The following is a 57,105-nucleotide window of genomic DNA, read 5'->3' on the forward strand; positions in this document are numbered from 1 at the left end:
GATATGGTGGGCCATACGGGCGTGCTCTCCGCCGCCGTGGAAGCCTGCACGGTGGTGGATGAATGCGTGGGCCGCATGGTGGCTGCCGTGGAGGCCCGCAAGGGCCGTATGCTGCTCATCGCCGACCACGGCAACTGCGAAGTCATGAAGGACGGAGAGGGCAAGCCCCAGACCGCCCATACCACCAATCCCGTGCCCTGCATCCTGCTGGATGCCTCCGGCAAGGAATGGCGCCTGCACGACGGCAAGCTGGCCGATGTGGCCCCGACCCTGCTGCGCATGTGGGGCATCGCCCAGCCCGAGGCCATGACCGGGACGCCGCTGGTGGAGGAAGCCCATGTCCGGTAGCCAGAAACCTTTGGAGCCTGTGGCTCCTGACGGCATGGAGCTGCTGTTCTTCTACCGCTGCCCCCACTGCCTGCGCCATATACCGCTGGTCAACCCGGTGGAGCCGCGCAATGTGCGCTGCGACGGCTGCGGCAAGCAGTTCCCCATCATCCCGGTGGACGAGCACGGCCTGCATTATGTGCGCATCATGCTGGCCAACGGCAAGGCCGCTGCCAATCCCGACTATCTGTAAGCGTCGCCATACGGCCGGAGGAAAGTCCTCCGGCCGTTTTCTCTGCCGCGATGCTTTTTTCTCCACGCTACCAAATATACCGAGCAAACGACATGAAGATCTGTCCCGTCATCTTGTGCGGGGGCGCCGGTACACGCCTGTGGCCCCTGTCCCGTCGCAAGTATCCCAAGCAATTCATGGACCTGGGCGGCCATACGCTGTTCGAGGACACGCTGCAGCGTCTTGCGGCCGTGCCCGGACTGGCCGCGCCCGTGGTCATCTGCAATGAAGAGCAGCGCTTTCTTGCCGCCGCAGCCCTGCAGCGTCAGGGACTGAACGGCCGGATCCTGCTGGAACCGGAACCGCGCAATACGGCACCGGCCATCGCCGCTGCCGCGCTGGCCGTGACGGCCGCCTGTGACGTGGAAGACGGTGATCCTGTCCTGCTGGTCCTGCCTTCGGACCATGTGCTGGAGGATCTGCCGGCTTTTGCCGCTGCCGTCACACAGGCTGCGGAGTGTGCCCGCGAAGGGGCCCTGGTCACCTTCGGGGTCACGCCGGACCGCCCCGAGACCGGTTACGGCTACATCGAAAAGGGCGATGCCCTGGCTTCCGGTTTCGCGGTCCGCCGTTTTGTGGAAAAGCCCGCGCAGGAGGCTGCCGAGGCCATGCTGGCGCAGGGCGGCTATTTCTGGAACAGCGGCATGTTCGTGTTTCGCGCCTCCCAGTATCTGGCCGAGCTGGAAGCGCAGGCTCCGGCCATCATGGCCGCGGTGCGCAAGGCCTGGGCCCTGCGCCGGGCCGATTATGACTTCATCCGCCTGCATCGGGAATCTTTTGCCCACTGCCCCTCTGATTCGGTGGACTATGCCCTGATGGAGAAAAGCGCGCATGTGGCCATGGTGCCGCTGCTGTGCCGCTGGAGCGATCTGGGATCCTGGGAAGCCATCTACGAAAACAGCACGCAGGATGCGGAAGGCAATGCCTGCGTGGGCGATGTGATGGCCCAGGACAGCCGGGGATGCTACATCCATGCCGGGAGCCGCCTGGTGACGACGCTGGGCGTGAAGGATCTTGTGGTGGTGGAGACCGGCGACGCCGTCCTAGTGGCCGACAGGGCCCGCAGCCAGGAGGTCAAGACTCTGGTGGCCCGTCTTGCCGCCCAGGACCGGCACGAACAGGAGATGCATCTGCGTGTGTACCGCCCCTGGGGCTGGTATGAGACCCTGGCCCTGGGCGAGCGCTTCCAGGTCAAGCGGATCCAGGTCAATCCCGGAGCCGCGCTTTCCCTGCAACGTCACCGGCATCGGGCCGAGCACTGGGTCGTCATCGCCGGGGAAGGTCTGGTGCGCGTGGGGGACGAAGAGATGCACCTGCATGTGGACCAGTCGGTCTACATCCCCCAGAAGACCATGCATCGGCTGAGCAACGCTTCGGCACAGCCGCTGGAGATCGTGGAAGTCCAGACCGGTGATTACCTGGGCGAAGACGATATCGAGCGTTTTGACGACCGTTACGGGCGTGAATGAGCCTGAGATGGCCTGAGGCCATCACCAGATACCAAGGCTGCAGGAGAGTTCCCGCGGCCTTTTTTATTTTTGGGGGGCAGCCTGGTGAGCGTCACGACGCAAAACGAAATGGCGGATGATTTGGGGGATGGCCCAGGGACAGGCATCAGGCAAACGTCCCCGATAACGCCTCGCAGTCCTTCGGAGCCCGTCTGGTATGCGACGCAGCCAGATGGATGAAACGGATCTTTTTTGTAAGCATCCGGACGTTTTTTCTGGTGTCACAGGGCGATCGCCGGACACAGGACAGGCCCGGAAAAAAGTTTTTTGGCGAGGAGGGGGGAGGGGGAGACGCAGCTTTTGCCCACAAAAGGGGGGCCTTTCCCTCGCCGCAGGAAAACACGGGTGCAGACGGATGCGTCGCAGTTCTCCCGCTTTTCTGCAGGCATAAAAAAAGGGGGAGCATTGCTGCTCCCCCCAAAGATGACACATGGTCGAAGATTACTCTTCGTCGCCTTCCCACTTGATGAAGCCGGGATTGACGTTGACCATGGCGTTGACGATCAGTTCCACCAGGCCGCCGTAGGCGAAGCTGTTCTTGGTGTACAGATCGCTGTGTTCCAGCATTTCGCGGATCTGGCCCTTGCAGTTGGAGCAGGGAGCGCAGATGTACTTCTTGGTTTCGGGGCCAAGGCAGTCCTTGAAGGCCTGGGCGATCTGCCACATCTTTTTACGGCCGGAGATGTTGCCGCGCCATTCGTCGATGTTCTGACGGGTCATGATGGCGAAGCCGGAACCACCGCCGCAGCAGTAGTTGTCCACGCCGTGGCAGGGCATTTCGCGGAACTGCGGGGCGATCTTGTGCAGGATGTCGCGCTGGGGCTGCACCACACCCATCAGACGGACCACGTTGCAGGGGTCGTGCAGGGTGACGGGGAAGTTGTTGCGCGAGGGGTCCAGCTTCAGACGACCGGACATGATGATGTCACGCAGGGTCACATAGCAGGATTCGCGGGGCACCTGGTATTCGTAGGGGATGACGCGGTCGGCGATAACGGTCATGGCCTTGTGGGCGTGGCCGCATTCGCCGATGACGATCTTCTTGGCACCCAGTTCCTTGGCGGCCTGCATGTGCTGCAGGGCGATACGGGCGGTCTGGGCGTCGTCGTAGAACACGCCGTAGTTCACGCCGTCATAGGCCACGGCCTTGCTGGACAGGGTCCAGGACAGGCCGGCTTCCTGGAAGATCAGGGAGAAGCTGGCGATGTTTTCGGGCCAGGCCATGACTTCGCCGGCGTTGTGGATCAGCAGGATGTCGGCGCCCTTCACGTCGAAGGGGGTGTGGATGCCCACGCCGGTGATTTCGGTGTAGTCCTCGTCGATGAACTCCACGTTTTCTTTCACCACGTCGGGGGTCATACCGGTGGAGGAGCCCACCTTCATCTGGTTGATGGTGCCCTTTTCGTGCAGTTCGCGGGGCGAGAAGCCCAGTTCCTGGCTGAACAGCTTGCGGATTTCGCGGGCGATCAGGCCGTTATCCACACCGATGGGGCAGGTCTGGGCGCAGCGACGGCAGAGGTTGCAGCGGTAGGCCAGTTCGCCCAGGCGGGCAACGGTCTTCCAGTTCAGGCCCATGTCGCCGTAACGCCATTTGGCCAGGGGCTCTTTCTTCACATACTGCTTGTAGATGCGGCGGAAGATTTCAGAGCGGTAGTTGGGGCGGTACATCTCGTTCTTGCCGGACATCTCGTACAGATGACAGGCATCGGAACAGGAGTTGCACTGGGCGCAGTAGTCCATGCTGGTTTCCAGCATGGGCAGGAAGGTCCAGTTGTTCTCCTTGCTGAACAGCTTGCGCATACCGTCCAGGAAACGGTTGACCAGCTCTTCTTCTTCCTGGGGGGTCTGGGGCTTGGGGATGTTCAGCACGCAGACTTCGTCCAGGATGCAGGCCACTTTGGCCTTCTGCTCGTCGGTAACGGGGCGCCAGGGCATCTTGACGAGGTCAAGGCCTTCCACATCGGGGATGTCCTTGAGGTCGATGCTGACCATCTGGCCTTCGGCCGTGGAAATATCAGTCAAACGCAGCGTATCTTTCATGATGTACTCCCTAGTCCTTCTTGGGGGATTCGGTAGCGATGTCGAGCCAGGTCTTGGTGCCCTGACCGTTGATGTGGTCGGCAGCCCAGCTCACCTTGAACTGCAGGGCCTGCTTCATCTTCTCGTTGTTCTTCTGGCTGAAATCGGTGGGGGTGTCGCCCCAGCGGATGTCATGGTAGGTGAAGTACTTGAAGAGCAGGTGGCCCATGTGGGTCATGGGGATCCAGATCAGCACGAAGAAGCCGAGCAGCATGTGGATCACGAAAGTGGTGCTGTTGATGTCGGCAAAGTTGAAGGTGAGCAGGTTGTAGATGAAGTCACCGGACATGCGGGCAAAGGAGGGGTTGAAGGCCCAGGCCACCAGACCCACCAGGGCGAAGACGATGAACACGCCCAGGTTGAAGAAGTGTTCGGGGGTGGAGTACTTGCGCAGGCCTTCGTCGTGCAGACGACGGCAGATCAGGCCGATGCCGCCGCCGATGATGCCGAACATGCCCAGCAGGCTGATGGCATTGATGACGTTGTGCACGAAGGTCAGGAAGCCGCCGTCGGGGTTCATGCCGAACAGGCGCAGGAAGGCGGCCACGACCAGGATGATGGTGCCGCCCATCAGCATGTACAGACCCAGGTGGAAGGGGTAGGTGCGGAACCACAGCTTGAGGTTGTGGGTGAAGGTGGCGTGCAGGAAGAGCACTTCTTCCAGCAGGGCCTTGATATCGCCCAAGTGGTCGACGTGGCGGGGCTTGGTCCACCAGTCGGTCTCTTCCATGAAGCTGCCGCCGTAGGAGCCTTTGGGGCCTTCATGCGGCACGGGGTAGAGCTCCCAGCGGACATGCAGGGGGCTGGCAGCCAGATAGCCTTTCACCTTGATGGCGGCAGTCGCCACAAAGCCGATTACTGCAAGGTAGGCCAGGATGTAGAACAGAGTTGTCATGCGTTTTCTCCCATGAGTCGAGATGCCTGCGGCATCGTGGTTTCTGCGCATGACCGAGCCAGATCCGGTCATGAGCAAGAGGTGCAGCGCACCAGGAACCAACCTCTCCAGAACAATGCGCCGGGATCCTGCGGCTCGGATCATGCCGGGGCACGACCTGTCGCCGCCTGGTCTCAGGCGCGGAACAATTCCTGCCTTCTACCGTAAAATGCAAGAAATGCAAAGATGGCACGCAGATTCCCAAAATACTCCGACCTGACTATGTTTTCTTATTTATATAATTATTTTAATGGTTTAATATGAATGAAGCCATGCTTTACGCGTATGAAAAATTTTTTGACCTCCTTTTCACACCACGTCGGCTCCGGCGGAGGGGGATGCGTCTTAGCCAGCAGGTCTTCCCGGCCATGGCCGGGAAATTTTTCTCTCTTATCAGGAATTAGTCACAAAAAGAAAGATGGGAAGGGCTTCTCTACATTTTGTTGCATTGGGGCCGACACCACCCGGTCCCAGCCGCAGGGAGGAAGGCGCCGGGACAGCGGCCGGCAAGAGAGGCAGGGCCGGCGACGGCGAGAGGGCAGGGCGTGCTCATACGATTCCCCGGCCGGTCAGCCATACATAAAAAAAGGGCGACCGCCATATGACGGTCGCCCTGATGTTCAGCGGAGGAGGGCCTACTGGCCCAGATCCACCAGCACGGGGTTCTCTTCCAGATCTTCCAGGAACTTGTCCGGACGTTCCTTCTGGTCGGGCACGGTGATGTCGCCGTGGACATACTCGCGATAGCCCGTACCGGCCGGGATGAGACGGCCCACGATGACGTTTTCCTTGAGGCCGCGCAGGTAGTCCATCTTGCCCTTGAGGGAAGCCTCGGTGAGCACCTTGGTGGTTTCCTGGAAGGAAGCCGCCGAGATGAAGGACGAGGTGGTCAGCGAAGCCTGGGTGATGCCCAGCACCAGCGGTTCGGCGGTGGCGGGCTGACGGCCTTCGGCGATGGCCTTGTGGTTCTCGGCCTTGAACTCGGCCTTGTCCACCTGTTCGCCCACCAGGAAGCTGGTGCCGCCGGAATCCAGCACGGTGACCTTCTTGAGCATCTGGCGCACGATGACTTCGATGTGCTTGTCGTCGATGCCCACGCCCTGGAAGCGGTACACTTCCTGGATCTCGTCCACGAGGTAGCGGGCCAGGTACTTTTCACCGCGGGTGCGCAGGATGTCGTGCAGTTCGGGCGAGCCTTCGGTCAGCGGATCGCCGGCTTCCACGAAGTCGCCGTCGGCCACGGTGATGTGCTTGCCCTTGGGCACCAGGTATTCCTTGGCATCACCGATCTCGGGGGTCACCACCAGCTTGCGCTTGCCCTTGGATTCGCCGGCGTAGGACACGGTACCGGAGATCTCGGAAACCACGGCCATGTCTTTGGGCTTGCGGACTTCGAAGAGTTCGGCCACGCGGGGAAGACCACCCACGATGTCCTTGGTCTTGGAAGTTTCGCGGGGCTTACGGGCGATGATGTCACCGGCCTGGATGGCCTCGCCGTCCTTGACCATGATGATGGAGCCCACGGGCAGGCTGTACACGGCGGACGCCAGGCTGTGCGGACGCTGCTTGACGTTGCCGTCCTCATCGCAGACCGAGATGGACGGACGGTAGTTGGTGGTACGGTATTCCATGATGGTCAGGGAGGCCTGACGCGTCACGTCGTCCACCTTTTCCTGCACGGTCTTGCCGTCCACGATGTCGGTGAAGCGGATGATGCCCTCTTCTTCGGACACGAAGGGTTCGTTGAAGGGGTCCCACTCGGCCAGCACGGTGCCCTTGGTCACTTCCTGACCGTCGGTCACATGCAGGCGGGCGCCGTTGGGCAGGATGTACTTTTCACGTTCGCGGCCCTGCGGATCCACGATGGTCAGCTGGCCGCTCTTGCCCAGCACCAGCTGGATGCCGTCACGGTTGGTAACGGCGCGCACGCGGTTGAGGATGACGCGACCGGTGTTCTGGGCTTCGAACTTGTTCTTTTCAATGGTGCTGGATGCGGTACCACCGATGTGGAAGGTACGCATGGTCAGCTGGGTGCCGGGTTCACCGATGGACTGGGCGGCGATGATGCCCACGGTCTCGCCGGTGTTGACCAGGTGCCCGCGGGCCAGGTCGCGGCCGTAGCACAGGGCGCAGATGCCGCGCCCGGCCTGGCAGGTGAGGGGCGAACGCACCGTGATGGAGCTCACGCCGTGTTCACGCAGCACAGCGGCCTCGGCTTCGTCGATGGGGGTGTTCTCGGGCAGCAGCACCTTTTCCGCGTCTTCGGGATCGTAGACGGGGTAGAGCAGCACACGGCCCATGGCGCGTTCCCACACCGGGGTCTTGATGTCGCCGCCTTCGCGCAGGTGGGTCAGCTCGATGCCGTCCACCGTGCCGCAGTCGTGTTCGGAGACGATCACGTCCTGCACCACGTCCACCAGACGACGGGTCAGGTAACCGGAGTTGGCCGTCTTCAGGGCGGTGTCGGCCAGACCCTTACGGGCACCGTGGGTGGAGGTGAAGTACTGCAGCACCGACAGACCTTCGCGGAAGGACGAGGTGATGGGCGTTTCGATGATTTCACCGGAAGGCTTGGCCATCAGACCGCGCATACCGGCCAGCTGACGCATCTGGTCCTGGTTGCCTCGAGCACCGGAGGTGGACATCATGAAGATGGAGTTGAAGCTCTGGTTCTTCTCTTCACGGCCGGTCTTGGGATCCTTCAGGATATCGTAAGAGATCTCCTTGATCATTTCCGTGGAGACGTCCTGGGTGGCCTTGGTCCACACATCGACGACCTTGTTGTACTTTTCGGTACGGGTGATGATACCGTCGCGGTACTGGCGTTCGATGTCGTCCACCTCGGCCTGGGAAGCGGCCAGGATGTCCTTCTTGCGGGCCGGGATGATGAGGTCCTTCACACCGATACTGACACCGGCGCGGGTAGCGAACTCATAACCCATGTTCTTCAGATTGTCGCAGAGGATGACCGTGGCCTTGATGCCGCACTGGCGGTAGCAGTTTTCCACCAGCTTGGCGATCATCTTCTTGGTCAGCACCAGGTTGACGTTCTCGAAGGACATTTCCTTGGGCAGGATGTTGCTCACCAGCACGCGGCCGGGCGTGGTGCGGTAGGTCTTGCCGTCGGGCATGCGCACGTTGATGCGGGCGTGCAGGGACACGGCATCGGCATCATAGGCGGCTTCCACTTCCCAGGGACCGCAGAAGGTCATGCCTTCGCCCTTCTCGAAGCTGCGCTCGGAGGTCATGTAGTACAGCCCCAGAACGATGTCCTGGGAAGGCACGATGACGGGACCGCCGTTGGCGGGCGAGAGGATGTTGTTGGTGCTCATCATGAGCACGCGGCATTCGATCTGCGCTTCCACGGAAAGCGGGATGTGCACGGCCATCTGGTCACCGTCGAAGTCGGCGTTGTAGGCCGAGCAGACCAGGGGATGCAGACGGATGGCCTTGCCTTCCACCAGCAGGGGCTCAAAGGCCTGGATACCCAGACGGTGCAGGGTGGGGGCACGGTTGAGCATGATGGGGTATTCGCGCACCACTTCCGAGAGGATGTCCCAGACCACCAACTCTTCACGCTCCACCATCTTCTTGGCGCTCTTGATGGTGGAGGCATAACCGCGTTTTTCCAGCTCCGAGTAGATGAAGGGCTTGAACAGCTCCAGGGCCATCTTCTTGGGCAGGCCGCACTGGTGCAGCTTGAGGTAAGGACCCACGGTAATGACGGAACGACCGGAGTAGTCCACGCGCTTGCCCAGCAGGTTCTGACGGAAGCGGCCCTGCTTGCCCTTGATCATGTCGGACAGGGACTTGAGCGGACGACCGTTGGTACCGGCGATGGCGCGACCGCGGCGGCCGTTGTCGAACAGGGCGTCCACGGCTTCCTGCAGCATGCGCTTTTCGTTGCGGATGATGATGTCGGGAGCGCCCAGTTCGATGAGGCGCTTCAGACGGTTGTTGCGGTTGATGACGCGGCGGTACAGGTCGTTGAGGTCGGAGGTGGCGAAACGGCCGCCGTCCAGGGGCACCAGGGGACGCAGCTCCGGCGGGATGACGGGAATGACTTCCATGATCATCCATTCGGGCTTGTTGTTGGACTCCAGGAAGGCCTCGACGATCTTCAGGCGCTTGGTGAGCTTCTTCTTTTTGGTCTGGCTCTTGGTGGTCTCGCTTTCTTCGCGCAGTTCGGTGCGCAGCTTTTCCAGATCCAGCTCTTCCAGAAGGGAGCGCACGGCTTCGGCGCCCATGCCCACGGTCAGGGCGTCTTCGGTGCCGTAGTGGTCCAGGATCTGCAGGTACTGGTCTTCAGAGATGACCTGGCGGCGCTGCAGATTGGTCTGGCCGGGATCGAGCACGATGTAGGAATCGAAGTACAGGACCTTTTCCAGATCGGCCATGGTCATGTCGAGCAGGGTGCCGATCTTGGAAGGCAGGGTCTTGAGGAACCAGATGTGGGCCACGGGCGCGGCCAGTTCGATGTGGCCCATGCGCTCGCGACGCACCTTGGAGGCAATGACTTCAACGCCGCACTTTTCGCAGACGATGCCGCGGTGCTTCATGCGCTTGTACTTGCCGCAGTTGCACTCGTAGTCCTTCACGGGGCCGAAGATCTTGGCGCAGAACAGGCCGTCGCGCTCCGGCTTGAAGGTACGGTAGTTGATGGTTTCCGGTTTCTTGACCTCACCGTAGGACCATTCGCGGATGGCTTCGGGCGAGGCGATGGAAATCTGGATGGCTTTCAGGTTGCGGATGTTGGTCACATTGGCCGACGTGCCGCGTGCAGTGAAGAGATCGTCCAGGCTCATATATCTACCTTGCTTGTCAAAAGCTCGTTACAGTCGTTGTGGCGTATGGTTGACGCTCCGTCCCGGGGAATGGCGCTGCCGGGCACCGCGCGGTGGCGTGATGCCCGGCGCATCCATGAATTATTCCTCGGGTTCCTGGTCGCGCATGAAGCCGATACGCTTGGGCTTTTTCTTGCCGTCTTCCTGATGCAGGGTCACGTCGAGGCCCAGGCTCATGAGTTCCTTGACCAGAACGTTGAAGGATTCGGGCAGACCGGCTTCCAGGAAGTTGTCGCCCTTGACGATCTTCTCGTACATCTTCACGCGTCCGGCCACGTCGTCGGACTTGACGGTAAGGAATTCCTGCAGGAGATAGGCGGCGCCGTAGGCTTCCAGAGCCCAGACTTCCATTTCACCCAGACGCTGGCCACCGAACTGCGCCTTACCGCCCAGCGGCTGCTGGGTGACCAGGCTGTAGGGGCCGGTGGATCGGGCGTGGATCTTTTCGTCGACCAGGTGGTGCAGCTTCAGGATGTACATGACACCGGTGGTCACGCGGTTCTTGAAGGGCACGCCGGTGCGGCCGTCGTACAGGACGGTCTTGCCGTCGCCGTCCTTGCCGGCCTTTTCCATCCAGCCCCAGATCTCTTCTTCGGTGGCGCCGTCGAAGACCGGGGTCTTGGTCACGATGCCGTTGCGCAGCTTCTTGACCGAGGCGATGAACTCTTCGTCGTCCATCTTGTCCACCAGCTCGCTGATGGCCGGGGAATCGAAGACGTCCTTGACCTCGTCACGCACCACCTGCAGGGCCGCGCCGGAATCCAGCAGTTCGGCCAGCTGGCGGCCAAGTTCCTTGGCGCCCCAGCCCAGGTGGGTTTCCATGATCTGGCCGATGTTCATTCGCGAAGGCACGCCCAGGGGGTTGAGCACGATGTCCACGGGGCGACCGTCGGCGAAGAAGGGCATGTCTTCTTCGGGCAGGATGCAGGAGACCACACCCTTGTTACCGTGACGGCCGGCCATCTTGTCGCCCACCGAGAGCTTGCGCTTGATGGCGATGTGGACCTTGACCATCTTGATGACGCCGGGAGGCAGATCGTCCCCTTCGGTGACCTTCTCGCGCTTGGAGTCATAGATGGCGTGCAGGTAATCCACCTGATGGTCGTAGTCCTTGAGCTGGTCGGCCACGATGTCGTTGACTTCCTTGCTCTCGAACAGGCCCTGCAGCTTCTTCACCGGGATGGCGTCCAGCTGCTCGCGGGTCAGGGCGACACCGGCTTCCACCAGCACTTCGCCCTTCTTGTTGCCGGGGACGCTGACGGCGGTCAGCTTGCCCAGCACATGGGGGGCCAGCACTTCGCGGGTGCGGTTGCCCAGAGCGCGCATGTGATCGGATTCCTTCTGATCCAGCACGGCGGTGTCGTGGGCCTCGATGGCCAGGGTGCGGTCGTCCTTTTCACCGGAACGACGGTTGAACACCTTGACGTCGATGACCGTACCTTCCACTCCCGGGGGCACCTTGAGGGAGGTGTTCTTCACGTCGCGGGCCTTCTCGCCGAAGATGGCGCGCAACAGCTTTTCTTCCGGGGTCAGCTGGGTCTCGCCCTTGGGGGTGATCTTGCCGACCAGGATGTCGTCAGGCTTCACGGCCGCGCCGATGCGGATGATGCCGCTGTCGTCCAGGTTGCGCAGCATGTCTTCGCTGACGTTGGGGATGTCGCGGGTGATCTCTTCGGGTCCGAGCTTGGTGTCGCGGGCCACCACTTCGAATTCTTCGATGTGGATGGAGGTGAAGATGTCCTCTTTCACGGTACGTTCGGAAATGAGGATGGAGTCTTCGTAGTTGTAACCGCACCAGGGCATGAAGGCCACCACCAGGTTCTTGCCCAGAGCCAGCTGGCCTTCGTCGATGCCGGGACCGTCAGCGAGGATCTCGCCCTTCTTGAACACCTGACCGGGGTAGCAGGTGGGCTTCTGACCAAAGCAGGAGTTCTGGTTGGACTTGTGGAACTTCAGCAGGTCATAGGCGCGCACGCCGCCCTGTTTCTTGTACAGGTCGCCTTCGTAGGAGACCACGATGCGGTCGGCGTCGGCGTATTCCACCTTGCCGTCGGCCTGGGCCACGATGCAGGCGCCGGAGTCGCGGGCCACGTCGATTTCCATGCCGGTGCCCACCAGGGGCTTTTCGCTGCGCAGCAGCGGCACGGCCTGGCGCTGCATGTTGGAACCCATGAGGGCGCGGTTGGCGTCGTCGTGTTCCAGGAAGGGGATGAGCGCGGCCGAGATGGAGACCATCTGGCTGGGCGAGATGTCCATGAGGGTCACCTCGTCGCGGGAGCGCATTTCCACTTCGCCCTTGACGCGCACGGTCACGAACTCGTCCAGGAAGTTGCCGTCGGCGTCCACGCGGGCGTTGGCCTGGGCCACCACCTGGTCGCCTTCGCGGGAAGCGTCCAGATGCACGATCTCGTCAGTCATGCGGCCATTGCGCACCACGCGGTACGGGGTCTCGATGAAACCGAAGTCGTTGACCTTGGCGAAGGTGGTCAGCGACACGATCAGACCGATGTTGGGACCTTCGGGCGTTTCGATGGGGCAGATGCGGCCATAGTGGGAGGTGTGCACGTCGCGCACTTCGAAGCCGGCACGCTCACGGGTCAGACCGCCGGGGCCCAGGGCCGACAGACGGCGCTTGTGGGTCACTTCGGACAGGGAGTTGGTCTGGTCCATGAACTGCGACAGCTGGGAAGTACCGAAGAACTCCTTGAGCACCGCGGCCACAGGCTTGGGATTGATCAGGTCGTGGGGCATGAGCGTGGAGATTTCCTGGATGCTCATGCGCTCCTTGATGGCGCGCTCCATGCGCACCAGACCGATGCGGTACTGGTTCTCCACCAGTTCGCCCACCAGGCGCACGCGGCGATTGCCCAGATGGTCGATATCGTCGGCCGGACCGTGGCTGTCCTTCAACTGCACCAGCACCTTGATGGCGGTGAGGATGTCGTTGTCGGTCAGGGTACGGGAATCTTCGGTGTCGGGCAGGCCCAGGCGCTGGTTGAGCTTGTAACGGCCCACCGGCGACAGGTCATAGTAATCCGGGCTGCGGAACAGGTTGTCGAAGAAGCTGGCGGCGATCTCGGCGGTCGGCGGGCTGGAAGGACGCAGACGACGGTAGATCTCTTCCTGAGCCTTTTCCTGATCGGGGATGCGGTCCTGCATCAGGGTGTCGCGGATGGAGGAAGAGGTGTCGGTGCCCTTGGTGTGCAGCACGGCGATACGCTCGATGCCGGCTTCGCGCATGCGCTCCAGCAGGCCGGGAGTGATCTCGTCGGCGGCTTCGGCCAGCACTTCGCCACTGCCGGGAGCGATGACGTCTTCGGCCAGGAACATGCCGTCCAGGGTGTCGGGACGCACTTCGATGGCCTTGATGCCCGCTTCACAGACCTGACGCCAGCCACGCTTGGTGATGGGCTTGCCGGCCTTGATGAGCACGGTGCCGTCCTCGGTGGCGATGTCGGAGTAGGCGTTGTCCTTGCGGTACAGGGACTTTTCCACTTCCCACATCAGGGTGTTGTGCGGCTTCAGCAGGTAGTGCTCGCGGGTGTAGAAGTACTCCAGGATGTCCATCTTGCTCATGCCCATGGCCTTGAACAGGATGGTGGCGGGCATCTTGCGGCGACGGTCGATGCGGACATACAGGATGTCCTTGTGGTCGAAGTCGAAGTCCAGCCAGGAGCCACGCATGGGGATGACTCGGCAGGAGTAGAGCACCTTGCGGCTGGTGTGGGTCTTGCCGCCGTCGTGTTCAAAGATGATGCCGGGAGAACGCTGCAGCTGGTTGACGATGACGCGCTCGGTGCCGTTGATGATGAACGTGCCCTTTTCCGTCATCAGGGGCAGGGTGCCAAAGTAGATGCCCTGTTCCTTGATGTCGCGGATAGTGCGGTTGCCCGTGGCTTCATCGGTGTCATAGACCACCAGGCGCACCTTGATGTGCACCGGGGCTTCGTAGGTCAGGCCTTTGGAGATGCACTCGGCCTGGTCGTACTTGGGCTCGCGGATTTCGTAGCTGACGAATTCCAGGCTGGCGGTCTTGTTGAAATCTTCGATGGGGAAGACGGTGTGGAACACGCCTTCCAGACCTTCCTCCTTATTTCGATCGGCTTCGGCAACGCCTTCCTGCAGGAACTTGCTGTAGGAGTCGATCTGAAGATTGAGGAGGTGCGGAATGGGGAGAGTAACGTTGATTTTGCCGAACTGTTTGGTAAGCTGGCCCATGCGATACCTCAAGGTAGGTAGCGGTTGCGCTTCGGCTGCCGGCGTTGCACCGGAACGTCCGGTCGGCATTCTGCCCGTGCAGACCGCTGTGGACAGACTGCCAAAACGCCAGTCATGCCGCGATCCGAAGCGTACAATCTATATCTCTCAGTGGGATCCGGTTTTCACAACGCGCAAAAAGGACAAACGACACTTCCCGCGTTGCCGGCAGGGGTTAGGCCGCTTGTCTTGAAAGAAAAGGCTATGCGTGTCGGGCGTTATCTACCAGAAAAACCAGATACTTCTCCCACAACAGTTTTGGAACGAAGAGACATACCGCAAAAGCATGGTTTTTGCAAGCACTTTTTCCGCAGCCCGGAAGCGCCCCGGAAGGGAGAGGGGGCGAGGGCGGGACGGCTGCCGTGAGCAGCCTGGGCAGTATCTACCATGCCTGTGCCGCCGGGGCAACGCCGAAAAAAGAAACTCCGTCTTTTTTTGTATGGAAAAAGACGGAGCGTCAATGAAAAAAAGCAGGCTGCATCAAAAAGACACAAAAGGAAACCCGCAAGATACCGGCCGACTGTGGGCAGGCAATAAAAAAGGCGGGGTTTGCACCCCGCCTTCAAAAAGATCGGAAAAACCGAACTTACTTCACTTCGACAACAGCGCCGGCTTCGGTCAGCTGCTTCTTGGCTTCTTCGGCTTCTTCCTTGCTCACGCCTTCCTTCAGGGTGGAGGGGCAGCCGTCGACCTTTTCCTTGGCTTCCTTCAGGCCCAGGCTGGTCAGAGCGCGCACGACCTTGATGACGCCGATCTTGTTGGCGCCGGCTTCCTTCAGGATAACGTCGAATTCGGTCTTTTCTTCGGCAGCGGCAGCGGCGCCACCGTCAGCGGGGGCGGCCATCACCATGGCAGCGGCGGGAGCGGCAGCGGACACGCCGAACTTTTCTTCCAGTTCCTTGATGAATTCGGACAGTTCCAGGACGGTCATGTTGGAGATGAACTCAACAACCTGTTCTTTGGTCACGGACATGGTAAACTCCTAGCTCTTTGGCTAAAATTTGGTTGATTGCTTTTCTTGCTGCGAAAGCCTTAGGCGGCTTCGCCCTTCTTTTCTTCGATGGCCTTAAGCGCATAGAGCAGGCCGCGGAGAACGTTGGCGAACAGCGAAACAAAATTGGTGGGCACGGCGTTCATGGTGCCGAGCAGCTGACCAAGGAGCTGTTCCTTGGACGGCAGCTTGGCCAGGGCTTCAACCTGTTCGGCAGACATTTCCTTGCCTTCCAGGCTGCCGCAGCGCAGCTGGAACAGCTTGCTCTGCTTAGCAAAATCACTCAACGCCTTGGCCACCGCCACGGGGTCATCGAAACCAAGGGCAATGGCGCTGTTGTCGTGGAACTTGTCCTTGACAACGTCATGCGTGCCACCGGTAAAAGCGATACGGGCCAACGTGTTCTTGACGACGTAGAATTCGCCGCCAGCCTTGCGCAGGTTCACACGGAGGTTCGTCAGCTCTTCCACCGTCATGCCCTTGAACTCGGTCAGCACCGCAAAAGAAGCACGATCGGCATTCGCTTTGATCGCTTCAATGACGGCTGCTTTTTCAGACCTGGTCACGTGATACCTCTCACGTTCGGGGTTGCCGGGTGGAATGCCGAGCCAAAGATAAGTCTGGACAGGTGGATTAAAGGCCTTGCGGCCTGCCTGCCGTCTTCGACTCGAATTCCCTTGCCTTAGCCAGTAAATTCAAATGCGGGGATTGCTATTACTGCAATCCCCGCACGATGTCAACTAAAAAATGGGCTTAGCCTTCCAGGAATTTTTTCACCTGGGACATATCGATCTTGAAGCCGGGGCCCATGGTGGTGGACACAGCCATGGAGAGCATGTAGGTGCCCTTGGCGCCGGAGGGCTTCAGACGATTCACGGTTTCCAGCAGGGCCTTGAGGTTGCCCAGGATCTTTTCGGGACCGAAGGAAACCTTGCCCAGAGGAGCGTGCAGAACACCGGCCTTGTCGACCTTGAAGTCCACGCGACCGGCCTTCAGTTCGTTGACGGCCTTGGTCACGTCGAAGGTAACGGAACCGGTCTTGGCGTTGGGCATCAGGCCGCGGGGGCCGAGCAGACGGCCGATCTGGCCCACCAGAGCCATGACGTCAGGGGTGGCGACGGCGGCGTCGAAGTCCAGCCAGCCTTCCTTGACCTTGGCCACCAGGTCTTCAGCACCCACGAAGTCGGCGCCGGCGGCGGTGGCTTCGGCCTGCTTTTCACCCTTACAGAAAACGGCCACGCGAACGGTCTTGCCCAGGCCGTGAGGCAGGGTCACAGCGCCGCGCACCATCTGGTCGGAGTACTTGGGGTCAACACCCAGGCGGATGGCCACGTCGACGGTTTCGTCGAACTTGGCGAAGGAAGCGCCCAGGGATTTGCTCACAGCGTCTTCAACGCTCAGGCGTTCCTGCAGGTTCACGCCTTCGAGAGCTTTGCGAAAATTTTTGCCATGCTTGGGCATGTCTTTATCCTTTCGTTTTATCTCCTGCCACACATGGACTGCTCCAGGTCTGGCAGTACAATTGATCAACGAGGGGCAGCCAGGCTGCCGTCATCCGGTAAACCGGTCCCTACTTGATTTCGATGCCCATGCTGCGGGCGGTGCCGGCGATGGACTTCACAGCGGACTCAAGGGTGGCGGCGTTGAGATCGGGCAGCTTCAGCTTGGCGATTTCTTCCACCTGGGCCATGGTCAGGCTGCCAACCTTGTTACGGTTGGGTTCACCGGAGCCCTTTTCGATCTTGGCGGCCTTCATGATCAGCACCGCGGCCGGGGGGGTCTTGGTGATGAAGGTGAAGGAGCGGTCAGCGTAGACCGTGATGACCACAGGGATGATCATGCCCTTCTGGTCCTGGGTGCGGGCATTGAATTCCTTGCAGAAGCCCATGATGTTCAGGCCATGCTGACCCAGGGCGGGACCCACCGGCGGGGAGGGGTTGGCGGCGCCGGCCGGAATCTGCAGTTTGATTTTGGCAACTTCTTTTTTGGCCATGATGTTCTATCCTTATGACTGGAACAGCGCCCTGCGGCGCTGCTCCGATGCTAGCCCTTGGAAACCTGCACGAAATCCAGTTCCACCGGGGTTTGTCTTCCGAAGATGGAAACGGATACGCGCAGCTTGCCCTTTTCGTAGTTGACATCGTCCACGACGCCATTGAAGCCCTCGAAGGGGCCCTCGATAACCCGAACGTCGTCGCCGCGTTCGAAGTTGAACTTGGGCCGGGGGGTCTCCTGGCGACTTTCCATCAGCGAGAGGATGCGCGCGGCGTCGCTTTCGCTCATGGGAGTGGGGCGGTTCTTACCCCCCACAAAACCGGTGACCTTGGGGATGGACTGCACCAGATGGCAGGAAAGATCCGTCATAATCATGCGGATCATCACATAGCCGGGGTAGAATTTGCGGGTACTGGTGCGAGGCTGCGAGCCGTTCTTGGAAGGTTCGATGACCTTTTCGGTAGGCACGACCACTTCCTGGATGAGGCCATTGTCCTCGCCGGAATCCATCATCGCCTTAATGGTCTTCTGCACGCGCTGCTCGAAACCGGAGTAGGTGTGCACGATGTACCAGCGAGACTTCTTCCCCAGTTCGGAGTTCTCGTCGATAACGGGAGTGTTCATATGTGCCTTCAGGAGAGGATGCTCTTGATGATGGCCGAAAGCCCCAGATCCACGAGGCCAAGCACGATCGCCATGACGGCAACAAAGCCCAGAACCGCAAACGTCGCTTTGCGCGTTTCCTTGAGCGTAGGCCACGTAACCTTACGCAGTTCGCCGCGAGAATCTTCGATATATTGCGCCAGGCGGGAGATGGGGTTGGGGGTCTGTTCGGTCTTGGAGTCGGCTTGCGCGGATTTCTTTACCATGGTGCTTCCCACAAGATAAAAAATGGCAGGGCAGGAGGGATTCGAACCCCCAACTTGCGGTTTTGGAGACCGCCGCTCTAGCCGTTAGAGCTACTGCCCTGCGTACCGTCAGGGGGGAGGGGTGCTCCCCCCTGCGGAAGTATTGTTACCTGGTTTCTCTGTGAAGCGTGTGCTTCTTGTCCCAGGGACAATATTTTTTCATTTCCAGACGCCCGGTGGTGTTCTTCTTGTTCTTCCGGGTGCTGTAGTTGCGACGCTTGCACTCAGTGCAGGCAAGGATGATATTCACTCTCATGGTACTACTCGATGATTTCGGTCACCACGCCGGAGCCCACGGTACGGCCACCTTCACGGATGGCGAAGCGCAGACCGGCTTCCATGGCGATGGGGGCGATCAGTTCCACCAGGAACTGGCTGTTATCGCCAGGCATGACCATTTCCACACCTTCGGGCAGGTTGATCACACCGGTGATGTCGGTGGTACGGAAGTAGAACTGAGGACGATAGCCGGAGAAGAACGGGGTGTGACGGCCACCTTCTTCCTTGGACAGGACGTACACTTCAGCCTTGAACTTCTTGTGGGGCGTGATGGACTTGGGAGCAGCGAGCACCTGGCCGCGTTCCACTTCGTCACGCTTGGTGCCGCGCAGCAGCACACCGATGTTGTCACCAGCTTCGCCCTGGTCCAGCAGCTTGCGGAACATTTCCACGCCGGTGCAGGTGGTCTGGGCGGTGGGCTTGATACCCACGATTTCCACCACGTCGCCGACCTTGATGATGCCGCGTTCCACACGACCGGTCACCACGGTACCGCGGCCGGAGATGGAGAACACGTCTTCGATGGGCATCAGGAAGGGCTTGTCGATGTCGCGCTCGGGATCGGGGATGAAGTCGTCGCAAGCCTGCAGCAGTTCGATGATGCACTTGGCTTCAGGAGCGTCGGGATCGTCGCATTCCAGAGCCTTCAGAGCGGAACCACGGATAACGGGCACGTCGTCGCCGGGGAAGTCGTAGGAAGACAGCAGTTCGCGCACTTCCAGTTCCACCAGTTCCAGCAGTTCTTCGTCGTCCACCAGGTCGCACTTGTTCAGGAACACGACCAGCTGGGGCACGCCGACCTGACGGGCGAGCAGGATGTGCTCACGGGTCTGAGGCATGGGACCGTCGGTGGCGGCCACCACCAGGATACCGCCGTCCATCTGGGCAGCACCGGTGATCATGTTCTTGATGTAGTCAGCGTGGCCGGGGCAGTCCACGTGAGCGTAGTGACGCTTTTCGGTTTCGTATTCCACATGGGCGGTGGCGATGGTGATACCACGTTCCTTTTCTTCGGGAGCCTTGTCGATTTCGTCGTAGGAAATGAAGCTACCGGAGCCCTTCAGACCGGCGATCTTGGTGATGGCGGCGGTCAGAGTAGTCTTACCATGGTCGATGTGGCCGATGGTACCAATGTTAACGTGGGGCTTTTTGCGTTCGTATTTTTCCTTGCCCATTGTACGTCTCCCTGAGGATAAAATTTGTTGCGGTTACTGTACTTTCAACCTTGAGCATGGTTTCGAACGCCTGCTCCCGGTTTCTTGCCACTGCCCGCATAAGTCCCTGTGTTGTTGCCCAGGGAACGTGCTTTGACAGGAAAAAGGATGACTGGAAGGGAAAAATGCAGGAATGGAGCGGGAAACGGGATTCGAACCCGCAACCCTCAGCTTGGAAGGCTGATGCTCTAGCCGTTGAGCTATTCCCGCATCCTCGATGCGCGTTGTTTTGCAGGCCAGCGAACTGACCCCCGGGTTTCGGCATGGCCCGGTACTGCACCGTAGTTCCCGACAGTCTACCTGTCTCCTACAGCCAAGGCAGTTGTTAGCATGTGCCACACTTCTTATTCAGAAGTGGTGGAGGGGGGTGGATTTGAACCACCGAAGTCTTACGACGACAGATTTACAGTCTGTTCCCTTTGGCCACTCGGGAACCCCTCCACTCTGAGTTGCAAGCGATGTTGGCTTGCAAGATTTTCAGTCTGGCGTGGGCTTGTCCGGCTTTGCTTCCGGTGCCCTGCTGCCCCGTTCGGCTTTCGCTTTCGTGAGGCATTCGTCAGCAGCAAGGATGTGTTTACGGAAAACCGGCCCCTTTGGCAAGCACTTTTTTGCATTTTTTCGATTTTTTTCGTTAAAAAATAAAAAATAAATAAAAATAATATGTTATGAATATGCCTAAAAAGCCTGTTTTCCTTGCTTCAGGGGCTTTTATGGGCTTTTTCGATCAAGCGGGCTTCAAAAAGGGCCTGAAAAAGTTGTTTCAGCTCGTGCCGGATGCGTGTTTTGGGGACGTCAGGGAAGGTCTCGGCCAGCAGGGAAAGAGCCTCGTCACGTGAAAGGGGAGCGGAAAGCAGCTGCCAGACCACGGCTCCGGTGCCATCGAGACGAAAGATGTGGTTACCGTGGCTGTCCGTGAGGAAGATGCTTTGTCCTGCCTGCCGGCAACTCAGGCCCGGGCGCTGCTGCCACAGTGTCCTGCTGTCCCCCGCGTCGCCGGCGGTCTCGGCTGCGGGAGGCCGACCGGCTGAGGGACGAGCATAGAAGACAGAAGAATCCGGCACGGGAGGAAAATCCGCGGGCAGGGGTGCAGCCGGGGGCAGCAAGGGCGCCTGCCGTGCGAGGACCCCTGCGGCTTCATCCAGGTCATCATAGCGGAGGATGCGGCAGGGCAGGGCATCCAGCAGTTGTGAGCCCAGCCTGAGGACCTCCGGTGCACCGCCATCGGGGATCAGGAAACGGGCCAGCACGTTGTCCATGCCGGTGGCGGCAGGGGCGGGCAGAAGAACGGCCCGGCTGCCGGGCGTGCGTTCCAGCAGGATCACGGCATCCGGGGCGTGGCGTTCGCCCCAGGGCGCCAGATCGTCCGGGGAGGGAGCCAGATAGCCATAATGGCGATCACATATGCCCGGGCGCTCGTTCATGAAGCGTTTCAGGGCAGGGGAAGAGGGCGGGGGCAGGCGCAGGCGGGGAGCTACGCCGAAGGAAAAGATTTTTCCCTGATGGAGGCCCAGCAGGTCGTCACCGAGCCCCCGTGCTGTACCGGCCATGAGACGGACGACCAGCGTGCTTTTCCCGGCGCGGTTGTCGCCGCAGAAGATCAGGGTGCGCCCATGCAGGCACACGGCCGCGGCATGGAGGGAGATCAGGCGGGGGCAGGCATGACAGCAGGCGGCCACCAGCTCGATGGCCAGGCTGCACAGCAGACAGGCCCGGGAGGGCTCGTAGCGGGGAGCGGGCAGCCAGGGAGAGCGCAGGCGATAGCCGCGCCCCTGTGGAGTGATGACCAGCAGGGGCGCAGTTTCGTGCAGGCCGGATGGCAGCGTCCCGGAGATGGACGGGAGCCCCGCTGGTTGCGGGGCGTGCGGCCAGAGCCGGAAAAAAGCATCCAGTGCGGGCAGCAGGCCTTGGCAGTCATGCAGTCGCACGGCTCCCGGCACACCGGCAAAAAAGACGTCCTGGTGCGCCATGCCTAGTAGCGATCCGGCCGGAAGCCCCCCAGGGCGTCATTGAACGTGTCACGCAGGCGATCCCCGGCCTCACGATGCCAGCCTTCATTATAGCGGCCGTCGTAGCGACCGTCGTAACGGTCGTCATAACGGTCACGGTAATCATAGTTGCGGGAGGGGCGGGAATGGCGACGCGAGGGACGGCTGCGGCGGCTGCGTCTGGAGTAGCGGCTGCGCCGGGAATAATGGCTGCCGTGGGAAGAACGTCTGCGCCGCCGGTGCGAGGGCCGGGAGTGGGCCTCGGCTTCATTGACGCAGAGCAGGACCGGCGTGGCATAGAGCAGACCCGTGGCGACCAGACCGGCCAGGAAGGAACGGCGCTTGTTGCGGAGGCTGTCTTCGGAAGGGGCGGACGATTCTGTCTTCATAATGCCCTCCTGCCCGGGAGCGGGTCAGGTAAAAGTATCCTGAATAGCAGACGAAAAACGGTCTGTCGGAGATTGTGCCAGCAAAGCGGGGTCTTGCCAAGGGGGCTCCGCAAGTCTGGCGGAGCCAGTCTGCTGCGTCAGGCATGAGCAAAGCGTCAGGGCGTGGCATGGCCGTACGCCCTGTGCCGGCGTTTTTTCGGCAGGGCATCGTCCGCCAAAGGATGCGGCTTTGCAGGGCATCCTTCCGGTCTGCTTCCATGTGCCGCTGCCGGCGGGTTGCCGGACATGTCGCGGTGGCCCCGCTGCGGACTGCGTCCCCGGCAGGCGCGTCACGGCACGGGGCGGCATGCCGTCAGCAGGCCTGTTGCCGGGTCCGGGCCAGAAAGGCGTCGGCCTTGTGGTATTCCGGCTCATCCAGCAGGCTGGTCACGGTAAAGACCAGCAGGGAGAGGCAGACGCCCAGGATCACCTGCAGGGCCGACTGCTGCTCCCAGAAGGCGGGCAAGGGCATCCCCAGGAAGATGGCCAGATTGTACAGGCAGTAGGCCAGGCCGCAGAGCATGGAGCACAGGGCGCCCCTGCTGGTGCCGCGCCGCCAGAAAAAGGCCAGGACAAGCGGTACGAACACGCCGGTGGTGATGATGTCCGAGGCTATCCAGGTGATCTCGAAGATGGAACGGATGCGCAGGGAGATGAGGATGCCCACGGCCACGATGACCAGCGTGGCCAGCCGGGACAGGCGCAAGCGGGTCTTTTCGTCGTAGCTGCCGGGGAGCAGGTCCATGACCAGGGTCATGGCGCCGGTGTTGATGAGGGAGTCCATGGTGGACATGATGGCCGCCGAGATGCCCACGAAGACCACCGCCGCCAGCAGGGGCGACATGGAGCTTTCCACCAGGGCGGTGACCACGCCGCCCTTGGGCAGGGTATCGAACAGGACGATGCCCGCCATGCCGGTAAGGACCACGATCAGGTACAGCGGGATGTAGACGAAGAAGCTCATGACCGTCATGCGCCGGGCGTCCCGCGTGTCGCGTGTGGCCGAGATGCGCTGCCAGACATTGGCCTGGATCATCCACGAGCAGCCGACGGTGATGACGTACATCAGGTACTTGGGGGCGCCTGCGGTCAGGCTCATGAATTCCGGCCTGCCGCTGCGGGCCGCCGCCTCCGCGATGGGGCCCAGGCCGCCGCATTCCTGCATGGCCACCACGAAGACGGCCAGGGCGGACAGGAGCAGCAGCAGGAACTGGATGATGTCCGTGAGCACCACGCCGCGAAAGCCCCCGAACATGGAATAGACCAGCACGATGAGCGTCCCGGCCAGCACGCCGCCCTCATAGCCCATGCCGAGGAAGGTCCCGAAAAAATCCCCCACGGCCACCATCTGCGAGGCAGCGGAGAACAGCATGAAAAACAGGATCATCAGCGCCAGCAGCCGCGCCACGGGGCGGGAATAGCGGGCCTCCATCATGGCCCCCTGGGTCAGATAGCCCACGCTGCGGATGGCCCGTGCCCCCAGGCCCATGAGCAGGGTGGCCACCAGCACGGGCACGCCGTAGTACCAGAAGGCCCCCATGCCGTCGGCAAAGGCCAGATCCGCCGTGGACAGGGCCGAGCCCCCGCCCCACCATGAGGCGATGAAGGTGATGGACAGGGCCCAGAACGGCAGGCTGCGCCCGGCAAAGAAATAGTCTTCCACGTCGCTGTTCTTTTTTTCTTTGAGGACGACCAGCAACAGGATGGCAAAATAGAGGACGAGCCCGATAAGGGAAGCGGTCTTGAGCATGGGGATTCCGCGAATGGCTGAAAGTGGCGGGGCGTTGGGGACAGAGGATCAGCGGGCCAGATTGCGCAGGAGGCTGTCCAGCACAGCCATGCAGGCGGCCTGATCCGCGGGCGGGACGTCCTGCCAGAGCCTGCGGTGCAGTGCCGTGGAGATGTCCGTCTGGACATGGCGCAGGGCCTCGCCCCTGTCGCTCAGGGACACGAGCTGCACCCGGGCGTCCTGCGGCGAGGGACGGCGCCGGCAGTAGCCGCGCTCCTGCAGGGTATCCACCAGGCCCGTGACCGTGTTTTTTTTGCGGCCTATGCGCCGGGCCAGCGTGCTCATGGGCTGGGGGGATTCCTCGAACAGTGCATGGAGCACGGCCCCGTGGGCGGGCAGCAGATCGGTGATGCCGCGCCGGGCAAGTTCGTCGCAGATATGCTGGTTGGCCCGTTCCCGGATACGGGAAAGCAGGTCGATGATGTCATCAGGTGAGGTGGCAGGCATGGGGCCTCCGTGCAGGAATTCGGGCGTTTTTAGTTCGTGGGCGAACTAATGTCAACGGAAGAAGGGCAGCCGTCAGAGCTGCCCGATGGAATGCATCCCTTTCTTTTCCATTTTATGGAGCGGACAAGCGTGATAACAGGCAAAAAAGGAGGTCCTCATGGATAGGAACAGGCCTGTGTTTCCCTGTCCGCATTGCGGTTCCCGCCACACGACGCTGAGCCGGGCAAGCCTGTCTTTTTTGCCGGAGTGGCTGCGCCGTCTGTTGCCCGTATCCGGGACCTGTCCTGCGCAGGGCAGGATCATCCTCGCTTGCAAGGATTGCGGGAAAAGGTTCGTCATGTATATCATGTAGGGGGAGGGCCCCTGCCATGGCGACCATGTTTCCTGCTGATGTGACGTCGTTCCTGACGACCGGCGAAGAGGCAACGTACAGTTTCCTGCAACGCACGGCCCGGCCGGACGGCAAATTCCTGTGCTGGTACGCGCCGGACATCGAAGAGCGCGAGCCGGACTTCATCCTGCTGTCGCCCGATTGCGGCCTGGTGGTGCTGGAGGTCAAGGACTGGCTCATCGACCAGCTGCTGGAAGTGGACGGCAAAAGCGTGCTCCTGTCGGTCAACGGCCGGGAGGAGCGGCGCAAGCAGCCTTTGGCCCAGGCGCGGGAATATGTGGGCAGCCTGCTCACCCTGTTGAACAAGCACGCGCCCCGCATGGCGGACGGCAAGCCTTTGCTGCCCTGTCCCGTCACCGGCGGGGCCGTGTTGCCGCATATCAGCCGTGAGGAATTCCGGGCGGCCGGTCTGGGCGAGGTCATGGAGGAGGGCCGGATCATCTTCTGGGATGAACTGCACGAGGAGTCCCCGCTGCGCCGGGATGCCTCGGGCCGCAGTTTCGCGTGCTGGCTCGCGGAGCATTTCCCGCCCCTGTTCCCCTTCCAGCTATCGGGTTCCCAGATCGACTGGCTGCGGGCCCGGATCTTCCCCGTGGTGCGGCTGGAACTGCCCGTACGCGGCGGGACGCATGCCTCGGCCCAGGACGAGACCATCCGAGCTCTGGACCGCGACCAGGAAAATCTGGCACGCGGCATGGGCGCCGGGAAACAGCTCATCATCGGGCCGTCCGGCAGCGGCAAGACGCTCATCCTGGCGCATCAGGCCTGGAACCTGCCGCGGGTGGACAAAAAGATCCGCCGTGTGCTGGTGACCTGCTTCAATCTTTCACTGGTGGGCTACATCCGCCGCTTGCTGGCCCGCAAGGGCGCCAGCCTTGGCCCGGACGGGGTGGAGGTGGTGCCGTTCTACACTATTTGTGAGCGTATCCTGGGCGAACCGCTGACCCATGCCGAGGAGAGCGAGTATTACAACATCATCGTGCAGGAGGCACAGGAGCGCCTGCAAGGGGAGCATCCGCTCAAAGGGCACTGGGATGCCATCCTGGTCGATGAGGGGCAGGATTTTTCCCCGGAGATGGCGCACGTCCTGCTGGCCCTGCTGCCGCCGCATGGGGTGCTGACCGTGGCCCAGGACGAACAGCAATGCCTGTACCAGCCGGAGGACAGCGGCTGGGAGAAAATGGGCATCGCCGGTCTGCGGCTGCGCCGTCTGCAACGCCAGTACCGCAACACACGGGCCATCGCCCGGATGGCCTTGCGTCTGCTGCCGGAAGATGAGCCCGTGCCGGAGCTGGCAGGCGCGGAAGGGGAAGCGCCCTGCTGGCTGCAAAGCGCCGATGCGCCTGCGCTGGTGCGCGATGTGGCGGATGCCGTGGCCACTCTGGTACGGGAGGGTGTGCCCATGAGCGAGATAGCGATCCTCTACGCCCATTCCCGCATGGAAGGGCTGGCGTCCAGCCTGCCGGAAAGCCTGCTGGAAGCGGTGGAGGCCCGGGGCGTCATGGCCCGCTGGGTGGCCCGGGATACGACCAGCAAGCGCTATTTCGACATCACCACGGACAGCGTCTGCATTTCCACCATCCACAGCGCCAAAGGTCTGGATTTTTCCCATGTCTTCCTGCTGGGCATGGATCGCCTCCAGCCGGAGAAGCCCCGCCAGCGGCGTCTGGCCTATGTGGGGATGACGCGCGCCCGGGAGCATCTGACGCTGGCTATTTGCGGCCGGGAAGGGCTCGTCCCCTTGCTGGCAGCGGCAGAGCGGTAGCCGCTTGAGAGCCGTCTGCTGTCCTTCATATGCTGAGGCAGGAGAGCTGGCCGGTGAAAAGCCCCCTGTGCGAAAGCCCTTGCCAAGCGGTCAGGATTCATCTAAAAGAGGAGAGATGCTGGTGTGGCTCAATCGGTAGAGCAGCTGATTTGTAATCTGCAGGTTATGGGTTCAAGTCCCTTCACCAGCTCCAGGAAAAAGCAAAAAGCCCTTACGGAAAACTCCGTGAGGGCTTTTTTGTTTTAGGCCAGCTTTCGGGTACTTTTTTGCAGGGAGCTTCAAGTCATGTATCCGCAACGGAGCGTCATGACATGCGGGCTTGCAACTGCGCTCGAGCCTCCCCATTTCAATCACGCACCTGTGAGGGGTGCGATCGGTGCATCAATAAGTTTGCGGCGCTATTGGCAGCAATTTGCGCGCGTATTGGCAGCAGAAAAGCAAAAAGCAAGGCGGGAGAAATCCCGCCTTTTTTTGTTAGTCCGGTTGTCGTTTGGGGTATGGAAGTATCGGCATACGCAGGCGCTTGATCCAGTCCGTTTTCAGGAAGCGGACATAGCGGAACTGTCGCAGCTTGTGCAGCTTTGCCCGGTCCAAATTGGCCCGCAGGTATGCTCCACGCTTGCCGCTCTTGAGGTGGGCCGTTACCAGCAATTTATGGTAGATCTCGCCGTCCAACTCGAAAAACGGGCTCTCGTGGAATCCCAGGTAGAGGAATGAACATGCCTGATAGACCACGCCCAGGCCCTGGCAGCGTTCGTCCGCATAGGACTGTACCCAGGCCACGGACGGGCAGGCGCGACGGATGTATTTCAAGCTGTAGCTGATCGCCCGGCTCTCGCTGTTGCGCGGCGCATCGTCCGACAGCCACATGCGGTTGAGCTCCATATATTGGCCCTGCACGGTGCCTTCCACAATCTTGCCAGCTCTGGCCGGATTGAGGGCATAGCCCCATTGCAGGACGCCAACGAACGCTCCCTCGCGGTAAACGCCCAGGTGCAGGTAGCTGTTGTTGACTACGCGGTGGCTGTAGTGGTGTTCGATGATGACGGCGCGGGCCGTGGCACAAGGGATCTGGGCCACATAGAAGTCGGCCGTGCCGAAGCCCTGCGGCCCTGTTGCCCCCATGATGTAGCCGGGCGGCCCGGCCAGGGGCGGCAGCCAGTCGCTCAGGACCGGCGGATGATATGGTCGTCTGCGTTTTGCGGCCACGGTGCCTCCACAGGAGAGGCTCCACGGCCTGCATGATCGGGGCGCGTGGCCCGCAGGGCGGATACTCCGCACGGGATTCCCCTTCCCGTGTGGGGCCGTGGCGGGCTTGTCAGGCCCGTCGGTGGGGGCGTTGCAGCGCCCCCGCCACTGTCAAATCTTGTCGAGTTTCAGTCCTGGCGCGGCGTTGACCGCTTTTTTCCGCAGCCTGTAGCGTGTGTGCTGATAGACACGCAGCAGCATGGTCGGGTCAGCATGGCCCATGACCTCCGCCACCGCTTTCACGTCCGCGCCATGCTCAAGGGCTTCCGTGGGCATGGCATGGCGCAGGCTATAGGGCGTTATGCGCCGCGTGATGCCCGCCGTTTTTCGGGCCTGATGCCAGGCATGGCCTATGCAGCGCACAGGGCGGCCCTGCCAGTGGATGACCCACGGGCAGCCCTGTTTCTCGTCTTCCTCTTTCCACGCCCGCAGCAGGGGCAGGATGTCGTCCCGGATGGGGACGATCCTACTGTCATCCCGCGAGCCCTTGGCAGCGTTGGGCATCCTCATATAGCCCGCCGCCAGATCCACATCCGCCCATGCAAGCCGAAAAAGCTCGCTGGGGCCGATACGCGGCCCGGCCGCCATGCCTAGGACGATCACACGCCGGATATGCGGCGCGGCTACCTTACACATGCGCGCAGCCTCGGCCCGCGTGGGCGGATCGATGCGCCGTGCCCTGGGGCGGTGCAGCCGGAAACCCGCCAGAGGCGACGCGGGCAGGCGGCCCGTCTCCACGGCCCAGGCCAGGACGGTACGCCACAGACGGACGCGGTGGTGCGCTGTGGTGGCCATGACGCCGCGCCCCCGCTGGACGGTCAAAAACTCCTGCATCTGGGCCGTGCCCACCCGGCGGGCCTGCCAGCCCCCGAACAGGGCCAGCAGCTGGTTGAGGTGATGCCGGGTACTGGTGCGGGTCACGTCCCGCGTGATCTGGTGGGCCAGATAGTCCTCTGCCAGTTGGCGGGCCGTCATGGTCGCCCGTTTGTGTTTTGTTGCCATATGACCTCCTTGTGGGAGGCCTATAGCATGTTCTCCAGTCTGGCCATGAGCGCCTGCGCCTGGCTGCGGCTCATATGCGGGCCACGGTGCCCTTCGAGCCGTATCCACCAGCGTGTGGCATGGCAGTTCTCGGCCCGGACCTGTCCGCCCGCTGTGGCCACCAGCCCCCGGCAGACACCGGGCAGCCAGTTGGCCGGACGCAACAGGCCGCGCGGGCCTTCGTCGTTCCAGCTTTGGCCGATGTGGGCCAGCCAGTCCCGCACCATGATATGCCAGCCGCGCCAGAGACAGGATTGGTCAAAGACGCAGCCCACGGCCTCGATGCTGCCGCCGTGATGCGCCCAAGCCCCGAAGGACCGCACGTCAAAGCGGTCCGGAGCGCCCCAGTTGCGGATCAGGCAGCCCCGCAGCATGACCCGCATGCCGGACTGCGCTTCCGGTCCCCGCCGCCCGAAGTCTTCGAGGATACAGTCCTCGAAAATGACGGTCTTGCCGCGTTCAACGTTCAATTTATCCGTATCCCCGGAGCCGCACAGCACCAGCTTGCCCGCGCCCCGGATGACACAGCGTCGAAAAACGGCACTGCTGCCCCATACCACGCCCACAGCCTCATCCAGCTGATCCAGCGGGCAGGCCGACAGGTCGATGAGGCAATCCTCCACCAGCCAGTCCTGCCCGTTGCTCATATCCAGGCCATGCCCGCCCGTGTCCGGAGCGGTGATGGTCTGTCCCGCCAGGCTATACGTCATAGTCCACGACCACGGCCTCCACGGCCTCTACGGTCTCGGCGGCCTCCACGGCGGCCAGCAGTTCGTCACGGCGGGCGGCATGCAGAGCCTGCACATACGCCAGCCCCTCCGCATCATCTACAGCCAACAGGGCCGCGCCGATGCTCACGTCCTGCGCCGTAGGAGAAGCGGCGGGCATGGTCAGGGAGGCCGCCAGAGCGGCGTCGTAGCCGTTCTGGATCTCGTTTTGCTTGGCGGACTTGGCATCGGGGAGCGCACGGGCGGCAGCCTCCTCGGCGGCTTTCTTCTCCAGGCGTGCTTTTTCCGCCTGCCAGAGCTTCACATACGGTACGACCTGCTCGTCATAATCTTCAGCAGTCAGCGGCTTGTTGGGGCCATCCGTCCACTCGGTATGGCCAGTGCCCCCACGCCATTGCAGGGCATGCAGATTTGTCGGGGCGTCAAACGGGAAAACGAGGGCCGCGCCATCGACGATGATTAAATGGTCAGCGGGAACTACGGTAACTTGAGGCATAGGAAAGCTCCTGGTTATGCCGCATAGCGGCGGGTTAAAAAATCTGTCCGGCACTGTCGGGGAGACCACGCTCACAAAAGAGCAGATGCCGAGCCATACGCATGGTTATCGCAAAGTTACCAGATGGAATGGCTGGAACGGCACCAATGATGGCAATGACTGCAAACCGCCGAGCGACGGACAGCCCACGGATGCCACAGGCGGTTCCCAAGCGCATACACACGCGCTCTCCGGGGAGGCCGGGAAAGCCGATACACTACCGCCGTACTACGCCCTCTCCTTTGTTATGCGGTGCGCATAATAAAGGAGAGCACATAGTACGGGGGGAGGTTGGAAGCATCGTCCAAAGTTCCCTCCAGGGTATGGCTATGGGGTTGCGATCCGCCTGTTGCATCAGTCGTTTGTTTGCCGGAGTTCGCACTGCCTTTGGCTTCCGCAATATCGCCATAAGTGCCCTTATTGAACGTATGAGTATGGCTTGGCATCTGCGCCACGCTCAAGGTCGTGGCGCCGACAGTGCCGGACAGTCTGCTGGATAATTGAAAAGTCCAACAATGGAGAATCGTTATGTGGTTTGAATTGATGCCGCACGGAATGCGGGAAATAACGGACGATGAAATTGTGGCCAAGGCAGAGCAAATCAAGGCGCATCGCGCTTTACAAGGCGGAGCCGGTCACGAGACGACGCCCCCGACACTCTACCCCTGGCAAATGCCTTCTCATTCTCACACCATAAACCGCTGTGGAGGTTGCTACCATGCCCACTGTTACTGTTGTCCCCTCCGATAGCCTGATCATCGTCGATGGCGCGGCCCTCGTTTTCCCGTTTGACGCCCCGACAAATCTGCATGCCCTGCAATGGCGTGGGGGCACTGGCCATACCGAGTGGACGGATGGCCCCAACAAGCCGCTGACTGCTGAAGATTATGACGAGCAGGTCGTACCGTATGTGAAGCTCTGGCAGGCGGAAAAAGCACGCCTGGAGAAGAAAGCCGCCGAGGAGGCCGCCGCCCGTGCGCTCCCCGATGCCAAGTCCGCCAAGCAAAACGAGATCCAGAACGGCTACGACGCCGCTCTGGCGGCCTCCCTGACCATGCCCGCCGCTTCTCCTACGGCGCAGGACGTGAGCATCGGCGCGGCCCTGTTGGCTGTAGATGATGCGGAGGGGCTGGCCTTTGTGCAGTCCAAGCACGCCGCCCGCCGTGACGAACTGCTGGCCGCCGTGGAGGCCGCCGAGACCGTAGAGGCCGTGGAGGCCGTGGTCGTGGACTATGACGTATAGCCTGGCGGGACAGACCATCACCGCTCCGGACACGGGCGGGCATGGCCTGGATATGAGCAACGGGCAGGACTGGCTGGTGGAGGATTGCCTCATTGACCTGTCCGCCTGCCCGCTGGATCAGCTGGATGAGGCTGTGGGCGTGGTATGGGGCAGCAGTGCCGTTTTTCGGCGCTGTGTCATCCGGGGCGCGGGCAAGCTGGTGCTGTGCGGCTCTGGGGATGCGGATAAATTGAACGTTGAACGCGGCAAGACCGTCATTTTCGAGGACTGTATCCTCGAAGACTTCGGGCGGCGGGGACCGGAAGCGCAGTCCGGCATGCGGGTCATGCTGCGGGGCTGCCTGATCCGCAACTGGGGCGCTCCAGACCGTTTCGACGTGCGGTCCTTCGGGGCCTGGGCGCATCACGGCGGCAGCATCGAGGCCGTGGACTGCGTCTTTGACCAGCCCCGTGCTTGGCGCGGCTGGCATATCATGGTGAGGGACTGGCTGGCCCATCTGGGGCAGGCATGGAACGACGAAGGCCTGCGCGGCCTGTTGCGTCCGGCCAACTGGCTGCCCGGTGTCTGCCGGGGGCTGGTGGCCACAGCGGGCGGACAGGTCCGGGCCGAGAACTGCCATGCCACACGCTGGTGGATACGTCTTGAAGGGCACCGTGGCCCGCATATGAGCCGCAGCCAGGCGCAGGCGCTCATGGCCAGGCTGGAGAACATGCTATAGGCCTCCCACAAGGAGGTTCTATGGCAACAAAACACAAACGGGCGACCATGACGGCCCGTCAACTGGCAGAGGACTATCTGGCCCACCAGATCACGCGGGACGTGACCCGCACCAGCACCCGGCATCACCTCAACCAGCTGCTGACCCTGTTCGGGGGCTGGCAGGCTCGCCGGGTGGGCGCGGCCCAGATGCAAGAGTTTTTGACCGTCCAGCGGGGGCGCGGCGTCATGGCCACCACAGCGCACCACCGCGTCCGCCTGTGGCGTACCGTCCTAGCCTGGGCCGTGGAGACGGGGCGCCTGCCCGCGTCGCCTCTGGCGGGTTTCCGGCTGCACCGCCCCAGGGCACGGCGCATCGATCCGCCCACGCGGGCCGAGGCTGCGCGCATGTATAAAATGGCCGCGCCGCATATCCGACGTGTGATCGTCTTGGGCATGGCCGCCGGGCCGCGCATAGGCCCCAGCGAGCTTTTTCGGCTTGCATGGGCGGATGTGGATCTGGCGGCGGGCTATATGAGGATGCCCAACGCTGCCAAGGGCGCGAAGGACGACAGCAGGATCGTCCCCATCCGGGACGACATCCTGCCCCTGTTGCGGGAGTGGAGAGAGGAAGACGAAAAGCGAGCCTGTCCGTGGGTTATTCACTGGCAGGGACGGCCGGTGCGATGCATAGGCCATGCGTGGCACCAAGCCCGCAAGGCGGCGGGCATCACGCGGCGCATAACGCCCTACAGCCTGCGCCATGCCATGCCCACGGAAGCCCTTGAGCATGGCGCGGACGTGAAAGCGGTGGCGGAGGTCATGGGCCATGCTGACCCGACCATGCTGCTGCGTGTCTATCAGCACACACGCTACAGGCTGCGGAAAAAAGCGGTCAACGCCGCGCCAGGACTGAAACTCGACAAGATTTGACAGTGGCGGGGGCGCTGCAACGCCCCCACCGACGGGCCTGACAAGCCCGCCACGGCCCCACGGATAGAAAAAACGACCCTCTATCCGCAGAGTATCCGCCTTGTCTGAAGTCTCGGCGAGAGACCTTATCAGCATAAGCGGTTATGTCATGGGGCGCAACCGAATTGCATACCATGAAACAGGAGCAACTTACCGAGATCCGCTGCCGCCATTGCGGCAAACTGCTGGCTAAGGCTTGGGCAATCGAAGTGTATCTGGAACACAAATGCTCCCGCTGCGGGGCGTATAACATTCTGCGGGCCACGCGCCCCAATTCGGAACATCCAGAGCGTCCACAGGAGCATTGTCATGCTGAAAGTGGGCAGCCTGTTCAGCGGAGCCGGTCTGTGTGACCTTGGCCTGAGCTGGGCGGGATTCAGGCATCAATGGTTTTGCGAAATCGACCCGTTCTGCCGGATGGTTCTCGCAAGGTACTGGCCGGACATTCCTCTTTATGAGGATGTGAATACTCTGAAAGGCTCTGAACTGCCGCCCGTGGACGTGCTCTGCGGCGGCTTCCCCTGTCAGGACGTATCCCAGGGAGGGAAACATGCGGGAATCAAGAAGGGCACGCGCAGCGGCCTGTGGCTCGAATACGCACGACTCATCGGAGAAATACGTCCCCGGTACGTCATCATCGAAAACGTCCGGGGCTTGCTCGCCAGGGGAATTGAGATCGTCCTGCAAGATTTGGCCGAGATCGGGTATGATGCGGAATGGGAAGTGCTTTCCGCAGCCGCCCTTGGTGCCCCTCATCGGCGCGAACGCGTGTTTGTTGTTGCCTTCCCCCACAGTAACGGCCCTGACCCAGAGCGTAGGCTTTTATCTCCGCTCCAAAGAATCGTGGGAGAAGTCGACCAACCTTTCGGCATACTTGCTTGGCTTGGAATACGGATTGTCGGGCAAAGCCGCGAAGCCGTCCGGCACGCATATCCCGGCCCCGTCCTTTATTGAGTGGATGATGGGCGTGCCGGAGGGCTGGACTATCCCGTAAATATCCCGCCCGTTCCCCGGCGGGTTCTTCCTGAATGGCGCAGCCGCCTGAAGGCTCTGGGGAACGGCATCCTGCCCCAGCAGGCATATGCTGTGGGAGCCTGCATCATGGCGCGCGAGGGAAGGCGCGTTTCCCCCATGCCGTTTGACTCCTGAGAACCGAGAGTTCCAGCGATGAGGGCCACGAGCCCCGTTTTGAAGAAGAAATATATGGATTCTCACTTTCAAACGGACGGTATCTCGCTCTATCAGGGGGATGCCCTGCGCGTCCTCACAACCTTGCCTGAGGCAAGCGTGGACGCAGTCCTCACCGATCCGCCGTATTCCAGCGGAGGCGTCACTCTGGGGGCACGACAGGCCGACCCGGCACAAAAATATCAGTCCAGTGGAACAAAGAAGCAATATCCGCCCATGCTGGGCGATTCCAAGGATCAGCATAGCTGGATCATGTGGTGTACGCTGTGGCTCGGCGAATGCTGGCGCATTGCCCGCGAAGGTGCACCGCTCATGGTGTTCACCGACTGGAGGCAGCTTCCGGCCCTGAGTGATGCCGTGCAAGCCGCAGGGTGGAAATGGCTGGGCATCGTGCCCTGGGACAAGCGAAGTGCCCGCCCGCAAATCGGCAAGTTCCGCCAGCAGTGCGAATATGTGCTGTTCGCCGTCAAAGGGCGTTTCATTGCCCATACGCGAACCTGCTTGCCTGGCGTGTATGGCTACCCTGTGATTGCCGCCAGAAAAGTGCATCTGACCAGCAAGCCGGTGGAGCTCATCGAAGACCTGCTGGCTGTGGCGGCTCCACAGGCAACTGTCCTGGACCCGTTCATGGGCGGTGGGAGCGTGGGCGAGGCATGTATCAGGACTGGCCGGAGCTATATCGGCATGGAGCTGTCGCCAGAGTATTACGAAATCAGCCGCAGTAGGCTGACAGCCGTGCTCGCTGAACGCACATAGAAAAAGGCGAGGTCGCAGGACCCCGCCTTTTTGCAATGATGTTGCGTCCTATGAAATATCGAGCCACACAGGTTATTACGCTTCCTCAAGGGGATTTTTAACGGCGCGCATCAGCCTTCCCTGCCCGTGACGAGGCACTGGCCCTGCGGGCATTCCTGTCCGTCGAGATTGTCCAGCCAGATCCGCTGCAGGGCGGGGTGTTCGTGCAGGAAGCCCTCTTCGCCCTGGAGCCGGAAGACCAGGTTGCTGTCCAGAAGGGCCTGACGTTCGGGCAGGCTTTGGAGCATCTCCGGCTGCCAGCGGTCCAGAAAGGCCAGCAGGGCGCGGGCGTGTCTGTCGTCCGCATCCTGCAGCAGTTTCCTGTGGAGCGCGTGGAAGGCTGCGGCGGTCTCCGGGCTGGGGCGCGTATCGTCCTTTCCGTCAACGCCCAGCACATACGCCGCGTCATCCCAGAGCATGTTCGGGAGCAGTTCCTTTTTCCGCCGCCGTGCCGCCGGGACGGACATCTTGCGCGGCTTGCCTTTACTGTCGCGCAGGTCGCGGACAGATCTCAGGCTGCCGTCTTCAGCGATGACCAGGGCAAAGGAGATCTCCGCGCTGCCCGTTGCCGGGCCTGCGTCCATGGCCGGTTCTTCGTGGAGGAAGCGGTCTTCGCCTTCAAGCTGGAAGACCAGGCGGCTGCCCAGCAGGGCCTGACGTTCGGGCAGGCTGTGGAGCATCTCCGGCCGCCAGTGATCCAGAAAGGCCAGCAGCGCTTTGGCGTGTCTGTCCGGGCAGGCATCGAAACGCTCATGATGCAGCGCCAGAAAGGACTGTCGTTTTTCCGGGGAGGGGCAGGAATCGTCACGTCCGTCGATGCCGAGGACGTAGGAGGTTTTGTCCCACAGGAAGTTGGCGGCGACATTGCTCGATCGGCTGACCGCCGCCGGTACGAAACGGCGCAGCGGCTTGCCTTTGCTGTCGCGCAGGTCATGCACGCCTTTCAGGCTGCCGTCTTCGCCGATGACCAGGGCAAAGTGGATGGCTTCGGCGCTCATGCCTTCGGGCGGCATGCCGGACTGGGGATCCTGCGTCATGCGGTCGTAAAAACGGTACAGTTCTGTCAGATACATAGGGTTTCCCTTTTCCAGCGGGCCACGTCGATGATCCCCTGTTCCAGGCGCGGACGATAGAACAGGGGCTTCATGCCGTGGGCATAGTCGATGTCGTACAGCATATAGCCGAGATCGCGCGGCGCATCGTGGGCAAGGCTGGAGGCGGGCATCGCATCCTCTTCTTCCAGAAGGGAAAAATAGGCGGGGAACTCACGGCACCCCAGACAAGGCTGCTGGAAGCACTCGCCATTCCGTGCGCGGCGCCGAAAGATGTCGATGTGCTTGCCTTCGTTGTCCGACGGGCCGGCTTTGTCCGTCAGCTCGAAATGGGCCTCGATGACGTAATCCACATGCCGCAGCAGCAGGGTGGCCCGTTGCTGGCGGCATTCGTCGGCGAACAGGTACAGGGGCGTGCCGTTCTTTGCCGCATTTTTGACGCTTTTCACGCTGGGGCCCTTTTCCGAGACCTCGTTGCGCCGGATGCTGTCGAACACGATGGGGTTCAGGACGTGGATCCTGTCCACGAGCCAGCGTATGGCCGGTTTCCAGTGGATGGCTTCAAGGATGCCGCGCATCGCCGATGGCGTGGGGACATCATTGCTGCAGCGTTCCCCCTTGTTTTCCGGGCGGGTGAACAGGGCATAGTCGCCCCGGACCCGTAATCTGACTCCGATCATGGGAGCCTCCTTTCAGTTGCTGTCCTTGCCGGGATCTTCCCGGCCTGTCTGGCGGATCAGAAAACCAGATCTGCCGAGGAGATGCCGTCCGCCATCCGCACATCCAGTCCGGTGTCCTCCGCATAGCCCAGACCGCCGCTGAGCAGGTACACGCAGTCATGGAGGCACTCCAGCCGGCCGGCCTGTTCCATGGCTTCCCGTTCCCAGCGATAGACCTGGACGCTGTAGGATTGCAGCCTGCGGAACACCCGGGAGGGGAGGGTCTGCTCGTTGCGCAGGCAGGTGCGCAACTCTTCCGGGAGCTGGGATTCGATGACTACGCTATCCGTTTGAGATTCGATAAACTGGAATGTTCTGTCGATCTCCGCAAAATCCGCATCCAGCTTGGGGATGCGGTAAAAGCGCGGGTCCAGGGCGGCATTGGAGGAGGTGACGAGCTTCATCTTCCGGAGGATGGCGTGCTCATCGAGCAGTTCCGGGTGGCTGTACAGGGCCTGGAAATAACGCCGGATGGTCGCGGGCCCGAACAGGTCGTCCGCATCCTGGACAAGGGCACAGGCCTCGCGTCTGCGGTTCAGGTCGGCGGCCCGGAGGGGAACGGGCTGTTCGCCGTCAAAGACGCAGACCTGCCCAAGCTCCCGTTCTCCATGCCTGTTGCAGCGCCCGGCTGCCTGGGCAATGACATCGAGGCCGTTGCGTTCGCGATAGACCACGGGAAAGCTGATATCCACGCCGCACTCGATGAGCGAGGTGCTGATGACACGGCAGGGAAGGCCGCTGGCCAGCCTTTCCCGTATGGTCTGCAAGGTGCGGCTGCGGTGGCAGGGCGTCATGTACGCGCTGAGATGGAAAAGATCCTCGTTTTTGCCGCATCGCTCGAACAGCGCGCGGGCATGGCGCCGTGAATTCAGGATGCAGAGCACCCGGCGCTCCGCCAGCAGGCGTGCGCCCAGTTCCGCATCGGTGAGCATGGGCTCAAAGGTCGTCCGCACGCGTTCAAAGATCCTGAACAGGGCCGGGAGGGTCGATTCGGGCACCAGGCTGCGGACTTCGTCCGCTTCGAACCCGCAAGGCAGGGCCGTGGAGCGCAACAGGGCCGGCTGGGTGGCCGTGCAGAGGACGATGCTTGTCCCGTAGTGCCCGGCAAGGCTGCGCAGGGCCTCCACGCAGGGGGCGACAAAGGGCACGGGGATCATCTGGGCTTCGTCGAGGATGACCACACTGCGGGCGATGTTGTGCAGTTTGCGGCAGCGGGAAGGCTTGCAGGAAAACAGGGATTCGAAAAACTGGACGGACGTGGTGACGATGACGGCTGCTTCCCAGTTCTCCGTACTCAGCCGGTATTGCAGGCTGGTCGTACTTTCGTCATCGCCTTCGTCGGGATGGACGAAATTGCTGTGGTGTTCCAGCACCACCTCATCGCCGAGCGCCTCGCGGAATATTTGGGCGTTCTGTTCGATGATGCTGGTGTAGGGCACCACAAAGATGATGCGGCGCAGATCGTGCCGGATGGCGTGCCGGATGGCGAAAGACAGCGAGGAGAGCGTCTTTCCCCCTCCGGTCGGGACTGTGAGCGAGAACAGGCCGGGAGCGGCGGCCGCAGCCTGTTCGCACTGTTCGCGGATGAAGGAGCGGGCCAGGGCGATGGCCTTTTGGCGTTCACTGCTGCCGCAGGGCGCGGCCGCACCTGCCTCGAGTTCTTCCGGGGCCACACGGCTTTCGTGCAGGAATCCTTTGCGATGCAGATAGTCTTCCAGTCGGGCGGCCAGCGGCGACAGGGCGGGGACCGCTGGCCGGAGCCGGTAGATGTCGGGGGTGCAGAAACGTTCCGTATCAAGATAGTCGGCATCCACAAGGCAGGAAAACAGCATGCGCAGGGCAAAGCAGATGCGGAAGGGATCAGGATGGCGTCCCTGCTTGCAGATGAGCGGGAGCATCTCCTGGTAGATGTCCATGGGAGAGGCCGGAAGCGGGATGGCCGCGGGGTCCCAGGAGGGGAGCTTTTGGATATTGCCGGGAGCAAGGCGGTGGTCGAGACCGGTACCGTATTCGGATCCGGCGTCGGGCAGGCCGCCGTGATGTCCGAGGATGGGATAGGCCAGAAAACGGGACAGCATGGTGCCCAGGGCGGCGGTCTGCCGGGATGGAGACGCTTCCCAGCGTTGCCCGAGCAGTACGGCCCCTGCTGTGGAATGATCGACACGTGGGCCGCCTTCCAGCCTGCGCTGGAATCCTTCTGTGGCTTTTCCGGCATCGTGGTGGGCACCCAGCGTCGCCCCTGTCCTGGCGGCTCCGAACAAGGAGGCAAAGTCCGCTGCCAGCCTGCCGACGTTTTCCAGATGCTCCTGCAAGGTCTGCCAGTCTTCTTTCGGATGGCCGGCGAGCGTATGCGCGTACAGCATGCGTCCCTCCCGAGAGTATGGAGAAATATATGTGTCGTTATTGTCCCACTCAGGGAGGGGTAAAACCCCCACCTTTAGGTGGCGGCTTTAGCGTTTCTTTTGTAGTCTGTGGGCATGAGCAATTATCGTAAAGGCTCCCACAGTGTTTTTTCAATTCACCTGCACCTGGTCTGGATAACCAAGTACAGGAAAAAGATTTTGTCAGGCGACATCGCCCAGAGAGCCAGGTCGCTGATACGCGGCATCTGTGAAAAGCATCAGGTGGAAATTCTCAAAGGACATATAGCACCCGACCATATCCATCTTTTCGTTTCGATTTCACCAAGCCTTGCTGTGAGCAAGTTGATGCAACAACTGAAAGGCCGAACCGCGCATGCCATGATAAATGAATTTCCATTGTTGCGCCGCCAGTACTGGGGACGTCATATGTGGGCGCGTGGCTATTTCTGTTGCAGCAGTGGCAATGTGACCGATGAGGTCATTAAGCAATACATCACGCAACAGGAAGATGCAGATGAAACCTTCCGAATTGAGGGGGAATGACTTCAGCCTGCTTCAGCAGGGGCCATACCGGCTTTAGCCGGAACGCGACTTTAGTCGCCACGGTGAATCCACCGGCTTTAGCCGGTGGAGTGTTCAATTTATTGTATCAGTTTATTTGTAATGGCTGCAATACGAATTCGGGAGAAAATCATGCCGGCTTTGTGATGTCTTGTTTTTCTTCTGTGATTCCAGATTATTGAAGGCTGTTGCGTTGTGAGTGAGGGGCTTGGAAGGGCGTCGTGCGTCACTGCTGCGCCGACAGGCTGGAAAGATCGCTGGATCGTCTGTCCTGCGCATGACGAGAGGGAAAAAGTCCCGTCCCGCAGCTGCATCCGGCATAAAAAAAGCCCGGCATGGAGCATTCCATACCGGGCGTGCCTTGCAGGCGGATGCCGTCAACCCGTCAGGCCGCGGCGGGGAGGTCCTTGCCGATTAGGCAAAGAACATCTTGGACAGGGTCATGGGATCGATATACTTGCCGTCCTTGTAGACGCGCATGTTGCCGGAGGCGATCTCGTCGATGAGGATGACCTTGCCGTCGGCGTCATAGCCGTATTCGAACTTGATGTCGTACAGGACCAGGCCCTTTTCCTTCAGGTCGTCGGCCACGATCTGGGTGATCTTCTGGGTCATGTCCTTGATGTCGTCGTACTGCTTGTCGGTCATCACGCCCAGGGCCACCAGGGCGTCCTTGGTGACCAGGGGGTCGCCCAGGGCGTCGTTCTTGAAGGTGGTTTCCACATAGGCGGGCAGGTCGGCACCTTCTTCGATGTAATCACCGTAACGGCGGATGAAGCTGCCCACGGCCTTGTGGCGGCAGATCACTTCCAGGCCCTTGCCGAAGGGCTTGGCAGGCAGGACTTCCATGGTGGTGTCGGCCAGGTTGGCGCTCACATAGTGGGTCTTGATGCCGGCGGCATTGATCTTTTCGAAGAAGTAGATGGACATGCGCAGGTTCACGTCGCCCACGCCGTCGATGGTCAGGCCCACGGAGTTCTCGCCGGGATCGAAAACGCCGTCCTTGCCGGTGCAGTCATCTTTGAACTTCAGCAGATAGTTGCCGTTTTCCAGGGCATAGACGTTCTTCGTTTTGCCAGTGTAGATGAGCTCCATTTTCGATACCTCCGTGAAGCTATGGTGGGAGAAAAATTTTGTTTCGGCCCGGCAGGGCCGGTCAGAATCAAAAAATGTCCGGTATGCATATAATTATTATAGTGTGAAATCAAGCAGGGAATATGGGGGATATTTTTTACTGCATAAAGGCAATGCATTAAGAAAAAGAGTGAGTAAATTTTTTATTTTTTATTTTTTATCTAATTTTATAAAAAAATCCTGTGCGATGGATGAAAAAAAAATCCATAAATGGCATTATTATGTAGTGTTACATTTGTTTTTTCTGTTTTTTGTTGCAGTATGTTGAAAGCATGATGGCTGCATCTGGACCACGCTTTGATTCCCGTACGCTTTTTTCCCTGATGCATGGCCCTGCGGCTGCCTGCGAGGCCTTGAAAAAAAATGAAAAAAGTCCCCTGGCCACGATGGTCAGGGGACTTTTTGTTTCAGGCAGGGACCCTACTTGTTGTCAGCCAGGTTGGCCTGTTCGAATTCGTCCAGGGCCTTGCTCACGACCTTGGCCAGACCGATGAGGGCGATAAGGTTGGGGAAGGCCATGAGGCCGTTGAACATGTCGGCCAGTTCCCACACCAGGTTCACCTGCAGCAGGGAACCCATGACGATGAAGCACATCACCACCACGCGGTAGGGGGTCACGCCGCGGGTACCGAACAGGTACTTGACGTTCTGCTCACCGAAGAAATACCAGCCCACGATGGTGGAGAAGGCGAAGAACAGCAGGCAGATGGCCACGAACTTGATACCAAAGGCACCCAGACCGGTGGAGAAGGCCTTCTGGGTCAGGGCGATACCGGTGGTGGTACCGTCCAGAGCGCCGGTGACGAAGATGACCAGGGCGGTCATGTTGAGCACGACGAAGGTATCGATGAACACGCTGACGATACCCATCAGGCCCTGCTGGGCGGGGTACTGCACCTTGGCCACGGCATGGGCGTGAGGCGTGGAACCCATACCGGCTTCGTTGGAGAACAGGCCGCGGGCCACACCGTAGCGGATGGCTTCCTTGACACCGGCACCGATGATGCCGCCGGTGGCGGCCGAAGGATCGAAGGCGCCCACAAAGATCATCTTGAAGGCGGGGATGATCTGGTCGGCATTGCTGAGGACCACGAACAGGCCGCCGATGACATACAGCAGGGCCATGAGGGGCACCATCTTTTCGGTCACGGCAGCGATGCGGCCGATGCCGCCGAAGAAGACGAAGGCACCGCAGGCGGCGATGATCAGGCCCATGACCAGGGGCGGCACGTCAAAAGCGGTCTTGAAGGCGTCGGCGATGGAGTTGGACTGCACCATGTTGCCGATGCAACCCAGGGCGATGATGATGGAGACCGAGAAGAACACGGCCAGCTTGTGGCTGCCGAGACCTTTGGAGATGTAGTAGGCGGGGCCGCCGGTGATGTGGCCGGCGTCGTCGCGGGTGCGGTAGACCTGGGCCAGCACGGCTTCGGCAAAGATGGTGGCCATGCCGAAGAAGGCGGCGATCCACATCCAGAAGATGGCGCCGGGACCACCCATGGCGATGGCGGTGGCGGCACCGGCCAGGTTGCCGGTACCCACCTGGGCGGCGATGGCGGTGGCCACGGACTGGAAGGAGCTCATGCCGTGCTTGTCGGCGCGCTTGCCCTTCAGGGAAAGGTCACCGAAGAGCATGCGCACGGCCTGTCCGAACTTGCGGATCTGGATGAACTTCAGCCGGATGGTGAAGTATATGCCCACACCACACAGCAGCGGGATAAGGCAGTACATGCCCCAGATGAAGCTGTTGATGTTGGAGACAAGTTTCGTCAATTCTTCCATGGTTTCCCCCTCAGGCTATCCGGCCTGCATGTCATCCGGCAGGAGAACCCCGTGTCCGTCCGTCGTCTGGCAAGGCATGTCGAATATGGAATGATGGTGTCATGTTCCCGGCAACCTTCGCGAGATTCATGTATGGATGAATGATCTGCATCCATACGGGGCCAAAAAAACAGCGCGTCCTTTTTTCGTTCCGGGGCGGGCCCGGTACGGATGCCGGTACGGTGGTGTCCGGCGGGCAGGGGCGCTGTCATTGTTCGCTATGGTTGTCGTCTATTTATCTATGTATGTGCGACATTAAACCGTAACGCGGAAAATGTCCATGCCGGAATTGATTGGGAATCATTTCCCAAGCATCGCGTGGAGAGCAAAAAAATATGCGTGATGCCGGCTTGTTGGCTGCCGTTTCTGGAAAAAGTCCTGCCCCGGGATGAGCGGATGGGAGCGCCCTCGCTCTTGCGGTCCGGAGAGGGACATGCAGCCCGTCAGGGACGGGGAAGACCGGGATCAGGGGCCGGGAGGGCGCGTACCCTTGGCAGTGGCGGACGCCGCAAAAAAGATCGCCGTCAGGGGGAAGGCATGCCAGGGCAGGGGAAGAGAGGCGGACAAAAGGCGGACGGGGCTGGCGGATCCCGGTGATGGAAAAAACTGACCTGCATCCCGAAAAGGAAAACAGCAAGGGAAAAAGAAAAAGGGACCGCACGGATGCAGTCCCCAATGGCATCAGTCCTCGTCCCGGACGCTGCTGCGGCGTCTGCGGCGGGGCCTTTCTTCTTCCACTTCCTCGGGAAGGTCGGGCGTGGAGAGCTGTTCCCGGATGCGGTCGCGCTCTTCCCGGGGCTTGGCCACCAGGCGCAACTGCTTGACCAGCACCTTGCCGATGACCAGCACTTCTTCCACATCGGCCAGCTGTTCGAAGTCCGGGGCATCGGGGCTGAAATCTTCGGGAGCGTCCCGCAGTTCTCCAGAAGTCATCCTGAAAATATACATGACGTGCCTCCGTGGCAGCAGTTTTGAGTTTTTCGTATCCAGCTGGACAAAGGGCGACGTGCGCAACAGGGCCAGCCGTTCTTCCGTCATGGCGCGACAGGGGAAATGCCGGCAGGCCAGACAGGCCAGCAGGGGCCGCTGATGCCCCTTGAGCGGGCAGCGGATGGCTTTTTCCGTGGGGTCTGCGTATCTTCCCATGACGAACACCTTTGCCTTGCTATAGCAAAGAGTGCCTTCCGGGCCTAGCCGGGAAGAGGGAAATTTTTTCGCCGTGCCCGGCCTCGGCGCGCGCGACGTGCCCGGCGGAAGATACGGAGTGCCGGAGGGCTGCCCCGTCCTTTCCGTACAGGGTCGCTGCGGGGAGAGGAGCCGAAAAAATTTTATCAAGCTGTGTGCAGCTCATGGGCGGCACATCGCAGACCTCGCCGGCGGCGATGGCGTGTGCAGCAAGGGGAGCGGCGGTGCCCCTTGGCAGTGCCCTGCCGATGCGGGAGGGCAGGGACGCCCGCTGCTGCTGGTTCCTCCGGCGGATCAGTCCCGGCGGGCCCAGGTGCAGCGGTCCAGACCGGCCAGATCCTGCTCGGTGCGGGGCGCGCCGTAACCGGCCTCCATCAGCAGACGGCGCACGGCCTCGCCCTGGCGGTAACCGTGTTCCATGGCGATAAGGCCGCCCGGTTTCAGGGCCTGCTGTCCGGAACGGATGACGGCGTGCAGGTGGCGCAGACCGTCCTGCTCGGAAAAGAGCGCGCTGTGCGGCTCGTGATGCAGGACTTCCGCCATGACCTCGTCTTCTTCCGCAGCGGCGATGTAGGGCGGATTACTGACCAGCACGTCCAGCCCCTGCGGCAACAGCGGCGGCGTGAACATGTCCCCCCGTACCAGGGCCAGACGGTCAGCGGCCTGCAGGCTGCGGATGTTGCGGGCCGCCACGGGCAGGGCCCCGGCGCTGTATTCCAGCAGCAGGCCCCGGCTGTGCGGCAGCTCCAGAGCCAGCGTGATGCCGATGCAGCCCGTGCCCGTGCCCAGATCCGCAAAGCGCACGTCCCTGTGCCCTTCGCATTCCCGCAGCACGATCTCCAGCAGCAGCTCGGTCTCCGGCCGGGGGATGAGTGTCTGCGGACTGACCTCGAAATCGCGGCCGAAGAACTCGCGCCGCCCGGTGATGTGGGCCAGCGGTTCACCGGCGCAGCGGCGGGCGGTCAGGGCGCGGATGGCGGCGGCTGCGTCGTCCGCCACAGGGGAGGGCATGGCCAGCATCAGGCCGATGCGGTCAAGGTGCAGCACATGGCCTGCCAGCAGGCGGGCCTCCAGCGCGGGGGCATCCGTGCCTGCGGCGTGCAGGTCGCGGGTCAGCGAGGTCAGCAGTTCCTGAAGGGTCATATCCTTGTCCTGTGTGCGGCTGGGCAAAGCAAAAAGGCCCGGGGCAACGCCATGTCGTCCCGGGCCATCCGCGTCACCGCCTTGCAGGGGCAACAGCGGCGTTATTTCTTTTCCGTGGCCGGAGCGGCTTTCCTGGCACGCGCGGCCGTCTTTTTGACAGGTTCGAAGGCCAGGGCCAGCACATCATCATAAGTGTGCGCGGGGTGGACCTTGATCTTTTTCAGCAGTTCCTTGGGGACCTCTTCCAGATCCTTGACGTTCTGGCTGGGGATGATGACATGCTTGAGCCCGCGTGCCACACCGGCCAGGATCTTTTCCTTGATGCCGCCCACGGGCAGCACCCGGCCCTGCAGGGTGATCTCGCCGGTCATGCAGGTATCGGCCCGCACGATGCGGCCGCTCAGGGCCGAGATCAGGGCCGAGGTCAGCGTGACACCGGCGGAGGGGCCGTCCTTGGGCACGGCACCGGCAGGCACATGGATGTGGATGTCCTGCGTATCGCTGAAGTCCGCGTCGATGCCCAGGCTGTCGGCCCGGCTGCGGATGTAGCTCATGGCGATGCGGGCGCTTTCCTTCATGACGTCGCCCAGCTGGCCCGTGAGCTGCAGGTTGCCCTTGCCCTTCATGCAGGCGCATTCGATGGTCAGCACCTCGCCGCCGGCCGGGGTCCAGGCCAGGCCCAGAGCCATGCCGGGCATGAGGCGCTTGTCCTTCTCGTCTTCGATGAAGCGCGGCGCGCCCAGCAGTTTTTCCACCATGGCGCTGTCCACGGTGAAACTGCCCTTCTTGCCTTCGGCACGCTGGCGGGCCAGCTTGCGGCAGATGGAGCCCAGCTCCCGTTCCAGGTTGCGCAGGCCGGCTTCGCGGGTATAGCCGCGGATGACGGCGGTAAGGGCGGTATCGTCCATGATGACGTCACCTTCACGCAGGCCGTTCTCCGTCACCTTCTTGGGCAGCAGGTGGCGTTTGGCGATCTCCACCTTTTCCTGCATGGTGTAGCCGGGCAGGCTGATGACCTCCATGCGGTCGCGCAGGGGAGTCGGGATGGTCTCCAGATGGTTGGCTGTGCACAGGAACATGACCTTGGAAAGGTCGAAGGGCACGTTCAGATAGTGGTCGCTGAAGGTATGGTTCTGTTCGGGGTCCAGCACTTCCAGCAGAGCGGACGAGGGGTCGCCCCGGAAATCGGAACCCAGCTTGTCCACTTCGTCCAGCACGATGACCGGGTTGCGGGTCCCGGCCTGTTTGATGGCCTGGATGATGCGGCCGGGCATGGCGCCGATATAGGTGCGGCGGTGGCCGCGGATCTCGGCCTCGTCATGCATGCCGCCCAGGGACAGGCGCTGGAAATGACGGCCCAGGGCCCGCGCGATGGAGCGGCCCAGCGAGGTCTTGCCCACGCCTGGAGGGCCGGCGAAGCAGAGGATGGGCCCCTTGGACTGGGGATTGAGCTTGCGCACGCTGAGGAATTCCAGGATGCGGTCCTTGATCTTGTCCAGACCGTAGTGGTCCTCATCCAGGATGGCCTTGGCATGGGCGATGTCCAGACGGTCGCGGGAAAGCTTCTTCCAAGGCAGTTCCACCAGCCAGTCCAGATAGGTGCGCACCACGTTGGCCTCGGAAGAATCGGCGTGCATGCCGGACAGGCGGCGCAATTGCTTGTCCGCTTCCTTGCGCACGTCCTTGGGCAGACCGGCCTTGTCCAGGGCCTTGCGCAGCTCGTCCAGCTCTTCTTCGCCTTCGGAGGCCGCATCGCCCAGTTCGTGACGGATGGCCTTGATCTGTTCGCGCAGGAAGTATTCCTTTTGCGCCTTGTCCATGCCTTCGCGGGCCGTGCTCTGGATGTGGGCCTGCATGGTGGCCACTTCCACCTCGCGTTCGAGCTGGATGTTGACCAGCATCAGGCGCTCCACGGGGTTCACGGCTTCGAGGATGCGCTGGGCCTCGGCGGTCTTCATGCGCAGGTTGGCGGCGATGAGGTCGGCCAGACGGCCCGGTTCCTCCACGCCCTGGAGCACGGCCAGGATGTCCGGGGAGGCCACGCCGCGCAGCTGGAGCACCTTTTCGCTCTGCTCACGGGCGGAGCGCAGCAGGGCTTCTATCTTGGCGTCGCGCGGGGGCGTCTCTTCCTGCAGGACGGTGATGCGGGCTTCCAGATAGGGCTCCACACGGTGGTAGCCTTCCACCTTGGCCCGGCTGGCGCCCTGCACCAGGATCTTGATGCGGCCGTCGGGCATCTTGAGCATGCGCATGACCTGCACTACCGTACCGGCAGTGTAAAGGTCGTTGGGGCCGGGATCTTCGGTGGATTCTTCCTTCTGGGTGCAGACCAGCAGGTGGCGCCCCTTCTTGAGGGCGGCTTCCACGGCTTTGACGGATTTTTCGCGACCGATGAACAGCGGCAGGATCATGTAGTTGAACACTACGACATCCCGAACGGGCAGCACCGGCAGCAGGTCGGAGATCTGCTGTTCGCCGGGGGCCGACGCCTGTTCGTCGCCGCTCGTCCCCTGGTCCTGTCCGGCGGCATCCACCGCCTGGCTCAGGGCATCCTGCAACTGGGACAGCATGTCCTCCAGCGGATGGTCGTTCTTTTTCTGATCAGACATATATACTCCCGGACTGCTTACAGGTGTCTGCACTGGCAGATGCTGTAGCAGCCATTATCGGTGACGATCACATGGTCCAGAAAACGCAGCCCCATGTTGACGGCCAGCTCCCGCACGGTATTGGTGAAGATGAGGTCGGGCTGGGAGGGCCGGGTCTGGCCGCCCGGATGGTTGTGCACCAGGATGATGCCGCTGGCCTTGTAGCGCAGGGCAGGCTCCAGTACATCGCGGGGCAGCAAAGGGACGCTTTCCACATTGCCCTGGCGCAGGCGTTCCCAGGCCACGAGGCGGTTGCCCGCATTGACCATGGCCAGCCAGCATTCTTCCTGCTGGCTGCCGGCCAGACGGGCCCGGGCCATCTCGGCCACTGCCTGGGGCGTTGCCACTTCCACCCCCTGCAACAGGGGCGCGGCCGCATGGCGGGCCAGCACTTCGCGCAGCACCTGCCACATGGAGAGCAGGCCGGGGCCGAAACCCGGCACGGCCAGCAGCTGTTCCGGCGGAGCGTCCAGCACGCCGCGGATATTGTGGAAGCGCAGCAGCAGTTCCCGGGCCAGCGGTTTGGTATCCTTGCGCGGCTGCCCGTAGCCCAGCAACAGTTCCAGGATCTCATAATCGGCCACAGCCAGAGGCTCGCGAGCCAGTCGTTGACGCAGGCGGCTGCGGTGGCCGCTATGGGGAGAGGCAGAGGATACAGGCATTGCGGTCATAAGGTAAGATGCTTTTTGGCAAGCGCAAGGGGCAGAAAAGAGATTCATTGAGGGGAGGGGGACCCCTCATCTCTGCTGTCGATGCCTGTCAGCTCCTTCGCCGCTAACGGGCACGGCCTGCGGCCGCCTTCGGTCGCTGCCGGCGCGAGAGGTGTCCTCCTCCCTTCAAATTCCCCACCTCTCCCCAGCGCGCTTTACTGGAAGCCAAAGAGGACGCCCCGGGGAGCGTCCTCTTTGGCTGCGTGACCAGTCATAAGCTCGGAAGGGCTGATGATGCAGGCCCTCAACTGCCTGTGGCAGAGAGCCCTGTGACTGTCGTCTGTGATTTTTGGGGATAGAGTGCGCCCGGAGAATTGCAGGTGCCGTGTCATATGTCTTCTTGGAAAGTACGGTCCTTTTGAGTCGAAGGTCTGACCGTCATGCAAAAATTTTCCGGAAGAAAGCGCGTTTGGGGGAGGATGGGGGCTTGGGGGAAGGGACCCCCTTTTCGCGCCAGTAAAAGGGGGTCCCTTCCCCCAATAAAAGCGACACGGGCCGTGCCCGTTGCGACGGAGGAAGCTGCGGGCGACAGCGGAACAAGGGGGGCTTCCCCCAAAAAATCAGTGTGCTTTCAAAAATCCCTAGCGCCGGGCAGCGGCGAAAAGGGCCACAAGGTCGGTGGCCAGCTTGTCCAGGCTTTGCTCAGGCGTGCAGCGGCCGCTCTTGATGGCCAGCTCGGCGTCCATGATCATGCCCAGACAGCGGGCCAGGGCGGCGGGGCCCAGACGGCGTGCCAGCTGTTGCTTGGCGTTGGCTTCGGAGGGATGGAAGCGGACTTTCTCGCCCGCGCAGGCCTGCCAGAGCTGGCGGAACTCGCGGGCCAGCAGGGAGAGCAGGGGGAAAAGCAGGCCTTCCACGTCCTTGCGGCCCCGGGCCAGCTCTTTCCAGACAGCGGCCAGGTTGCCGGCTTCCATATGGCGGATGCAGGCGAAGATATTGCATTCCGGGGCCCAGGAGCTGGTGGCCAGCATGTCCGTGGTGACGGACCAGGGCATGGCCTGCCCGTCATCCGCCGGGCGCAGGAGCAGGAGTTTTTCCAGTTCGTTCTCCACGGCCTGGGCATCGGGGGGCACGGAGGTGCAGAACTGTTCGAAGGCGTCGGCCTCGAAGGGGATGCCCAGGGCCTGGGCGCGGTCGCGGACATATTTCTTGATGCTGCGCTCGCTCAGGCCTTCGCTGCGCCAGATCCAGCCCTGCTGGTCGGCAAAGCCCAGGCAGCGCAGCTTGGCGATGTGGGCAGGGATCTTGGGCTGGCCTTTTTCCCAGGCCACTTCCAGGCAGAAGAAAGGCCAGCACTGTTCCGAGGGCCGGGCCAGGGCGGCGGAGATCTTTTTCCAGACCGCGGCGGGCCAGAGATGGGCCTGACGCACCACCAGCAGGCGCGGCGTGCCGAACAGCCCCTGGAGGGTGAGCTGTTCCCAGAAGCGCGGCGAAGGCTCCTCGTCCCCCCAGTGGACGTGCCGTTCCCAGCGGCCGCTGTCGCCCTGGGCGCTCACAAGGGCTTCCAGACGGGCCTGCAAAAGGCGGCTGTCCGGGCAGACGAGAAAGGAAAAACCGGGTCTGGGCATGGTACGTCCTGGGTTCGGGATGGAAAACGACGTTGCGGGGAAAAAAGGCGGACGGCATGTCCGGGCCTTCTTCCCCCGCAACGGTTCAGTTCGGTATTGCGGAGCGGGGCTCCCTGCGGGCTAGTTGGCCACCACGTTGACCAGCTTGCCGGGCACCACCACGACCTTGCGGATGGTCAGGCCGCTGGTGTGACGCTGCACGGCGGCGTCGGCCAGGGCCACTTCTTCCATCCGGGCCTTGTCGGCACCGGCGGGCACTTCGATGGTACCGCGCAGCTTGCCGTTGACCTGCAGGGCGATGGTGACGGTATCCTGCACCAGGGCGCTTTCCTCGCACACGGGCCAGGCTTCTTCCTGCAGGGAAGAGGTGTGGCCCATGCGCTGCCACAGTTCCTCGCACAGGTGCGGGGTGATGGGCGAGAGCAGGGTCAGCACCGTGGCCATGGCCGAAGAGAAGACGCGGTTCTCGGCGTCGCTCTTGCCCAGCTTTTCACGGGACAGGTACATGGCGTTGACCAGTTCCATGACCGCGGAGATGGCGGTGTTGAACTGGAAGCGGTTGCCCATGTCCTCGGTGACCTTCTTGACCGTCAGATGCTCGCGGCGGCGCAGGTCGCGGGCTTCGGGCGTGGTCACGTCGTCGGCACCGGCGCCGCAGGCCTTGACCGCGGACAGGCGCTCGGCCTCGTCCATGAACAGACGCCAGACGCGGTGCAGGAAGCGCGAGGAGCCTTCGATGCCGCTGTCGGACCAGTCGAAGTCACGCTCCGGCGGCGCGGCGAAGAGGCAGAACAGACGCACGGTGTCCGCGCCGTACTTGGCGATCATGGCCGTGGGGTCCACCACATTGCCCTTGGACTTGGACATCTTGCTGCCGTCCTTGAGCACCATGCCCTGGGTGAGCAGGTTGGTGAAGGGCTCGTCCAGGCCTTCGGGGTAGAAGCCCAGGTCGCGCAGGACCTTGGTGAAGAAGCGGGCGTAGAGCAGGTGCAGGATGGCGTGTTCCACACCGCCGATGTACTGGTCCACGGGCAGCCAGTACTTGAGGGCGTCCATATCGAAGGCGCTCTCGGTATTGCGGGCGCCGGTGTAGCGGGCGAAGTACCAGGAGGACTCCACGAAGGTGTCCAGGGTATCGGTCTCGCGACGGGCCTCGCCACCGCAGACGGGGCAGGTGCAGCGCACGAAGGAGTCGGTCTCGGGCAGGGGAGAGCGGCCGTCTTCACGCACATGGGCATCCAGGGGCAGGAGCACGGGCAGGTTCTCTTCCTTCTCGGGCACCACGCCGCACTTGTCGCAGTAGATGACCGGGATGGGGGCGCCCCAGTAACGCTGGCGCGAGATGTTCCAGTCACGCAGGCGGAACTGCGTGGTGGCCTTGCCCTTGCCTTCCTTTTCCAGACGTTCGGCCACGGCCTTCTTGCCGTCGGTGTTGGGCATGCCGTCGAAGTCGCCGGAATTGACCATCACGCCTTCGGTGGTGAAGGCGGCTTCCATGGTGGCGGGGTCGAGGACCTCGCCTTCGGGGCTGATGACCACCTTGACGGGCAGGCCGTACTTGCGGGCGAATTCGAAGTCACGCTGGTCGTGGGCGGGCACGCCCATGACGGCGCCGGTACCGTAGTCGGCCAGGACGAAGTTGCCCAGCCACACGGGCAACTGCCGGCCGGTGAAGGGATGGATCACATAGGCGCCGGTGAAGATGCCTTCTTTTTCCAGATTGTCGGACTGGCGCTCCAGACGGTCCATGTTGCGGATGCGGGTCACGAAGGCGCGCACTTCGTCGGCCTTTTCGTAACCTTCGATGAGCTTTTCCACCAGCGGATGTTCGGGGGCCAGGGTCAGGAAGGTCACACCGAACACGGTGTCGGGACGGGTGGTGAAGACTTCCAGATGGTCGACGCCGTCCAGGGGAGCGGGCAGGCCGAAGCGCACGGCCGCACCGGTGGACTTGCCGATCCAGTTGCGCTGCATGGAGAGCACGCGGTCGGGCCAGCCGCCTTCCAGCTTCTGCAGGTCCTGCAACAGTTCGTCACCATAGGCGGTGATGCGCAGGAACCACTGGGTCAGGTCCTTCTGTTCCACATGGCTGTCGCAGCGCCAGCACAGGCCGTCGATGACCTGTTCGTTGGCCAGCACGGTGTGGCAGGAGGGGCACCAGTTCTGGGGCGCCTTCTTGCGGTAGACCAGGCCCTTTTCCAGCAGGCGCAGGAAGAAGCTCTGCTCCCAGCGGTAGTACTCGGGGCGGCAGGTGGCCACTTCGCGGGACCAGTCATAGGAATAGCCCAGACGGCGCAGCTGGGCGCGCATGTTGTCTATGTTGGCATAGGTCCACTTGGCCGGATGGGTGTTGTGCTTGATGGCGGCATTTTCCGCGGGCAGGCCGAAGGCGTCCCAGCCCATGGGATGCAGCACGTTGAAGCCCTGCATGCGCTTGCAGCGGGCCACCACGTCACCGATGGAATAGTTGCGCACATGGCCCATGTGGATGTTGCCCGAGGGGTAGGGGAACATCTCCAGCACGTAATACTTGGGTTTGTCGCTGTGATGGTCGCAGGCAAAGGCATCCTGCTGCTGCCAGCGCTCCTGCCATTTCTGTTCGATGTCCTGCGGGGAATAACGATCTTGCGTCATGACACTTGTCTGCTTTTAGTTGGTGGAATCCTCTCCGGCGGAGAGGGAACCCTTTTCCAGAGCCTTGGCGGCGGCGTCCAGAATACCGTTGACAAAACTGGTGGCGTTGTCTTCGCCGAACTGGCGGGTCAGCTCCAGGGCCTCGTTGATGGCGACCTTGGCGGGGACGTCCTGGCGGTACAGCAGTTCGTACATGGCCAGGCGCAGCAGGGTCAGCTCCACGCGACCCATGCGGTCCACGCGCCAGTTGCGCGAGAAGCGGCTGATGGTCTTGTCCAGTTCATCGCGCCTGCTCCACACGCCCTGCACCAGATCCCAAGCAAAACCGGAAGGCAGCTCGCCTTCTTCGGTCTCCTGATGGTCGGGGGACTGCAGGAAGGCGCGGCGCACGTCTTCCAGCGAGGTGGCGTCGGCGAAGGACAGCCCGTACAGAACCTGAAAAGCCTGGGCGCGTTCGCCCCGGCGGCTGGCGGATTTACCCTTGCTCATGGATTACAGCTGCTCCAGCACGCGGATGGTTTCCAGCATGGCGGCGGCAGCTTCCACGCCCTTGTTGCCGCCCTTGGAACCGGCGCGTTCGATGGCCTGCTCGATGCTGTCGCAGGTCAGCAGGCCGAAGCCGATGGGGGTCTTGTACTGCAGCATCACCTGGGCGATGCCCTTGCTGGCTTCGTTGCACACGTAGTCGAAGTGGGGGGTGGCACCGCGGATCACGGCGCCCAGGGCCACGATGCCGTCATACTTGCCGCTGGCGGCCAGCTTCTGGCAGACCAGGGGCATCTCGAAAGCACCGGGGATGCGCACGATGGTGATGTTCTTGGCATCGAGGCCGTGGCGTTCCAGGTAGTCCAGGGCGCCGCCGGTCAGGCGGTCCACGATGAAGTCGTTGAAACGGGTGGCCAGGATGGCGATCTTGAGGCCTTTGGCATCAAGCATGCCGCTGATGGTAGTGGGATTGCTCATGGTCTGCTCCTAAAGAAAACCGTTTTGCAGTAAAAATTCCTTGTTGATGCCGCTGCTCTTCTGCGGCGTGGCGGGCCCGTCGGCCTGGCACTGCATGATGCGGCGCACGTACTTGCCGATGAGGTCCGTCTCCATGTTCACGCGGCTGCCCGGGCGCCAGTGCAGCATGGTGGTGCGTTTCTGGGTGTCCGGGATGACGTTGACGGTCAGGAAATCCTTGCCGCAGGCATTGATGGTCAGGCTGATGCCGTCCAGCGTGACGGAGCCTTTTTCGATGACTTCCGCCGCAAAGGCCGGCGGGAAGGCCAGCGTGCAGCGCAGGGAAGAACCGGCCTGTTCCACGGAACGCACCGTGGCCACGCAGTCCACATGGCCGCTGACCAGGTGCCCGCCCAGGCGGTCGCCCAGGGCCAGGGCCCGTTCCAGATTGACCAGGTCGCCCTTGCGCAGGTCGCCCAGGGTGGTGCGGGAAAGGCTCTCGCCCGAAGCATAGACAGTGAAGGTGGAACCGCTGTGCCGTTCCACGGACAGGCAGGCGCCGTTATGGGCGATGGACTCCCCGTCCACGATATTTTCCAGAGGGAAGAGGGGGCGCACTTCCATGCGGCACTCCTGGCCGCTGCGGCGCAGGCCCACGATCTCGCCCTGTCCCTGGATGATGCCGGTAAACATGGTCTACTCCTGAGGAATGGCCGGGCGCAGCTGCAGGTGGACGTCGCCGTCGCACAGGGAGGTGCGGCAGACGCGCAGGTCCAGGGCCTCGGCCATGGTGAGGGGGCTGCGGCCGTCGAACAGGGGCGCGGCCTCGTTGTCGCCCAGGATGCGCGGCGCCAGATGCAGCAGGAATTCGTCGGCAAAACCCGCTTCCAGCAGGGAAAGGGCCAGATGCCCGCCGCCTTCGCAAAGCACGTAGGGGCAGTGCAGGTCCTCGTACAGCATGTGGAACATGGCCGGAAAGTCCGGGCAGCCGCGCTGCCCGGGGCCAAGGGCCAGCACGCGCACGCCCATCTGGCGCAGGGCGTGGGCCGCCGTAGAGGCCGCCGCCGCAGGCGAGCAGAGGAAGACCGCCTGATGGGGACGCTCCTTGAGCAGATGGATGTCGCCCGCGGGATTGGGCAGGCGCGAGGTCAGCACACAGGCCAGCGGCTGCTGTTCCACCGTCTCACCGGGGATGCGGGCCGTGAGGCAGGGGTTGTCGGCCCGGAAGGTGCCGCCGCCCACCAGCACGGCGCCCCCGGCACGACCGATACCGGCACGCAGGCGATGCACCAGAGCGCGCGAACCTTCGCTGCTGACCCAGCGGGAGTGGCCGGTACGGGTGGCGATGCGCCCGTCCATGGTGGCGGCCATCTTGAGGATCACATAGGGGCGGCCCTGCTGCCAGGCCAGGAAATCGGCCACCTGGTCGCGGCATTCCCGCTCGCAGACCGGGCCGATGACTTCCACACCGGCGGCACGCAGGCGTTCGGCACCGCCGGCCGCCTTGGGGGTGGGGTCGTACAGGCCGATGACCACGCGCTTGATGCCCGCGGCCAGCACGGCTTCGCTGCAGGGCGGGGTCTTGCCGTAATGGTTGCAGGGCTCCAGCGTGACCACCAGGGTGCACTGGGCGGGGTCGATGCCCTGACGCTGCGCGTCGCGCAGGCATTCCACCTCGGCGTGGGGCTGCCCGGCGGCATGGTGCCAGCCGCGCGCCACCACCTGACCGTCGCGCACCAGCACGGCGCCCACCGTGGGATTGGGACAGGCGCTCCAGCGGCCCTTCTCGGCCAGGGCCAGGGCCTCACGCATGAAGGGGGCGAAAATGTTCTCAGACATGCTGCGGTCCTTTGAGCATGTCGGGCGAGAAGGGGATCTGCTCGAAGGTCACACCGGCCTCGCTGAGCATGGCCAGTCCCAGCTCGTCGGGATAATGCTCGCTGTACCAGATATGTTTGATGCCGCAATTGATGAGCATCTTGCTGCACATGGCGCAGGGGAAGGTGGTGCAGTACAGCTCCGCCCCGGCGATGCTCACGCCGTGCACGGCGGCCTGGATGATGACGTTCTGTTCGGCGTGCAGGCCGCGGCAGATCTCGTGACGCTGCCCGGAAGGGATGCCCATCTGTTCGCGCAGGCAGCCCGTCTCCAGACAATGGCGCACGCCGGAGGGCGCACCGTTGTAACCGGTGGCCAGGATGTGCCTGTCCTTGACGGCGATGGCGCCCACCTTGCGGCGCAGGCAGGTGGAGCGCTCGCGCACCAGATAGGTGATGCTCATGAAATAATCGGGCCAGGGCATTCGTTGCATGACAGTACTCGCAATAAAAAGTTGGACTACCTTACACGCAGCCGGGGCAAAAGCCAAGCCCGCCGGTGGCAGGGACCACGGACGGAAAAGGCCGCCAGAGGCGGCCTTTCCAAAAGGGGGGCTTTCCGCAAGGCACCGTCAGCAGCAGCGACCGGCAGGTCTGGGCCGCCGGCAGGCGCGGCGGAAAAAAAGAGGGAGGGAGCCCCATCCCGTACGGGACGGGGGCCTCCTCCCTCCTGTCGTGCATGGTTACCAGGTGAACAGGGGATAGGCGCGGGCGAATTCCTCCACGCGGCTGCGGATGGCGGCCAGGGAGGCAGGCTCGTTGCGCTTTTCGATGGCTTCCACGATGAAGGCCGCCACCTGGCGCATCTCGTCTTCCTTCATGCTGCGGGTGGTCAGGGCAGCGGTGCCCAGACGCACGCCGGAGGTCACGAAGGGCGAGCGGGTCTCGAAGGGGATGGTGTTCTTGTTGACCGTGATGCCGGCGGCATCGAGAGCATGTTCGGCATCCTTGCCGGTCACGTCCTTGTTGGTCAGGTCCACCAGCATGAGGTGGTTGTCCGTACCGCCGGACACCAGCCGGAAGTCCGCATCGGTCAGGCACTGGGCCAGCACGGCGGCGTTCTTGACGATCTGCTGGCTGTAGGTCTTGAAGCCGGGGCGCAGGGCCTCGCCAAAGGCCACGGCCTTGGCGGCGATGACGTGCATCAGCGGGCCGCCCTGGATGCCGGGGAAGATCTGGCTGTTGAGGCTTTTGCCGCGGGTCTCGTCGGAGAGGATCATGCCGCCGCGGGGACCGCGCAGGGTCTTGTGCGTGGTCGTGGTGGTGATGTGGGCGTACGGGATGGGGCTCTCGTGCAGACCGGCAGCCACCAGGCCCGCGATGTGGGCCATGTCCACCATGAGGACGGCACCCACTTCGTCGGCGATGGCGCGGAAGCGGGCGAAGTCGATCTTGCGGGGATAGGCGCTGGCACCGGCCACGATGGCCGCGGGCTTGTGCTCACGGGCGATACGGGCCACTTCGTCATAGTCGATGCAGCCGGTCTCGCGGTTCACGCCGTAGAAAACGTTGTTGAACAGCTTGCCCGAGAAGTTGACGGGACTGCCGTGGGTCAGATGGCCGCCGTGGCTCAGATCCATGCCCAGGATGGTGTCGCCGGGCTTGAGGAAGGAGAAGTAGGCGCCCATGTTGGCCTGGGAACCGGAGTGGGGCTGCACGTTGGCGTATTCGCAGCCAAAGAGCTTCTTGGCGCGCTCGATGGCCAGGTTCTCGGCGATGTCCACGTATTCACAGCCGCCGTAGTAGCGCTTGCCCGGATAGCCTTCGGCGTACTTGTGGGTCATCACGCTGCCCTGGGCCTCACGCACGGCCGGGGAAACAAAGTTTTCCGAAGCGATCAGTTCCAGTTTGGTGACCTGGCGCTGGGAT

The 57,105-nt window shown here is 62.1% G+C and carries 48 protein-coding genes and 4 tRNA genes (2 of these 52 only partly in view); 12 read left to right on the plus strand and 40 right to left on the minus strand.

Features of this window, described 5'->3' with window-relative positions; all coding sequences use genetic code 11:
- From gpmI to Q4I12_RS07915, 3 genes are all read left to right on the plus strand, one after another.
- Positions 1-348, plus strand: the 3' end of a protein-coding gene (gpmI, locus tag Q4I12_RS07905; protein WP_297160241.1) for a 2,3-bisphosphoglycerate-independent phosphoglycerate mutase. It extends 1,188 nt beyond the left edge of the window; 348 of the gene's 1,536 nt are visible here — the last part of the coding sequence; the start codon falls outside the window, past its left edge; its stop codon occupies positions 346-348.
- Positions 338-580: a hypothetical protein gene (locus Q4I12_RS07910; protein WP_297160239.1), complete on the plus strand. Its 243-nt coding sequence runs from the start codon at positions 338-340 to the stop codon at positions 578-580. The genes gpmI and Q4I12_RS07910 overlap by 11 nt, the downstream gene beginning before the upstream one ends.
- A gap of 92 nt (positions 581-672) precedes the next feature.
- Positions 673-2,088 carry a mannose-1-phosphate guanylyltransferase/mannose-6-phosphate isomerase gene (locus Q4I12_RS07915; RefSeq protein ID WP_302261272.1) on the plus strand — a complete coding sequence of 472 codons (1,416 nt, stop codon included), beginning with the start codon at positions 673-675 and terminating at the stop codon, positions 2,086-2,088.
- Positions 2,089-2,568: 480 nt separating this feature from the next.
- Here Q4I12_RS07915 and Q4I12_RS07920 read toward each other — a convergent pair whose 3' ends face one another.
- The 19 genes from Q4I12_RS07920 to Q4I12_RS08010 all read right to left on the minus strand — a co-directional run bounded on the left by Q4I12_RS07920 (position 2,569) and on the right by Q4I12_RS08010 (position 24,277).
- The gene (locus tag Q4I12_RS07920) at positions 2,569-4,167 is read right to left on the minus strand and encodes a (Fe-S)-binding protein (protein ID WP_168935190.1); all 1,599 of its coding nucleotides are present in this window, start codon (positions 4,165-4,167) and stop codon (positions 2,569-2,571) included.
- 10 nt (positions 4,168-4,177) lie between these two features.
- Positions 4,178-5,101, minus strand: coding sequence for a respiratory nitrate reductase subunit gamma (locus tag Q4I12_RS07925; protein ID WP_302261273.1), 924 nt, complete (start codon positions 5,099-5,101; stop codon positions 4,178-4,180).
- 674 nt (positions 5,102-5,775) lie between these two features.
- Positions 5,776-9,945 (minus strand): DNA-directed RNA polymerase subunit beta', encoded by a 4,170-nt coding sequence (rpoC, locus tag Q4I12_RS07930; protein ID WP_302261274.1) that lies wholly within the window; start codon positions 9,943-9,945, stop codon positions 5,776-5,778.
- Between the two features lie 120 nt (positions 9,946-10,065).
- The gene (rpoB, locus tag Q4I12_RS07935; RefSeq protein WP_297159478.1) at positions 10,066-14,202 is read right to left on the minus strand and encodes a DNA-directed RNA polymerase subunit beta; all 4,137 of its coding nucleotides are present in this window, start codon (positions 14,200-14,202) and stop codon (positions 10,066-10,068) included.
- Between the two features lie 625 nt (positions 14,203-14,827).
- Positions 14,828-15,214 carry a 50S ribosomal protein L7/L12 gene (rplL, locus tag Q4I12_RS07940; protein ID WP_006003610.1) on the minus strand — a complete coding sequence of 129 codons (387 nt, stop codon included), beginning with the start codon at positions 15,212-15,214 and terminating at the stop codon, positions 14,828-14,830.
- A gap of 59 nt (positions 15,215-15,273) precedes the next feature.
- Positions 15,274-15,798, minus strand: a complete 525-nt coding sequence (gene rplJ, locus Q4I12_RS07945) for a 50S ribosomal protein L10 (RefSeq protein WP_006003612.1) — start codon at positions 15,796-15,798, stop codon at positions 15,274-15,276.
- Between the two features lie 187 nt (positions 15,799-15,985).
- Complete coding sequence (gene rplA, locus Q4I12_RS07950; RefSeq protein WP_040368907.1) at positions 15,986-16,693, minus strand: 50S ribosomal protein L1; 708 nt, start codon at positions 16,691-16,693, stop codon at positions 15,986-15,988.
- Between the two features lie 109 nt (positions 16,694-16,802).
- Complete coding sequence (gene rplK / locus Q4I12_RS07955) at positions 16,803-17,225, minus strand: 50S ribosomal protein L11 (RefSeq protein WP_006003616.1); 423 nt, start codon at positions 17,223-17,225, stop codon at positions 16,803-16,805.
- Positions 17,226-17,275: 50 nt separating this feature from the next.
- Entirely contained in the window at positions 17,276-17,851 is a 576-nt protein-coding gene (gene nusG, locus Q4I12_RS07960; protein ID WP_006003618.1) for a transcription termination/antitermination protein NusG, read from the minus strand.
- Between the two features lie 8 nt (positions 17,852-17,859).
- Positions 17,860-18,096, minus strand: a complete 237-nt coding sequence (secE, locus tag Q4I12_RS07965; RefSeq protein ID WP_006003620.1) for a preprotein translocase subunit SecE — start codon at positions 18,094-18,096, stop codon at positions 17,860-17,862.
- 23 nt (positions 18,097-18,119) lie between these two features.
- Positions 18,120-18,196: transfer RNA gene (locus Q4I12_RS07970), tRNA-Trp, on the minus strand.
- A 45-nt stretch (positions 18,197-18,241) separates the two neighbouring features.
- Entirely contained in the window at positions 18,242-18,391 is a 150-nt protein-coding gene (rpmG, locus tag Q4I12_RS07975) for a 50S ribosomal protein L33 (protein WP_072334080.1), read from the minus strand.
- Between the two features lie 4 nt (positions 18,392-18,395).
- Positions 18,396-19,589 carry an elongation factor Tu gene (gene tuf, locus Q4I12_RS07980; RefSeq protein ID WP_297138364.1) on the minus strand — a complete coding sequence of 398 codons (1,194 nt, stop codon included), beginning with the start codon at positions 19,587-19,589 and terminating at the stop codon, positions 18,396-18,398.
- Positions 19,590-19,762: 173 nt separating this feature from the next.
- Positions 19,763-19,838: transfer RNA gene (locus Q4I12_RS07985), tRNA-Gly, on the minus strand.
- Between the two features lie 145 nt (positions 19,839-19,983).
- Positions 19,984-20,069 (minus strand) — tRNA-Tyr (locus Q4I12_RS07990).
- A 257-nt stretch (positions 20,070-20,326) separates the two neighbouring features.
- Positions 20,327-21,595, minus strand: a complete 1,269-nt coding sequence (locus Q4I12_RS07995; RefSeq protein WP_302261275.1) for a PqqD family peptide modification chaperone — start codon at positions 21,593-21,595, stop codon at positions 20,327-20,329.
- Between the two features lie 2 nt (positions 21,596-21,597).
- Entirely contained in the window at positions 21,598-22,002 is a 405-nt protein-coding gene (locus tag Q4I12_RS08000; protein ID WP_300646350.1) for a hypothetical protein, read from the minus strand.
- Positions 22,003-22,354: 352 nt separating this feature from the next.
- On the minus strand, positions 22,355-23,791 hold the full coding sequence (locus tag Q4I12_RS08005; RefSeq protein WP_302261276.1) for a sodium:solute symporter family protein: 1,437 nt from the start codon (positions 23,789-23,791) through the stop codon (positions 22,355-22,357).
- A gap of 48 nt (positions 23,792-23,839) precedes the next feature.
- Positions 23,840-24,277 (minus strand): MarR family winged helix-turn-helix transcriptional regulator, encoded by a 438-nt coding sequence (locus Q4I12_RS08010; RefSeq protein WP_302261277.1) that lies wholly within the window; start codon positions 24,275-24,277, stop codon positions 23,840-23,842.
- Between the two features lie 368 nt (positions 24,278-24,645).
- On the opposite strand from Q4I12_RS08010, the gene Q4I12_RS08015 reads away from it, so the two are divergent.
- Complete coding sequence (locus Q4I12_RS08015) at positions 24,646-26,433, plus strand: 3'-5' exonuclease (protein ID WP_302261278.1); 1,788 nt, start codon at positions 24,646-24,648, stop codon at positions 26,431-26,433.
- 117 nt (positions 26,434-26,550) lie between these two features.
- A tRNA-Thr gene (locus Q4I12_RS08020) sits at positions 26,551-26,626 on the plus strand.
- 281 nt (positions 26,627-26,907) lie between these two features.
- Here Q4I12_RS08020 and Q4I12_RS08025 read toward each other — a convergent pair.
- From Q4I12_RS08025 to Q4I12_RS08040, 4 genes are all read right to left on the minus strand, one after another.
- Positions 26,908-27,642: a Mom family adenine methylcarbamoylation protein gene (locus tag Q4I12_RS08025; RefSeq protein ID WP_302261279.1), complete on the minus strand. Its 735-nt coding sequence runs from the start codon at positions 27,640-27,642 to the stop codon at positions 26,908-26,910.
- Positions 27,643-27,792: 150 nt separating this feature from the next.
- A complete protein-coding gene (locus Q4I12_RS08030; protein ID WP_302261280.1) occupies positions 27,793-28,683 on the minus strand; it encodes a tyrosine-type recombinase/integrase in 891 nt (296 codons plus the stop codon).
- Between the two features lie 20 nt (positions 28,684-28,703).
- A complete protein-coding gene (locus Q4I12_RS08035) occupies positions 28,704-29,432 on the minus strand; it encodes a hypothetical protein (RefSeq protein WP_302261281.1) in 729 nt (242 codons plus the stop codon).
- Positions 29,422-29,946 (minus strand): phage tail protein, encoded by a 525-nt coding sequence (locus Q4I12_RS08040; protein ID WP_302261282.1) that lies wholly within the window; start codon positions 29,944-29,946, stop codon positions 29,422-29,424. The genes Q4I12_RS08035 and Q4I12_RS08040 overlap by 11 nt, the downstream gene beginning before the upstream one ends.
- 757 nt (positions 29,947-30,703) lie before the next feature.
- Between Q4I12_RS08040 and Q4I12_RS08045 the strand changes: the two genes are divergently transcribed.
- The 6 genes from Q4I12_RS08045 (at position 30,704) to Q4I12_RS08070 (ending at position 34,840) form a co-directional block, all read left to right on the plus strand.
- Entirely contained in the window at positions 30,704-31,228 is a 525-nt protein-coding gene (locus Q4I12_RS08045; protein WP_302261283.1) for a phage tail protein, read from the plus strand.
- Entirely contained in the window at positions 31,218-31,946 is a 729-nt protein-coding gene (locus tag Q4I12_RS08050) for a hypothetical protein (protein ID WP_302261284.1), read from the plus strand. The genes Q4I12_RS08045 and Q4I12_RS08050 overlap by 11 nt, the downstream gene beginning before the upstream one ends.
- A gap of 20 nt (positions 31,947-31,966) precedes the next feature.
- Positions 31,967-32,857 carry a tyrosine-type recombinase/integrase gene (locus tag Q4I12_RS08055; RefSeq protein ID WP_302261285.1) on the plus strand — a complete coding sequence of 297 codons (891 nt, stop codon included), beginning with the start codon at positions 31,967-31,969 and terminating at the stop codon, positions 32,855-32,857.
- Between the two features lie 173 nt (positions 32,858-33,030).
- Positions 33,031-33,249, plus strand: coding sequence for a Com family DNA-binding transcriptional regulator (locus Q4I12_RS08060; RefSeq protein ID WP_302261286.1), 219 nt, complete (start codon positions 33,031-33,033; stop codon positions 33,247-33,249).
- Positions 33,206-33,850 (plus strand): DNA cytosine methyltransferase, encoded by a 645-nt coding sequence (locus tag Q4I12_RS08065; RefSeq protein ID WP_302261287.1) that lies wholly within the window; start codon positions 33,206-33,208, stop codon positions 33,848-33,850. Before Q4I12_RS08060 ends, Q4I12_RS08065 begins: the two co-directional genes overlap by 44 nt.
- 249 nt (positions 33,851-34,099) lie before the next feature.
- A complete protein-coding gene (locus tag Q4I12_RS08070; RefSeq protein WP_297160482.1) occupies positions 34,100-34,840 on the plus strand; it encodes a DNA-methyltransferase in 741 nt (246 codons plus the stop codon).
- A gap of 110 nt (positions 34,841-34,950) precedes the next feature.
- Here the strand turns inward: Q4I12_RS08070 and Q4I12_RS08075 are convergent, their stop codons facing one another.
- The 3 genes from Q4I12_RS08075 to cas3 are packed head-to-tail and all read right to left on the minus strand — an operon-like array spanning position 34,951 to position 39,013.
- Entirely contained in the window at positions 34,951-35,952 is a 1,002-nt protein-coding gene (locus tag Q4I12_RS08075; RefSeq protein ID WP_302261288.1) for a type I-C CRISPR-associated protein Cas8c/Csd1, read from the minus strand.
- Positions 35,943-36,611: a type I-C CRISPR-associated protein Cas5c gene (cas5c, locus tag Q4I12_RS08080; protein ID WP_302261289.1), complete on the minus strand. Its 669-nt coding sequence runs from the start codon at positions 36,609-36,611 to the stop codon at positions 35,943-35,945. Before cas5c ends, Q4I12_RS08075 begins: the two co-directional genes overlap by 10 nt.
- Before the next feature lie 56 nt (positions 36,612-36,667).
- The gene (cas3, locus tag Q4I12_RS08085; protein ID WP_302261290.1) at positions 36,668-39,013 is read right to left on the minus strand and encodes a CRISPR-associated helicase Cas3'; all 2,346 of its coding nucleotides are present in this window, start codon (positions 39,011-39,013) and stop codon (positions 36,668-36,670) included.
- 114 nt (positions 39,014-39,127) lie between these two features.
- Between cas3 and tnpA the strand changes: the two genes are divergently transcribed.
- On the plus strand, positions 39,128-39,556 hold the full coding sequence (gene tnpA / locus Q4I12_RS08090; RefSeq protein WP_302260190.1) for an IS200/IS605 family transposase: 429 nt from the start codon (positions 39,128-39,130) through the stop codon (positions 39,554-39,556).
- A 432-nt stretch (positions 39,557-39,988) separates the two neighbouring features.
- Here the strand turns inward: tnpA and Q4I12_RS08095 are convergent, their stop codons facing one another.
- From Q4I12_RS08095 to glyA, 14 genes are all read right to left on the minus strand, one after another.
- On the minus strand, positions 39,989-40,669 hold the full coding sequence (locus Q4I12_RS08095; RefSeq protein WP_006003800.1) for a phosphoribosylaminoimidazolesuccinocarboxamide synthase: 681 nt from the start codon (positions 40,667-40,669) through the stop codon (positions 39,989-39,991).
- A gap of 459 nt (positions 40,670-41,128) precedes the next feature.
- Positions 41,129-42,490 carry an alanine/glycine:cation symporter family protein gene (locus Q4I12_RS08100; protein ID WP_302261291.1) on the minus strand — a complete coding sequence of 454 codons (1,362 nt, stop codon included), beginning with the start codon at positions 42,488-42,490 and terminating at the stop codon, positions 41,129-41,131.
- 720 nt (positions 42,491-43,210) lie between these two features.
- A complete protein-coding gene (locus Q4I12_RS08105) occupies positions 43,211-43,675 on the minus strand; it encodes a hypothetical protein (RefSeq protein WP_297158778.1) in 465 nt (154 codons plus the stop codon).
- 333 nt (positions 43,676-44,008) lie between these two features.
- Positions 44,009-44,857 (minus strand): peptide chain release factor N(5)-glutamine methyltransferase, encoded by an 849-nt coding sequence (prmC, locus tag Q4I12_RS08110; protein WP_168935430.1) that lies wholly within the window; start codon positions 44,855-44,857, stop codon positions 44,009-44,011.
- Between the two features lie 101 nt (positions 44,858-44,958).
- A complete protein-coding gene (lon, locus tag Q4I12_RS08115; protein WP_437438862.1) occupies positions 44,959-47,427 on the minus strand; it encodes an endopeptidase La in 2,469 nt (822 codons plus the stop codon).
- 56 nt (positions 47,428-47,483) lie between these two features.
- A complete protein-coding gene (locus Q4I12_RS08120) occupies positions 47,484-48,176 on the minus strand; it encodes a JAB domain-containing protein (protein WP_168935428.1) in 693 nt (230 codons plus the stop codon).
- Positions 48,177-48,796: 620 nt separating this feature from the next.
- The gene (holA, locus tag Q4I12_RS08125) at positions 48,797-49,783 is read right to left on the minus strand and encodes a DNA polymerase III subunit delta (RefSeq protein ID WP_168935427.1); all 987 of its coding nucleotides are present in this window, start codon (positions 49,781-49,783) and stop codon (positions 48,797-48,799) included.
- Positions 49,784-49,903: 120 nt separating this feature from the next.
- Entirely contained in the window at positions 49,904-52,417 is a 2,514-nt protein-coding gene (gene leuS / locus Q4I12_RS08130; protein ID WP_302261292.1) for a leucine--tRNA ligase, read from the minus strand.
- Between the two features lie 15 nt (positions 52,418-52,432).
- Positions 52,433-52,906: a transcription antitermination factor NusB gene (gene nusB, locus Q4I12_RS08135; RefSeq protein WP_168935425.1), complete on the minus strand. Its 474-nt coding sequence runs from the start codon at positions 52,904-52,906 to the stop codon at positions 52,433-52,435.
- A 3-nt stretch (positions 52,907-52,909) separates the two neighbouring features.
- Positions 52,910-53,380, minus strand: coding sequence for a 6,7-dimethyl-8-ribityllumazine synthase (gene ribH, locus Q4I12_RS08140; RefSeq protein WP_006003824.1), 471 nt, complete (start codon positions 53,378-53,380; stop codon positions 52,910-52,912).
- Positions 53,381-53,389: 9 nt separating this feature from the next.
- The gene (locus Q4I12_RS08145) at positions 53,390-54,052 is read right to left on the minus strand and encodes a riboflavin synthase (protein ID WP_168935424.1); all 663 of its coding nucleotides are present in this window, start codon (positions 54,050-54,052) and stop codon (positions 53,390-53,392) included.
- Between the two features lie 3 nt (positions 54,053-54,055).
- Positions 54,056-55,198, minus strand: a complete 1,143-nt coding sequence (ribD, locus tag Q4I12_RS08150; RefSeq protein WP_302261293.1) for a bifunctional diaminohydroxyphosphoribosylaminopyrimidine deaminase/5-amino-6-(5-phosphoribosylamino)uracil reductase RibD — start codon at positions 55,196-55,198, stop codon at positions 54,056-54,058.
- The gene (locus Q4I12_RS08155; protein WP_040368923.1) at positions 55,191-55,670 is read right to left on the minus strand and encodes a deoxycytidylate deaminase; all 480 of its coding nucleotides are present in this window, start codon (positions 55,668-55,670) and stop codon (positions 55,191-55,193) included. Before Q4I12_RS08155 ends, ribD begins: the two co-directional genes overlap by 8 nt.
- A gap of 249 nt (positions 55,671-55,919) precedes the next feature.
- Positions 55,920-57,105, minus strand: the 3' portion of a protein-coding gene (glyA, locus tag Q4I12_RS08160) for a serine hydroxymethyltransferase (protein ID WP_302261294.1). 53 nt of this gene lie beyond the right edge of the window; the window shows 1,186 of its 1,239 coding nt (coding positions 54-1,239); its start codon lies beyond the right edge, outside the window — the gene reads right to left on this strand; it ends in the stop codon at positions 55,920-55,922.

Source organism: Desulfovibrio piger (assembly GCF_951793255.1).
Lineage (GTDB): Bacteria > Desulfobacterota > Desulfovibrionia > Desulfovibrionales > Desulfovibrionaceae > Desulfovibrio.

What these genes read in the sequence shown, in the direction of transcription:
- ribD (WP_302261293.1), bottom strand. Translation starts at nt 55,198, where the DNA reads ATGTCTGAGAACATTTTCGCCCCCTTCATGCGTGAGGCCCTGGCCCTG.
- Q4I12_RS08100 (WP_302261291.1), bottom strand. Translation starts at nt 42,490, where the DNA reads ATGGAAGAATTGACGAAACTTGTCTCCAACATCAACAGCTTCATCTGG.
- Q4I12_RS08040 (WP_302261282.1), bottom strand. Translation starts at nt 29,946, where the DNA reads ATGCCTCAAGTTACCGTAGTTCCCGCTGACCATTTAATCATCGTCGAT.
- tnpA (WP_302260190.1), top strand. Translation starts at nt 39,128, where the DNA reads ATGAGCAATTATCGTAAAGGCTCCCACAGTGTTTTTTCAATTCACCTG.
- Q4I12_RS08095 (WP_006003800.1), bottom strand. Translation starts at nt 40,669, where the DNA reads ATGGAGCTCATCTACACTGGCAAAACGAAGAACGTCTATGCCCTGGAA.
- leuS (WP_302261292.1), bottom strand. Translation starts at nt 52,417, where the DNA reads ATGACGCAAGATCGTTATTCCCCGCAGGACATCGAACAGAAATGGCAG.
- Q4I12_RS08075 (WP_302261288.1), bottom strand. Translation starts at nt 35,952, where the DNA reads ATGTATCTGACAGAACTGTACCGTTTTTACGACCGCATGACGCAGGAT.
- Q4I12_RS08035 (WP_302261281.1), bottom strand. Translation starts at nt 29,432, where the DNA reads ATGACGTATAGCCTGGCGGGACAGACCATCACCGCTCCGGACACGGGC.
- ribH (WP_006003824.1), bottom strand. Translation starts at nt 53,380, where the DNA reads ATGAGCAATCCCACTACCATCAGCGGCATGCTTGATGCCAAAGGCCTC.
- Q4I12_RS07920 (WP_168935190.1), bottom strand. Translation starts at nt 4,167, where the DNA reads ATGAAAGATACGCTGCGTTTGACTGATATTTCCACGGCCGAAGGCCAG.
- rpoB (WP_297159478.1), bottom strand. Translation starts at nt 14,202, where the DNA reads ATGGGCCAGCTTACCAAACAGTTCGGCAAAATCAACGTTACTCTCCCC.
- cas3 (WP_302261290.1), bottom strand. Translation starts at nt 39,013, where the DNA reads ATGCTGTACGCGCATACGCTCGCCGGCCATCCGAAAGAAGACTGGCAG.
- secE (WP_006003620.1), bottom strand. Translation starts at nt 18,096, where the DNA reads ATGGTAAAGAAATCCGCGCAAGCCGACTCCAAGACCGAACAGACCCCC.
- Q4I12_RS08060 (WP_302261286.1), top strand. Translation starts at nt 33,031, where the DNA reads ATGAAACAGGAGCAACTTACCGAGATCCGCTGCCGCCATTGCGGCAAA.
- lon (WP_437438862.1), bottom strand. Translation starts at nt 47,427, where the DNA reads ATGCTGTCCCAGTTGCAGGATGCCCTGAGCCAGGCGGTGGATGCCGCC.
- rpmG (WP_072334080.1), bottom strand. Translation starts at nt 18,391, where the DNA reads ATGAGAGTGAATATCATCCTTGCCTGCACTGAGTGCAAGCGTCGCAAC.
- rplA (WP_040368907.1), bottom strand. Translation starts at nt 16,693, where the DNA reads ATGCCCAAGCATGGCAAAAATTTTCGCAAAGCTCTCGAAGGCGTGAAC.
- cas5c (WP_302261289.1), bottom strand. Translation starts at nt 36,611, where the DNA reads ATGATCGGAGTCAGATTACGGGTCCGGGGCGACTATGCCCTGTTCACC.
- Q4I12_RS08010 (WP_302261277.1), bottom strand. Translation starts at nt 24,277, where the DNA reads ATGCCTGCCACCTCACCTGATGACATCATCGACCTGCTTTCCCGTATC.
- Q4I12_RS08105 (WP_297158778.1), bottom strand. Translation starts at nt 43,675, where the DNA reads ATGGGAAGATACGCAGACCCCACGGAAAAAGCCATCCGCTGCCCGCTC.
- prmC (WP_168935430.1), bottom strand. Translation starts at nt 44,857, where the DNA reads ATGACCCTTCAGGAACTGCTGACCTCGCTGACCCGCGACCTGCACGCC.
- Q4I12_RS08030 (WP_302261280.1), bottom strand. Translation starts at nt 28,683, where the DNA reads ATGGCAACAAAACACAAACGGGCGACCATGACGGCCCGCCAACTGGCA.
- Q4I12_RS08055 (WP_302261285.1), top strand. Translation starts at nt 31,967, where the DNA reads ATGGCAACAAAACACAAACGGGCGACCATGACGGCCCGTCAACTGGCA.
- Q4I12_RS08065 (WP_302261287.1), top strand. Translation starts at nt 33,206, where the DNA reads ATGCTGAAAGTGGGCAGCCTGTTCAGCGGAGCCGGTCTGTGTGACCTT.
- Q4I12_RS07995 (WP_302261275.1), bottom strand. Translation starts at nt 21,595, where the DNA reads ATGGCGCACCAGGACGTCTTTTTTGCCGGTGTGCCGGGAGCCGTGCGA.
- holA (WP_168935427.1), bottom strand. Translation starts at nt 49,783, where the DNA reads ATGCCCAGACCCGGTTTTTCCTTTCTCGTCTGCCCGGACAGCCGCCTT.
- rplL (WP_006003610.1), bottom strand. Translation starts at nt 15,214, where the DNA reads ATGTCCGTGACCAAAGAACAGGTTGTTGAGTTCATCTCCAACATGACC.
- Q4I12_RS07925 (WP_302261273.1), bottom strand. Translation starts at nt 5,101, where the DNA reads ATGACAACTCTGTTCTACATCCTGGCCTACCTTGCAGTAATCGGCTTT.
- rplK (WP_006003616.1), bottom strand. Translation starts at nt 17,225, where the DNA reads ATGGCCAAAAAAGAAGTTGCCAAAATCAAACTGCAGATTCCGGCCGGC.
- nusB (WP_168935425.1), bottom strand. Translation starts at nt 52,906, where the DNA reads ATGAGCAAGGGTAAATCCGCCAGCCGCCGGGGCGAACGCGCCCAGGCT.
- nusG (WP_006003618.1), bottom strand. Translation starts at nt 17,851, where the DNA reads ATGAACACTCCCGTTATCGACGAGAACTCCGAACTGGGGAAGAAGTCT.
- Q4I12_RS08155 (WP_040368923.1), bottom strand. Translation starts at nt 55,670, where the DNA reads ATGCAACGAATGCCCTGGCCCGATTATTTCATGAGCATCACCTATCTG.
- Q4I12_RS08005 (WP_302261276.1), bottom strand. Translation starts at nt 23,791, where the DNA reads ATGCTCAAGACCGCTTCCCTTATCGGGCTCGTCCTCTATTTTGCCATC.
- Q4I12_RS08145 (WP_168935424.1), bottom strand. Translation starts at nt 54,052, where the DNA reads ATGTTTACCGGCATCATCCAGGGACAGGGCGAGATCGTGGGCCTGCGC.
- Q4I12_RS08015 (WP_302261278.1), top strand. Translation starts at nt 24,646, where the DNA reads ATGGCGACCATGTTTCCTGCTGATGTGACGTCGTTCCTGACGACCGGC.
- Q4I12_RS07910 (WP_297160239.1), top strand. Translation starts at nt 338, where the DNA reads ATGTCCGGTAGCCAGAAACCTTTGGAGCCTGTGGCTCCTGACGGCATG.
- Q4I12_RS07915 (WP_302261272.1), top strand. Translation starts at nt 673, where the DNA reads ATGAAGATCTGTCCCGTCATCTTGTGCGGGGGCGCCGGTACACGCCTG.
- rpoC (WP_302261274.1), bottom strand. Translation starts at nt 9,945, where the DNA reads ATGAGCCTGGACGATCTCTTCACTGCACGCGGCACGTCGGCCAATGTG.
- Q4I12_RS08120 (WP_168935428.1), bottom strand. Translation starts at nt 48,176, where the DNA reads ATGACCGCAATGCCTGTATCCTCTGCCTCTCCCCATAGCGGCCACCGC.
- tuf (WP_297138364.1), bottom strand. Translation starts at nt 19,589, where the DNA reads ATGGGCAAGGAAAAATACGAACGCAAAAAGCCCCACGTTAACATTGGT.
- Q4I12_RS08000 (WP_300646350.1), bottom strand. Translation starts at nt 22,002, where the DNA reads ATGAAGACAGAATCGTCCGCCCCTTCCGAAGACAGCCTCCGCAACAAG.
- Q4I12_RS08070 (WP_297160482.1), top strand. Translation starts at nt 34,100, where the DNA reads ATGGATTCTCACTTTCAAACGGACGGTATCTCGCTCTATCAGGGGGAT.
- Q4I12_RS08050 (WP_302261284.1), top strand. Translation starts at nt 31,218, where the DNA reads ATGACGTATAGCCTGGCGGGACAGACCATCACCGCTCCGGACACGGGC.
- Q4I12_RS08045 (WP_302261283.1), top strand. Translation starts at nt 30,704, where the DNA reads ATGCCCACTGTTACTGTTGTCCCCTCCGATAGCCTGATCATCGTCGAT.